Annotated in this window: 48 protein-coding genes, 1 riboswitch and 1 other annotated feature (1 of these 50 cut by a window edge); of the genes, 33 read left to right on the top strand and 15 right to left on the bottom strand. The window is 37.8% G+C overall.

What is annotated here, in order from left to right; translation table 11 throughout:
- Nucleotides 1-884: the 5' portion of a glycerate kinase family protein gene (locus RK02_RS07600; protein ID WP_016183673.1), read on the bottom strand. Its footprint begins 268 nt before the window's first position; the window shows 884 of its 1,152 coding nt (coding positions 1-884); its start codon is at nt 882-884; its stop codon lies off the left edge, out of view.
- A 151-nt stretch (nt 885-1,035) separates the two neighbouring features.
- Nucleotides 1,036-1,118: riboswitch (SMK box riboswitch) on the top strand.
- Between RK02_RS07600 and metK the strand changes: the two genes are divergently transcribed.
- Nucleotides 1,116-2,306, top strand: a complete 1,191-nt coding sequence (metK, locus tag RK02_RS07595) for a methionine adenosyltransferase (RefSeq protein ID WP_016183672.1) — start codon at nt 1,116-1,118, stop codon at nt 2,304-2,306. Its footprint overlaps the riboswitch before it by 3 nt.
- A gap of 41 nt (nt 2,307-2,347) precedes the next feature.
- Here the strand turns inward: metK and RK02_RS07590 are convergent, their stop codons facing one another.
- Genes RK02_RS07590 through RK02_RS07580 form a run of 3 tightly spaced genes read right to left on the bottom strand, consistent with a single transcriptional unit; the run spans nt 2,348 to nt 5,016 of the window.
- Entirely contained in the window at nt 2,348-3,208 is an 861-nt protein-coding gene (locus RK02_RS07590) for a helix-turn-helix transcriptional regulator (RefSeq protein ID WP_016183671.1), read from the bottom strand.
- On the bottom strand, nt 3,205-4,119 hold the full coding sequence (locus RK02_RS07585; protein ID WP_016183670.1) for an ROK family protein: 915 nt from the start codon (nt 4,117-4,119) through the stop codon (nt 3,205-3,207). Before RK02_RS07585 ends, RK02_RS07590 begins: the two co-directional genes overlap by 4 nt.
- Before the next feature lie 9 nt (nt 4,120-4,128).
- Nucleotides 4,129-5,016 carry an alpha/beta hydrolase gene (locus tag RK02_RS07580; RefSeq protein ID WP_016183669.1) on the bottom strand — a complete coding sequence of 296 codons (888 nt, stop codon included), beginning with the start codon at nt 5,014-5,016 and terminating at the stop codon, nt 4,129-4,131.
- 232 nt (nt 5,017-5,248) lie between these two features.
- Here RK02_RS07580 and RK02_RS07575 point away from each other — a divergent pair, with 232 nt between their 5' ends.
- From RK02_RS07575 to RK02_RS07535, 9 genes are all read left to right on the top strand, one after another.
- Nucleotides 5,249-6,445: an MFS transporter gene (locus tag RK02_RS07575; protein WP_016183668.1), complete on the top strand. Its 1,197-nt coding sequence runs from the start codon at nt 5,249-5,251 to the stop codon at nt 6,443-6,445.
- A 238-nt stretch (nt 6,446-6,683) separates the two neighbouring features.
- Complete coding sequence (locus RK02_RS07570) at nt 6,684-7,058, top strand: hypothetical protein (protein WP_016183667.1); 375 nt, start codon at nt 6,684-6,686, stop codon at nt 7,056-7,058.
- Nucleotides 7,059-7,124: 66 nt separating this feature from the next.
- Nucleotides 7,125-7,871 (top strand): DeoR/GlpR family DNA-binding transcription regulator, encoded by a 747-nt coding sequence (locus RK02_RS07565; protein ID WP_016183666.1) that lies wholly within the window; start codon nt 7,125-7,127, stop codon nt 7,869-7,871.
- Between the two features lie 12 nt (nt 7,872-7,883).
- The gene (locus RK02_RS07560; protein WP_016183665.1) at nt 7,884-8,699 is read left to right on the top strand and encodes a Cof-type HAD-IIB family hydrolase; all 816 of its coding nucleotides are present in this window, start codon (nt 7,884-7,886) and stop codon (nt 8,697-8,699) included.
- On the top strand, nt 8,699-11,479 hold the full coding sequence (locus RK02_RS07555) for a sigma-54-dependent transcriptional regulator (RefSeq protein ID WP_016183664.1): 2,781 nt from the start codon (nt 8,699-8,701) through the stop codon (nt 11,477-11,479). Before RK02_RS07560 ends, RK02_RS07555 begins: the two co-directional genes overlap by 1 nt.
- Before the next feature lie 184 nt (nt 11,480-11,663).
- Nucleotides 11,664-12,101, top strand: a complete 438-nt coding sequence (locus RK02_RS07550) for a mannose/fructose/sorbose PTS transporter subunit IIA (protein WP_016183663.1) — start codon at nt 11,664-11,666, stop codon at nt 12,099-12,101.
- The gene (locus RK02_RS07545; RefSeq protein ID WP_016183662.1) at nt 12,098-12,586 is read left to right on the top strand and encodes a PTS sugar transporter subunit IIB; all 489 of its coding nucleotides are present in this window, start codon (nt 12,098-12,100) and stop codon (nt 12,584-12,586) included. The genes RK02_RS07550 and RK02_RS07545 overlap by 4 nt, the downstream gene beginning before the upstream one ends.
- A gap of 15 nt (nt 12,587-12,601) precedes the next feature.
- The gene (locus RK02_RS07540; protein WP_016183661.1) at nt 12,602-13,417 is read left to right on the top strand and encodes a PTS mannose/fructose/sorbose transporter subunit IIC; all 816 of its coding nucleotides are present in this window, start codon (nt 12,602-12,604) and stop codon (nt 13,415-13,417) included.
- 12 nt (nt 13,418-13,429) lie between these two features.
- Nucleotides 13,430-14,251, top strand: coding sequence for a mannose/fructose/sorbose PTS transporter subunit IID (locus RK02_RS07535; protein ID WP_016183660.1), 822 nt, complete (start codon nt 13,430-13,432; stop codon nt 14,249-14,251).
- Nucleotides 14,252-14,403: 152 nt separating this feature from the next.
- Here RK02_RS07535 and RK02_RS07530 read toward each other — a convergent pair whose 3' ends face one another.
- From RK02_RS07530 to RK02_RS07520, 3 genes are read right to left on the bottom strand one after another with little or no spacing between them, the layout of a single operon-like run.
- On the bottom strand, nt 14,404-14,814 hold the full coding sequence (locus RK02_RS07530) for an arsenate reductase ArsC (protein WP_016183659.1): 411 nt from the start codon (nt 14,812-14,814) through the stop codon (nt 14,404-14,406).
- A gap of 52 nt (nt 14,815-14,866) precedes the next feature.
- Nucleotides 14,867-15,526, bottom strand: a complete 660-nt coding sequence (locus tag RK02_RS07525; protein WP_016183658.1) for a P-II family nitrogen regulator — start codon at nt 15,524-15,526, stop codon at nt 14,867-14,869.
- Nucleotides 15,526-17,007: a DUF1538 domain-containing protein gene (locus tag RK02_RS07520; RefSeq protein ID WP_016183657.1), complete on the bottom strand. Its 1,482-nt coding sequence runs from the start codon at nt 17,005-17,007 to the stop codon at nt 15,526-15,528. Before RK02_RS07520 ends, RK02_RS07525 begins: the two co-directional genes overlap by 1 nt.
- 181 nt (nt 17,008-17,188) lie before the next feature.
- Between RK02_RS07520 and RK02_RS07515 the strand changes: the two genes are divergently transcribed.
- A complete protein-coding gene (locus RK02_RS07515) occupies nt 17,189-17,989 on the top strand; it encodes an alpha/beta hydrolase (protein ID WP_016183656.1) in 801 nt (266 codons plus the stop codon).
- A gap of 156 nt (nt 17,990-18,145) precedes the next feature.
- Here RK02_RS07515 and mnmM read toward each other — a convergent pair whose 3' ends face one another.
- Genes mnmM through RK02_RS07500 form a run of 3 tightly spaced genes read right to left on the bottom strand, consistent with a single transcriptional unit; the run spans nt 18,146 to nt 20,339 of the window.
- A complete protein-coding gene (gene mnmM / locus RK02_RS07510) occupies nt 18,146-18,709 on the bottom strand; it encodes a tRNA 5-(aminomethyl)-2-thiouridylate-methyltransferase MnmM (protein WP_016183655.1) in 564 nt (187 codons plus the stop codon).
- Complete coding sequence (gene mnmL / locus RK02_RS07505; protein ID WP_016183654.1) at nt 18,703-19,665, bottom strand: tRNA modification radical SAM protein MnmL/YtqA; 963 nt, start codon at nt 19,663-19,665, stop codon at nt 18,703-18,705. Before mnmL ends, mnmM begins: the two co-directional genes overlap by 7 nt.
- A 23-nt stretch (nt 19,666-19,688) precedes the next feature.
- Nucleotides 19,689-20,339: a phosphatase PAP2 family protein gene (locus RK02_RS07500; protein WP_016183653.1), complete on the bottom strand. Its 651-nt coding sequence runs from the start codon at nt 20,337-20,339 to the stop codon at nt 19,689-19,691.
- Nucleotides 20,340-20,770: 431 nt separating this feature from the next.
- Here RK02_RS07500 and RK02_RS07495 point away from each other — a divergent pair, with 431 nt between their 5' ends.
- The 5 genes from RK02_RS07495 (at nt 20,771) to gshAB (ending at nt 31,520) form a co-directional block, all read left to right on the top strand.
- The gene (locus tag RK02_RS07495) at nt 20,771-22,561 is read left to right on the top strand and encodes a LysM peptidoglycan-binding domain-containing protein (RefSeq protein ID WP_016183652.1); all 1,791 of its coding nucleotides are present in this window, start codon (nt 20,771-20,773) and stop codon (nt 22,559-22,561) included.
- A gap of 108 nt (nt 22,562-22,669) precedes the next feature.
- Nucleotides 22,670-22,895 (top strand) — a binding site (T-box leader).
- A 553-nt stretch (nt 22,896-23,448) separates the two neighbouring features.
- Complete coding sequence (gene leuS / locus RK02_RS07485) at nt 23,449-25,863, top strand: leucine--tRNA ligase (RefSeq protein ID WP_016183651.1); 2,415 nt, start codon at nt 23,449-23,451, stop codon at nt 25,861-25,863.
- Between the two features lie 255 nt (nt 25,864-26,118).
- The gene (locus RK02_RS07480) at nt 26,119-27,342 is read left to right on the top strand and encodes a quaternary amine ABC transporter ATP-binding protein (RefSeq protein WP_016183650.1); all 1,224 of its coding nucleotides are present in this window, start codon (nt 26,119-26,121) and stop codon (nt 27,340-27,342) included.
- The gene (locus tag RK02_RS07475) at nt 27,335-29,056 is read left to right on the top strand and encodes an ABC transporter permease/substrate binding protein (RefSeq protein ID WP_016183649.1); all 1,722 of its coding nucleotides are present in this window, start codon (nt 27,335-27,337) and stop codon (nt 29,054-29,056) included. Before RK02_RS07480 ends, RK02_RS07475 begins: the two co-directional genes overlap by 8 nt.
- Before the next feature lie 211 nt (nt 29,057-29,267).
- A complete protein-coding gene (gene gshAB, locus RK02_RS07470; RefSeq protein WP_016183648.1) occupies nt 29,268-31,520 on the top strand; it encodes a bifunctional glutamate--cysteine ligase GshA/glutathione synthetase GshB in 2,253 nt (750 codons plus the stop codon).
- 258 nt (nt 31,521-31,778) lie between these two features.
- Here the strand turns inward: gshAB and RK02_RS07465 are convergent, their stop codons facing one another.
- Nucleotides 31,779-32,225 (bottom strand): YueI family protein, encoded by a 447-nt coding sequence (locus RK02_RS07465; RefSeq protein ID WP_016183647.1) that lies wholly within the window; start codon nt 32,223-32,225, stop codon nt 31,779-31,781.
- Between the two features lie 153 nt (nt 32,226-32,378).
- On the opposite strand from RK02_RS07465, the gene RK02_RS07460 reads away from it, so the two are divergent.
- Nucleotides 32,379-32,783 carry an iron-sulfur cluster biosynthesis family protein gene (locus RK02_RS07460; RefSeq protein ID WP_016183646.1) on the top strand — a complete coding sequence of 135 codons (405 nt, stop codon included), beginning with the start codon at nt 32,379-32,381 and terminating at the stop codon, nt 32,781-32,783.
- Between the two features lie 76 nt (nt 32,784-32,859).
- Here the strand turns inward: RK02_RS07460 and RK02_RS07455 are convergent, their stop codons facing one another.
- On the bottom strand, nt 32,860-33,411 hold the full coding sequence (locus tag RK02_RS07455) for a biotin transporter BioY (RefSeq protein WP_016183645.1): 552 nt from the start codon (nt 33,409-33,411) through the stop codon (nt 32,860-32,862).
- 259 nt (nt 33,412-33,670) lie between these two features.
- Between RK02_RS07455 and RK02_RS07450 the strand changes: the two genes are divergently transcribed.
- The 6 genes from RK02_RS07450 to RK02_RS07430 all read left to right on the top strand — a co-directional run bounded on the left by RK02_RS07450 (nt 33,671) and on the right by RK02_RS07430 (nt 39,044).
- Nucleotides 33,671-34,450, top strand: a complete 780-nt coding sequence (locus tag RK02_RS07450; protein WP_016183644.1) for a DUF6994 family protein — start codon at nt 33,671-33,673, stop codon at nt 34,448-34,450.
- A gap of 291 nt (nt 34,451-34,741) precedes the next feature.
- Complete coding sequence (locus RK02_RS07445) at nt 34,742-35,785, top strand: hypothetical protein (protein WP_016183643.1); 1,044 nt, start codon at nt 34,742-34,744, stop codon at nt 35,783-35,785.
- A complete protein-coding gene (locus tag RK02_RS12495) occupies nt 35,775-35,903 on the top strand; it encodes a hypothetical protein (protein WP_018451662.1) in 129 nt (42 codons plus the stop codon). Before RK02_RS07445 ends, RK02_RS12495 begins: the two co-directional genes overlap by 11 nt.
- Before the next feature lie 98 nt (nt 35,904-36,001).
- Complete coding sequence (locus tag RK02_RS07440) at nt 36,002-37,129, top strand: hypothetical protein (protein WP_016183642.1); 1,128 nt, start codon at nt 36,002-36,004, stop codon at nt 37,127-37,129.
- Nucleotides 37,130-37,281: 152 nt separating this feature from the next.
- Complete coding sequence (locus tag RK02_RS07435) at nt 37,282-37,848, top strand: hypothetical protein (RefSeq protein WP_016183641.1); 567 nt, start codon at nt 37,282-37,284, stop codon at nt 37,846-37,848.
- Nucleotides 37,849-38,231: 383 nt separating this feature from the next.
- Entirely contained in the window at nt 38,232-39,044 is an 813-nt protein-coding gene (locus RK02_RS07430; protein WP_016183640.1) for a metallophosphoesterase, read from the top strand.
- A gap of 79 nt (nt 39,045-39,123) precedes the next feature.
- Here the strand turns inward: RK02_RS07430 and icd are convergent, their stop codons facing one another.
- On the bottom strand, nt 39,124-40,386 hold the full coding sequence (icd, locus tag RK02_RS07425; RefSeq protein ID WP_016183639.1) for an NADP-dependent isocitrate dehydrogenase: 1,263 nt from the start codon (nt 40,384-40,386) through the stop codon (nt 39,124-39,126).
- Entirely contained in the window at nt 40,383-43,082 is a 2,700-nt protein-coding gene (gene acnA / locus RK02_RS07420) for an aconitate hydratase AcnA (RefSeq protein WP_016183638.1), read from the bottom strand. The genes icd and acnA overlap by 4 nt, the downstream gene beginning before the upstream one ends.
- A gap of 169 nt (nt 43,083-43,251) precedes the next feature.
- Here acnA and RK02_RS07415 point away from each other — a divergent pair, with 169 nt between their 5' ends.
- The 3 genes from RK02_RS07415 (at nt 43,252) to RK02_RS07405 (ending at nt 46,969) form a co-directional block, all read left to right on the top strand.
- A complete protein-coding gene (locus tag RK02_RS07415; RefSeq protein ID WP_016183637.1) occupies nt 43,252-44,619 on the top strand; it encodes a citrate/2-methylcitrate synthase in 1,368 nt (455 codons plus the stop codon).
- A gap of 273 nt (nt 44,620-44,892) precedes the next feature.
- Nucleotides 44,893-46,293 (top strand): hypothetical protein, encoded by a 1,401-nt coding sequence (locus RK02_RS07410; RefSeq protein WP_016183636.1) that lies wholly within the window; start codon nt 44,893-44,895, stop codon nt 46,291-46,293.
- A complete protein-coding gene (locus RK02_RS07405; protein ID WP_016183635.1) occupies nt 46,274-46,969 on the top strand; it encodes an ABC transporter ATP-binding protein in 696 nt (231 codons plus the stop codon). The genes RK02_RS07410 and RK02_RS07405 overlap by 20 nt, the downstream gene beginning before the upstream one ends.
- 148 nt (nt 46,970-47,117) lie before the next feature.
- Here RK02_RS07405 and rpsD read toward each other — a convergent pair whose 3' ends face one another.
- Complete coding sequence (gene rpsD, locus RK02_RS07400; protein ID WP_016183634.1) at nt 47,118-47,729, bottom strand: 30S ribosomal protein S4; 612 nt, start codon at nt 47,727-47,729, stop codon at nt 47,118-47,120.
- Between the two features lie 460 nt (nt 47,730-48,189).
- Between rpsD and RK02_RS07395 the strand changes: the two genes are divergently transcribed.
- The 7 genes from RK02_RS07395 to RK02_RS07365 all read left to right on the top strand — a co-directional run bounded on the left by RK02_RS07395 (nt 48,190) and on the right by RK02_RS07365 (nt 56,994).
- Nucleotides 48,190-48,987: a formate/nitrite transporter family protein gene (locus RK02_RS07395; RefSeq protein WP_016183633.1), complete on the top strand. Its 798-nt coding sequence runs from the start codon at nt 48,190-48,192 to the stop codon at nt 48,985-48,987.
- 461 nt (nt 48,988-49,448) lie between these two features.
- Entirely contained in the window at nt 49,449-50,228 is a 780-nt protein-coding gene (locus RK02_RS07390; RefSeq protein WP_016183632.1) for an HAD family hydrolase, read from the top strand.
- Nucleotides 50,229-50,312: 84 nt separating this feature from the next.
- A complete protein-coding gene (locus RK02_RS07385) occupies nt 50,313-51,113 on the top strand; it encodes a TIGR00282 family metallophosphoesterase (protein ID WP_016183631.1) in 801 nt (266 codons plus the stop codon).
- Nucleotides 51,114-51,131: 18 nt separating this feature from the next.
- On the top strand, nt 51,132-51,521 hold the full coding sequence (locus tag RK02_RS07380) for a YlbF family regulator (RefSeq protein ID WP_016183630.1): 390 nt from the start codon (nt 51,132-51,134) through the stop codon (nt 51,519-51,521).
- Nucleotides 51,505-54,231 (top strand): DNA mismatch repair protein MutS, encoded by a 2,727-nt coding sequence (mutS, locus tag RK02_RS07375; protein ID WP_016183629.1) that lies wholly within the window; start codon nt 51,505-51,507, stop codon nt 54,229-54,231. The genes RK02_RS07380 and mutS overlap by 17 nt, the downstream gene beginning before the upstream one ends.
- A gap of 3 nt (nt 54,232-54,234) precedes the next feature.
- Complete coding sequence (gene mutL, locus RK02_RS07370) at nt 54,235-56,406, top strand: DNA mismatch repair endonuclease MutL (protein ID WP_016183628.1); 2,172 nt, start codon at nt 54,235-54,237, stop codon at nt 56,404-56,406.
- 27 nt (nt 56,407-56,433) lie between these two features.
- Nucleotides 56,434-56,994, top strand: coding sequence for a Maf family protein (locus RK02_RS07365; RefSeq protein WP_016183627.1), 561 nt, complete (start codon nt 56,434-56,436; stop codon nt 56,992-56,994).
- The last annotated feature ends 677 nt before the right edge of the window (nt 56,995-57,671 follow it).

Here is a 57,671-nt window from a genome sequence, read left to right as displayed (position 1 = left end):
CTTTGCGCATCTAAAGAGCCTTCACCAGTTAAAACCAAATCAGCTTGCTGGATTTTTGCTTCTAGCTGAATCAACTGGCTAATGGTTTGCAATCCGTTTTGTAGCGTGCCACCTAATAAAACACAAGCGCCACCTAAGCCACCTGCTGCCCCAGTCCCAGCTAGCTCATTTAAATCCAGACCAAGCTCTTGGGTTGCGAGGTGATGAAAGCTAGCTGCTTGTAAGGACATCTGCTGAATTGTGGATGGATTAGCACCTTTTTGCGCGGCAAAGACAGGGGCAAAGCCATCTTCACCACTATAAGGATTCGTCACATCAGTTAAGCCAATTAATTGTATTTGATTGAGTGGGTGCCTTTTTAGTTTTGACCAAGCTAGTTTGCTTAAATCCGTCAATAGAGGGTTAGTCTTTTTTGTAAATGCTGGAATGAAGTCCGGTAACAAGCTAGCCAAAAGACCTAATCCACCATCAGAGGTGCCAGTTCCCCCTAAAGTAAGATAAATCGTTTCGACTTGCTGTGCCATTGCCGCTTTGATTGCTAAACCAAGCCCATAGCTACTGCTTTGTTGAATATGGGTGTCATCAATAATGCTTTGCGTAAGCCCAACAAAATCAGCCGACACAATAAAGGCGGTCTTTTTTTGCTGTATGGTGGTGATTAAAATGGGGGCTTCGATTGCTCGATATAATGGATCGACTGCTTTAACGGTTACTTTCTGCCCACCTAGCGCCTGTTGGATTGCCTCTAAAGCGCCTTCACCACCATCACTAATCGGTACATTGATTTTTTCCCAAGCTGCTGAAAAGCCCGCTAATGCTGCTTGATTGAGTTCAAATGATGAAGCACAACCTTTAAATGAATCAATTGCTGCTAATACACGCATACTGCCACCTTCTTTAGTGTAATTGCTGTGTTTAGTATAGCATACTGCAAGTTTATTTGTTTGCTAAAATGAGTGATTCAAAGCATCTATCACGAAATGGTTAATTTATGATTAAAAATACTATGTTTTTTGGCTAAATCTGCTATAATCAAACTGTTGCAAGTTCCCGAAAGGATTCGCCTTTTGCGAAGATGCCTTGTAACCGAATATTTTTTAGGGGGAATAAAAACCATGGTAGAAAGACATTTATTTACTTCAGAATCAGTATCTGAAGGACATCCAGATAAGGTTGCTGACCAAATTAGCGATGCGATCTTAGATGCAATTTTAGAAAAGGATCCAATGGCACGTGTAGCCTGCGAAACCTCAGTAACGACTGGGTTAGTATTGGTATTTGGTGAGATTTCAACTAATGCTTATGTTGACATTCAAAAAGTCGTACGTAAGACCATCAATGAAATTGGCTATACGCGTGCGAAGTTCGGCTTTGATGGGGATACTGTTGCCGTATTAGTTGCAATTGATGAACAATCACCTGATATTGCACAAGGCGTAAATACCGCTTTAGAAGCGCGTGAAACGAAAAAAGATGACAAGGATGAAACCGGTGCAGGGGACCAAGGGTTAATGTTTGGTTTTGCCGTAGACGAAACACCGGAATTAATGCCATTACCAATTGCACTAAGTCACCGTTTAGTTCGTCGTCTAGCTGAGTTACGTAAGTCTGGTGAATTAGAATATTTACGTCCAGATGCTAAATCGCAAGTGACGGTTGAATACGATGAAAATGAACAACCGTTACGTGTGGATACAGTGGTGATTAGTACCCAACACGATGAAGCAGTCGATAATACAACCATTCATCAGGATGTCATTGAAAAAGTGATTAAAGAAGTGATTCCAGCTGAATTACTTGATGAGCAAACCAAATATTATATCAATCCGACTGGTCGTTTTGTTATCGGTGGTCCTCAAGGGGATGCTGGTTTAACAGGTCGTAAAATTATTGTAGATACTTATGGTGGTTATGCTCGCCATGGTGGAGGAGCTTTCTCTGGTAAGGATGCAACAAAAGTAGACCGTTCAGCAAGCTATGCAGCACGTTATATCGCTAAAAATATTGTTGCTGCTAAATTAGCGAAAAAAGCTGAAGTTCAATTGGCTTATGCAATTGGGGTCGCCCAACCAGTTTCTATCTCTATCAATACATTTGGTACAGGTGTGGTTTCAAATGAAAAATTAATTGCTGCAGTTCGCGAAAACTTCGATTTACGCCCGGCAGGAATTATCGAAATGCTAGATTTACGTCGCCCAATTTATCGTCAAACAGCGGCTTACGGTCATTTTGGTCGTACCGATGTTGATTTACCTTGGGAACGTACAGATAAGGTTGAAGCTTTGTTAGCTAGTGTAGGTAAATAAATTTTTATGTTTCATATAAAAAATCTCTAGGCAAGTTTTTCTTACCTAGAGATTTTTTTTCTAATTTGTGTAGCATTGGCGAAATAGCTATTTTCCAATGCTCGATTCATTGAGCGTAAACCACTAAATCCACTCATTAAGGCGATGTTTGTTAGTGTTTCTGAGCTGTGGATGATTTCGTTATAAGCCGCTTGCGCACGGATATTTCGTAAATAGTCACCAATAGTCATCTGCATATGCTGTCTGAAAAAACGTGAGAGATATTCCTTTGATAGATGCATATGATTAGCTAAGTCATCTAATGAGAAGGATTCACGAAAATGCGCTTCTAAATAATCCGTTATTTGTTGTAATCTAGCAGTAATCAAGACCGATTTGGGTGAAGCGTGCTGTTTGACAACACGAAAATTCTTTACTAGCTGCTTTAAGATTTTTAAGAATAGGATAGATAAATCAAAATGATAGTAATTGGCTTTTTCGTAAGCGATATTGTAAAACTCTCGGCAATCATTTTGTATTTTTCGATAACTTATCTGTTGCTCTGGAGTAAAGCAATTAGGATCGTTTAATTCAAAATTAAAGCCGTCAATTTCTGGAAAAAAACTTTTCACATAACTATAAGGAAAAATAATAGAAAGAGCAGAACCATTAGTGGTTGTTTTGATACTGTGAATTTCGCAGGAGTTAATCAACAGTAGCCTTTCTGCTTGTGTATGAAAAATTTGTTTGTTAATGACAAATTCATCGATTTTTCCTGAATAGGTATAGCTTAGCTCGATACCGCGATGCCAATGTGGCAGGATGATACTAGGGGTAGCATTTGTCTTATTTTCATTAAATAAAGCATACCATATGGGTAAAGAATCAATTGGCTGGACAATTTCGTGATTATAATTCGTCATTTATTTTTCCTCTTAATGAATGGATAGACTGCACCATATAAATTGGCCTGATTGCCAAGCTTGGCTTTTAAAATAGTTGGTCGGTGCAAGGTGTCTTTAACAATCTTATGTCCATTATATTGGATTTTATCCAACAATGCATCGTATTGACGATTGATTTCTTCAATCAAAATAGTTTGAGTGCTAATCCCTCCACCAATCGCATAATGAGTCAAATCTAAAACGGCTTGAATGCTGAGGATGAGCTGAGCAATTTGGCGACAATAATTTTTAAAAATTTTCGTAGCGATAGGATTTTTTTGCGTAATTGCATGAAATACAGCTTGTCCATCGTTTGGATTTTTTAGGTTTAAGCTAGTGCCGATTAGCTGAATCATTTGGACTGCCGAGCCTAGCGAACCATAAACTTTAATTTCGTTATTGCTTTCCAAACCATAAATGGAGCTTAACTCACCTGCTAAAAAATGACTACCACGATAGATTTCACCATTTAAGATTAATCCACCCCCAACACCTGTTCCTAATGTGATTACCGCACTGTTAGTGGTGTTTTGTAAATTACCATAACCCAATTCACCTAGAGCGGCTGCTTTTCCATCATTTTCGGCTAACACCTCTAAATGCGGAAATGCTTGCTTAATTAATGTTCGTAGAGATAATTGATGTAAAAAGGCTAAAGCACCTCCATGATAAATGGTACATGTATGAATATCGACCTTACCTGGTACACTAAAAGCAACACCAGCAATACTACCTGCCATAGGAGAGACCAATGACAAAATTTGTTTTTGAAAGGCCTCTAAGCTTTGGGCAGTGGGTAGACGTTTATTATCTGAGATATGCGCGTTTTCATCAATCAGGGCGCTTTTGATATAAGTTCCGCCAATATCTATAGCTAAAAATGTTTTCATAGCTTTCACCTATTGCGCTAAATGTTTTCTAAAAAAGGCCAATTCATCCATATTACATTGTCTAGCAATTTCATCTTTGATATTACAATGAAATACATGCTGGCGAGGCTGTTCCGGCGTACCATAGATGTGTAATTCATGAGGGATTTTTTTGGCTAATAGATAGCCATCTAAGCGAAGTGCTTGCGCATATAAAAAATCCTGATTGGCGCTCATAATATATAAAGGAGGTAGATTAGGGGTTAAATAGTCTTCAACCGCTAATAAATCTTGATATTTTTGTATGGCTTGATCGGTAAAATAGCCCTTGACTGCCCCATTAATGATTCCAGGTAAATGGATAAAGTAAGCTCCACAATTTAAGGCAGCTGCTCGAATGGTTAGCTTAGGTAATTGATAGCCAAATGCTTGACGATATGCTTCGTTAGTTAAGATAGCTAGGTATTGTTCCGCCATTTGTCCTCCAGCACTATCGCCAGCTAAAAAGACATTATCCAAATCTAGTTGATAGTCTTCACCATGCTGAGCTACCCAATGCATGAGCAAATCTACATCGTCTAAAATACCCGGAAATTGGACATCTGGACCTAAGTGATAATTAAAATTAACAAAAGCAAAGCCTTCTTTGGCTAATGACAGACCATAAAATTGATAAGTTTCTTTAGTACCGTAGATCCATCCCCCACCGTGAATATGGATAATCGTTGGAATTTTTCCCGTACAATTTTTTGGCAAATACAAATCGAGTAGATGCCATTTTTCATCTGGACCATAAGCTAAATCGTTAATCCGAGTGACTTCAGGGATTTCTGAGGGTAAGCCCACATCCCTTAAATCATCATTTTGTTTACATTCAGCTCGCATAATTTCAATTTCTTTTAAGACATTTATTGACATTGTAATTCCTCCTCACAAAAAAGAAAACGTTTTACATTTGCGATTATAGCCAATATTTCACGAGATAGCTAGTCGTTCGTTGATAAGAAAAAGGCGGTAATTGACATTCGGTACATTCTTTAAAATTTAAAAAATGTCAATCAACGCCAGAAAATGGATAATCAAAAACGTTGTATCCGTTTTCTTTGATATCTATACTGTAACCATCAAAGAAAATGGAGGGTTTAGAATTATGAAACCAATAGAAAATCGCCTTATTTTTAAAATTTCGCTTTTATCAATTTCTCTTTTTTTAATGATGGCTCCACAAATATCTTCTGCTTTACCATTGATGTATCAGGCTTTTCCTGGAGTGAATCAGTCAAGTGTGGAAATGTTATCTACTATCCCTAATTTTGGAATTATTGCTGGATTAGTAATCAGTCCTATATTGATTCGTCTAATAAAACAAAAGCATACGGTATTGGTAGGGTTAATGGTTACTTTGCTAGCCGGAACTGCGCCTCTTTATCTGACGAGTTATCTCCCTATCTTATTTTCTCGTTTTTTATTAGGCGTAGGTATTGGCTTATTTAATTCTTTGGCAGTAAGCTTGCTTCCAAAATTTTATAAAGACAGTGAAGAACAATTGGCAACAATGTTAGGCTTTCAAAATGTGATGGGGGCAATTGGGGCAGCGATTTCCTCTTTTCTTGTTGGCTACCTAGTAACAATCAGTTGGCATGCTGCGTTTGCTATTTACCTATTAGTCATTCCTGCTTTTATCTTATTTTATGTATTTATACCTAATGATTCTGCAACACAGATTAAGCATTCGATCAGCAAGGGGCATGCTAGTGCTACGAGGCTTAATGCGAAGGTTATTTTGATTGCGGCCTTGATGTTTATTATTTTTACCTTTTACATGCCAATGGCTTATAAATTACCCGTCTTAATCACCCAAGAAGGATTGGGGACCTTGCCACAAGCGGCATTTTTAGCAGGTATTTCTTCACTCTTAGGCATTCCTTTAGGCGCTAGCTTTGGTTATTTCTTTAAAAAGCTACATGACAAAATTTTTCCAATCGGCTTTGGTTTAGTAGCAATTGGCTTTTTCGTTCTATTTAGTGCCGTACATCTAGTGATGGTTTTTATAGCAATGGTGATTATTGGTTTTGGTTTTGGCTTAGGAGTGCCTTATATGTATAATTGGTTAGCTTGGGCCGCACCAGAGAAAGCGATGAATTTAGCTACAACTCTTGTTTTAGTGATGGTGAATATTGGATGTTTTATCTCACCGTATCTACTTAATTGGTTAACAGCAATTTTTGGTCAAAATACGCCACGTATGACTATGTTAGTATCGACGGTCGCTTTTGGTGTGATTAGTATCTATGCTTTGTTTCATTATATTAACGTTCACCGTCTAGCTGGTGTACGTAAATCATAGCTTTTAGTTAGATTAGTTGATTTTTAACGATTACTCTATAGTTATATTTTTAAATAAAAAGTCGAAGAAATTTATTTAAATTTTTTCGACTTTTGTTGTATAAAAATGATTTTTTTATTAAGTAGGATTGAATAGCTATGTTTTTTGAATCAAGTTCACCTATTCTTTTACATTTGCTCTTTCAACTTTTGAGAATGAGTGGTATGATAATAAAAACGGATTCAAGGAGGTTTTTATAATGTTCGTTAATGAAAACGCTTTTTGTGAATATCTATCACAGCAAAAAATAGATTATACATTTACGGAAGGAAACACACTAATATCTGTAAATATGGTTCGATTAAAGCCAACGATGAGTTGTATTTATCTAGATGATCAGTACTTTGCAGCAGCAAAATATCACCAACAATTAGGCTTTTTTTCTGACGCTTTGATTATTCCAAGAACTTCAATTCAGTCCATCTCTTATCAATCTAAAGGCTTAAATTATCAAATTAAAGCTATAATTAAAGAAAAAAATCAACAAATTCCTCTAAATTTTCAAGTATCTAAAATGTCTCCAGTCAGCTGGCATCGTAAAAATCTAAATAAATTACTTGAGCAAATAGCTTAATTTTTTTTAGGGTAAAGTGCTTATAAATGCTTAATTGTAAATTATAAGTGCTTAAAAGGAGAAACTATGTATCAAGAAGAACGCATTCAAAAAATTTATCATTTGTTGGGCCAAAAGCAAACCTTATCTAAACAAGAAATTATGGAGACGTTTAATATTTCGCAAGATACAGCTAGAAGAGATATATTAGCAGTTTTAAAATTTCCCGGTGTTGTACGGACGCATGGGGGCATTATGCTGACTAACGAGACCAGTCAGGTTCTAAGTTATTTTAGCCGTAGTCAATTGTTAACTAAAGAGAAAGAACAAATGGCTAGAAGAATTAACACCCTAATTCCTGAGCAGGCTACATGTTATTTCGATGTCTCGACAACGATTTGTTTGGCTTGTAAGTCTTTGGATAAAACATGCAGCATCTATACTCATTCTTTAGATAATGCTTTTGTTTTAGCACAAAATCCCAAAATTTCACTGCATATGCTAGGGGGCAGCTTTGATTTTGAAAATAGGTATTTTTATTCCGAAGCACAGCTAAACCAGCTAGCTACTCTACACTTTGATTATGCCTTTATTGGCACAGCTAGTCTAGATGCATTAGGTGCATTGAATAAGGAAGAGAATAATGCACGTTTAAAAAGACAAATTGTTACGCAAGCACGCAAGGTGATATTGGTGGCTGAAAACCAAAAATTTAAAAAGCAATCTACTCATTTAGGCGTTAGCTATGATCAGATAGATATCTTTTTAACGGATTGTCAGCCGACTAAAGAGCAAAGGAAATTATTTAATCCGAAGACGGAAATTTTGATTTAGGAAGTGAAAAGCATGAAATTTTTAGTGTTTTCTGATGTAGATGGTACGCTTTTGAATGAACAGCATGCATTGGATGATTCGACCATTCAAGTGGTTAATGATTTATCGCAACAAGATATCGGTGTGATTTTAGCCTCTGCTCGACCTGTACAGGCTATGCAAGGAATTTATCAGCAATTAGCCTTAAATACGCCACTTGTCGCTTATAACGGGGCATTAATTATTCAAGATGGGCACATTTTATTTTCTAAAAATATTTTAACGAACCTAGGTATAGAGCTAATCGAGTTAGTGAGAGCACGTTTTCCAAAAATTAGTGTGAATATTTATAGCTATCAAGATTGGTTTGTATTTGAAAAAGATACTTGGGTGCAACAAGAAGAAGCAATTACGGCTACTAAGTCTCAATTATTAGACTATCATCAACTCCATGCGGAAAACTTTATCATTCATAAATTATTGTTTATGGGGGAAGAAGAGGAAATTCAAGCTTTAGAAGTATTTTGTAATCAAGAATTTGCTGGGGCCATGGATTTTACTCGTTCAAAGGCTACTTATTTAGAATGTGTCGACAATCAGGTTTCTAAATTAGCTGCTTTAAAATTTTTAGCCAATTATTTAGCTATCCCTCAACAGCGCTGTTTAGCGATTGGTGATAATTACAATGATTTGGAAATGATTTGCTATGCAGGAATTGGCGTTGCTATGAAAAATAGTCCACTAGCCGTTCAGCAAAAAGCTGATTGGGTAACCGAATCAAATCGTAACGCTGGTTTTGCGTTAGCTATGAGAAAGCTTTTAGCTAAGATGGGAACTGAGGAAAGTTAATGAAAAGAATGGAAAGAATTTATCAATGGTTAATTGACTATTGGAATGTAAGGAATAAAGAAGAAATATTTAGCCTACAAGGTTCTTCAGCTAAAGAGATTGCCGATGATTTAGGTCTTAGCCGAGCCAATGTGAGTGCTGATTTAAATGAGTTAGTTAGAAATCGTGAGTTATTAAAAATTAAAAGCTATCCTGTGAAATATCTTCCTATAGCTAGTTTAGAAAAAAATTTAGGAAGGAAACTGTTGTTAGAAGCGTATACGGTCAATCAGCTTTCAGAAATAGCCAATGAGCTATCTGGAAAAGCGACGAATCAATCAAGGAATCCTTTTGAGAATATTATTGGCGCTAATGAAAGCTTGAAAAAAGCGATTACGCAAGCCAAAGCGGCTATATACTATCCGCCAAATGGGTTACACATGCTCTTATTGGGTCCAACTGGTTCAGGGAAAACCTTTTTTGCTAATAAAATCTATCAGTATGCGATTTATGAAGAATTATTAGCTGAGGATGCTCCCTTTAAAAGCTTCAATTGTGCGGATTATTATCACAATCCGCAACTACTTTTATCTCAATTGTTTGGCTATAAAAAAGGCGCTTTTACCGGTGCGGATGAGGACTATCCAGGCTTAGTTGAACAAGCCAATGGCGGGATTCTCTTGCTGGATGAAATTCATCGATTAACGCCAGAAGGTCAAGAAATGCTGTTTTATTTAATTGATCATGGTAAGTTTAATCGCTTGGGAGAAAATGGTTTTGCTCGGCAAGCGAAGGTGTTAATCATTTGTGCGACGACTGAGGATCCCAATTCCTCATTATTAGATACCTTTTTAAGACGTATTCCTATGACTATCGAGATTCCTGCCTTGCAACAGCGCTCTTTAAAGGAACGAGTAGAATTAACAAAATTTTTATTTCATATAGAGGCCAAAAGAATTCAACGTAAATTTTCTATAGATATGGATGTCATTCAAGCTTTAGTTCAGACTGTATCTTATGGAAATGTTGGTCAATTAAAAACCCAAGTACAACTAATTTGTGCGCAAGCATTTTTAAATTACTTACATCAAGAGTCTGAAATGAAAATAACGATGAAGGAATTACCAGAAGAAATTCGTACCCAGTGGTTGGCAATGCGAAGAACGCAAAAAACACCACAAGAATTACTTAATTATTTAGAAGTGACTACCGTGATTTCGCCCGAATATGAAAGTCCTCAGCCGGAAGTAAGTGAAACTCGAGATTTTAATATTTATGAATTGATTGAGGATAAAGTTGAGATTTTGGAAAAAGAAGGGATTTCTGAAGAGGAAATCTATCAATATATTCTTACAGACTTACATCTACATATTCGTAGTGTCGTCAATCAACAGACGATTAATTATCAGCTATTAAAATTTATCGATCCGAAAATCTCGCAGCTTACCCTTGATTTAAAAAATCTAGTTGAGAAGTCCTTAAATTATTCATTTGATCGGCGTTTTGTATATTATGTGGGGATGCATTTGGATTCGTTTGTAAAGCGTGGAAAAAAGGTGAGGGAGATTTTAGATGTCGATATTCATCAAATGAAAAATGAGCACCATGCAGAATATCAAGCAGCCTTAGAATGTCGTCGGTATATTGAAGACTATTTGCAAATTCATTTTCCAGAAATGGAAGTCATTTATTTGACAATGTTATTAGTCTCTTTAGAAACGTTAAATCAAAAGGATAAGGTAGGAATTTTAGTTGTTGCACATGGCAATCAAACAGCGACTTCAATGGTTCAAGTTGGGGTTGAACTATTGGGATCTGCTCCTATTTTAGCTTTGGATATGCCTTTAACGGTTTCGCCAGAGGAAATGTTTGAAAAAATGGTTCATCATATCAAAGAGCTAGATTTTGGTAAAGGCGTTTTACTGCTTGTTGATATGGGGTCATTAGCATTAATGGAACAAAGATTATCAGAGGCAAGTAATGTTAAAATTCGGACGATTTCTAATGTAACGACCAGCATGGTACTAGATGTCATTAGGAAAGTAAATTATATGGACTTAGATTTATCGGCTATTTATCATTCAGTAAAAAAGGATTTTATTGATTCCTTACGCTTACAAAATACCTACGCATCAGGCACTAAGCCAAAAGCAATTTTGGTTATTTGTACTACCGGTAAGGGAACGGCTATTAAGTTAGAGCGTATGCTACTTGATTTGGTCCAACAATTAACAGAAGAAACCATCGAGATTATTCCTGTATCTGCGTTAAAAATAGCACAGGAAGTGGAAAAATTAAAAACCAGCTATCAGATTATCGCTAGTGTTGGAACGAAAAATCCACAGATTAATGCACCATTTATTGAATTAACTAGTCTAGTTGATGGTAAAGGAGAAAATGTGATTCGACAAATTTTGGGTGGGAAAAAGAAAGCAACACTAAAAAATTCCACTCCGATGGTGGTTAAAGATTTATGTAAAGATACCTTTTCCATGTATTTAGTCTATTTAAATCCCGTTCACATTACAGATTTGCTTTTGGAATGGACGAAAGATTTACAGTTGCAAATGAATCAACGTTTTTCCAATACACGTTTAATTAGAATTATTATTCATACGGGTTTTGCTTTTGAACGAGTAATCAAAAAAAATCCGTTAACCTATGATGACGTAGCAGATACTGAAACAACCAAAGTGATGACGGTGGTTAAGCAGACCATTCAAAAAATTGAAGCAAAATTAGATTTATTTTTGTCCGAAGATGAAAAACTGTATATCGCTGAGGCGATTATACAAGAGTAACTGTTTTGATTGTTTTACTAAAGTGTTTTAATTTAGTTGCTTTTCATAGAAAGTGTTTCGTTTGGTTGACGAAATGCTTTCTTTTTTTACTTTAAGTATTGCTATTTTAGGAAAAACAAATTTTGGCATGCTTTTTGCTTATAAAAGAGTGTAAAAACAAACTAATTGAAAAGGAGTGTACTAGATGGTTTCTATTATCATTAGTGGACATGGACAATTTTCATTGGGCTTGTTAGATGCCTTCGAAATGATTTTTGGCAAAGATGCTGATGTACGAGCAATTCCATTTTTTAAAGGTGAAGGATTACCTCAAATGCAGGAAAAATTCCAACAAACCATTGAGCAAATTGAACCAACTAAGGAAGTGTTAATTTTAGTTGATGTATTTGCAGGAACGCCTTATAATGCCGCTTCGCAAATAGCTTATCAGAATGAACGAGTGGATATATTGACCGGCGTAAATTTACCAATTTTACTTGAAGCTGCTGCAGCAAAGGAACAGCTCAATTTAATTCAGCTTATTGAAAAGTTAAAACAAGTTGCAGTAGATAGTCACAAGAATTTTCGTTCAGTATTAGCCAAAAGTGCTAAAACAGATGATGAGGAGGAAGATTTATTATGAAAATTGAATTAGCTAGAATTGATGATCGTTTTATTCATGGACAAGTATTAACAAAGTGGGTGAAATTAAAACCAATCAATCGAATTATTGTTGTTTCCGATGCAGTGGCTAATGATGAAATGCGTAAAACATTGATATTATCGGTAGCACCTGCAAATGTAAAGGCAAGTGCAGTAGGTGTAGACAAAATGGTTCGGGCTTTTCATTCGCCACGATATACTGATGAAACGGCGATGTTATTATTTGAAAGACCAGAAGACATCTTAGAATTAGTCCAAAAGGGGGTGCCATTGACTGAGGTAAATGTAGGAGGCATGCGTTTTGAAAAGGATCGTACACAAATTACCAAAGCGGTAAGTGTATCAGAAAGTCATATTGAAGCCTTTAAACAATTACACGATCTAGGAGTAAAATTAGAACTTCGACAATTACCAGGAGATACAAGTGTAGACTTTTATAAAGAATTGCAAAATCATTTAGGATAAAAGGAGCGGATTAATGTGAGTGTAATTCAAATTATTTTGTTACTAGTGGTTGCCGGAATTACCGGGATGGGAAGTGTTTTGGATGAAGCGCAGACGCAGCGTCCATTGGTTGCATGTACACTAGTAGGGCTTGTTTTGGGAAATCTAACGACCGGAGTGATTTTGGGTGGAACATTAGAAATGATGGCTTTAGGCTGGATGAATGTAGGGCTTGCGATGGCGCCTGATACCGCGATTGCTTCCGTTATTTCTACGATTTTAGTAACAACCGCGCACCAAAGTATCGGTAAAGGAATTGCCATTGCTATTCCCCTTGCCGCAGCAGGTCAAGCCTTAACGATTTTTGTGCGAACAATCACCGTATTTTTCATTCATCGTGCAGATAATTACGCAGCTAAAGGTAATTTTAGAGGAATTGAAATTATGCATTTAACGGCGCTATCATTGCAAGCGTTACGAGTTATGATTCCAACATTTATTATTTCAATGATTAGTGCAGAAGCTGTAAGTAAGTTCTTAAATGGTATTCCAGAAGTGATTACCGGTGGTTTGCAGATTGGTGGAGGGATTATCGTTGTTGTCGGTTACGCGATGGTTATTAATATGATGGATGTGCCATATTTAAAACCATTCTTCTATATGGGATTCTTGTTCGCAGCCTTTACAAACTTCAATTTAGTTGGTTTCGGTGGCTTAGGCTTATGTCTAGCATTATTATATGTTCAATTGAAATATAATGTTCTAGAAAAGCTTACACCGGTTTCGGCAGCTGTTAGTGCGAATAGTGCAACCCCGGTTGATGATGATTTAGATGATGATCTAGATGCGTAAGGAGGACTTGAAATGGAGAAAAAATTAACCAAAAAAGATATTCACAGTATGTTTTTACGTTCAAATTTACTATTAGGCTCATTTAACTTTGAACGTGTACAAAGTATGGGATTTTGCTTTGTTATGATTCCAGCTTTAAAACGTCTATATGCGCCAGGCAAAGAACGTAATGAGGCTTTACAACGACATCTAGAATGGTTCAATACGCATCCATGGTTGACAGCACCTATTTTTGGGGTTGTTGGTGCGATGGAAGAAAAACGCGTCAATGAAGGGGATATGCCGGGAACTTCTATTTCTGCCATGAAAATCGGTTTAATGGGTCCATTAGCTGGGGTAGGGGATCCGATCTTTTGGGGAACAGTTCGCCCAGTATTAGCTGCGCTAGGGGCATCCTTAGCGATAAATGGTAATGTTGGTGGACCATTGCTATTCTTTATTTCAATTAATATTATTCGCTTATTAACCAAATACTTTGGACTAACATTAGGTTACGAAAAAGGAAATGAAATCATCAAGGAAATGGCTGGTAATCGAGTGAAAAAACTTACAGAAGGTGCATCTGTGGTTGGATTATTCGTTATGGGTGCCTTGGTGAATAAGTGGACAACGATTAATATTCCAATTGTTGCTACCCGCATAAAAAATGCTGATGGTAAAGTAGTCACACAAACCGTTCAAAATGTTTTAGATAGTATCATGCCTGGAATGTTAGCGTTGATTTTGACCTTGTTTGTCGCTTGGCTATTGAAGAAAAATGTGAATCCATTATTGATTATCCTATTTATTTTTATCCTAGGTATTGCAGGGAAGGCGTTTGGTTTCTTGGGATAATGAATAAATATGGTAGATAGATTGATTGAAGAGGATTCAGTAATTATCATAATATAGTAAAAAACGAATGCTTGTCGTGTAGTTGTTTTAAAGCAACTTTGGTATTTCACAGGCATTCGTTTTTTTATGGTTTATGATTTATCTGATAGTGATCAATACAATTTTCCACTAATTATGCGTTCTTTTAGATTTAAGACTTTGGTTTCGATGTCTTTCATGACCTGTAAAAATATTTCATCACTGTGATTGCTAGGATCCATTAGTCCCCAATCTTCACGATATTTACAAGGCAGATAAGGACAATCTACATTGCAACCCATGGTGATTACGATATCTACTTCAGGAATTTCAGCAAGTAGTTTGGAGTATTGTTGTTTTTCCATATCGATTTGGTAGTGTTGTTGCATCAATCTAACGGCATCGGGATTAATTTGTGGTTTAATCTGCGTACCAGCCGAATAACTATCGAAAGCATCACTAGCTAGTTTTTTGGCTAACGCTTCAGCAATCTGTGAACGACAGGAATTATGGACACAGATAAAAGCAACTTTAGGTTTGGTCATCATTTCACTCCTTAAAAATCAGCATTTTTAATGGCTACTTGTCCGATTTGATTTATTCATATATTCCATAGGTTTGAGCGACATCTTGAACCAAGATGATACCATTACCTGGTTGATCGATGGCTAAATCTTCACGAATGGCTTCAATAATAACGGAGGCTTGGTCTTTTTTTGCTAGGATTAAGACGACTTCTTTTTCTGGTTCGATATCCATAGCAAATAATTTAGAGGTTTCGTGTATGCCGGCCCCTCTTGCGTGGATAATTGTTCCTCCTTTAGCGCCAGCTTTATTGGCAGCTTCAATCACATCTTCGGCATTTCCACGATTGACAATGGTCAAGATTGATTGATACATCGCATTCAGCTCACTTTCTTCTTGAATTGATTGATTGTTATAACAACTCACACCAACGATTTTACAAACAGGTAAGGAAAAAGCAATCCCATGGTTAGGTTTATCAAAGTGAAAGGTTTGATTTAAAACAGCTAGGGTGTGTTCACAGATGCTTTGCTCACCGGTCATCATCACAATTTCTTTACGTTGATCATTTAAGGCCAATAGATTGAATAAGGGGTGGTCAATTGTTCCGTGGGCTAAAAAAATCGTCCCACCACGCATTCCACAAGCTTTTGCTTTTTTTAAGACTTTACTACCATAGCCTTTGCTTATAATTACATAGATTTGCTGTAAATTTAAAAGATTGCTTGGCATCAAGGACGCTCCTTTCGCTGGGCTTTAATTTTAAATAAGACACCCAATAACTCTAACATAATAATTGGCATCAATGCAACCAGTGCAATCATACCAAACCCATCAATAATCACGTTGGCTGTTTCAATTTGATCAGCCGCTCCTTGAATAAAGGCGAGAATAAAGGTAGCCGTCATTGGACCAGTTGCTACGCCACCAGCATCAAAAGCAATACCAATAAATAATTTTGGCGTGACAAACATCAATCCTAAGGCAATCAGATAGCCAGGCAATAAATAGTGCCAGAGCTGAATTGGCTGAATCAATACACGCAAAACAGAAAGGGCAACGGCAATGCCTACACCGATAGCTAGTGAAAATAAGACCGCTTTTCTTTGAATATAGCCACTGGTAACCTCTTCAATTTGATCAGTTAAAACATAAACAGCCGGCTCTGATAGAATAGTCACTACGCCTAAAATAAACCCAATCATCAAGATCATGTTTGGATTAGGTAGTTTCGCCAGACTGCGCCCAATCACTCCACCAATTTCCATTAGACCTCCGTTGACTCCTAATAAGAAAATAGAAAGCCCGATGAAAACATAGATAAAGCCGATTAACAGCCTTCTAAATTCACGTTTTTTCAAATGAAAAGCAACTGCTTGTAATACAATTAAAATTACAAATAAAGGTAAAACAGAGATAAAACCATCTGTAACACTATGCTTAATTAAATGGATAAAGGGTAAGAAAAGGGCCGATTGACTATGACTAGCTTCACTAACAGGAGCCTGGATTTCATTGATAGGAGTGAGTATATTCAATAGCATGACTGCCATGATTGCCCCAGAAGAAGCAATGGCTACTAAACCAAAACTATCTTTTTCAGAGGCTTTACTATCCTTTTTTAATTTAGAAATCCCCACAGATAAAGCTAAGATAAAGGGAACAGCGAGTACACCAGTTGTCGAACCGGATGCATCAAAAGAAATTGCTAGAAAGGCTGGATTGGTAAATAAACTGCCAATAAAAATGAAACCATAGATGACTAATAATAACTTAAATAAGGGAAAATTGTAAAAAATACGTAAAAAACCAACTGCTAACATGATAGCTAGCCCCAAAGAAACGCTCATCAATAGGGAGAAGCTTTTTAAGGCTTGCTGAGTGACTTGTTCAATCTGATTGGCTAAAACAATCAAATCAGGCTCAGCCGCACAAATGAAAAAGCCAACAATTACGCCTCCTAACAAGACCAACCAGAGCTTATTGGTTTTGGCTAAAAAGCTCCCTGTTAAATCACCCAGTGGCGTAATTGCTAAATCCACGCCGATTAAGAAAATGGTCAGTCCAACGATGACTAATAGCTCACCGATTATGAAGCGGCCTAGCATATTACTAGGTACAGGTGATAAGGTAAAATGCAAAAGTAGAACTAATAAGGTAACAGGAAGTACCGAAAAGAAAACTTCTTTTGCTTTGTCTTTAATAACTGGCAAATAGGTTCCTCCTTTTTGTTTAGTTATATTAAGCATATCATGTGAGCGAAATGACTGCAAAGATAACGCTCTAACTTTATTTTACTTCGTTATGTAAAAAGAGATTGTATAAATCTTAGGTATTTTACTTAAAATCTGTTAGAATAAAAACATAAAAACTATTGATGAAAGGGTGAAACACTTGGCGTTATTACAAGCAAATATTTATTCCAACGTATTAGAAACTGAAGTGATGGTAGATGTTATCTTACCACAACAAACTGATAAAAAAATGGGAACCAATAGTGTCAGTCAGCTGCAGGATATTCCAGTGCTTTATTTATTGCATGGAATGGGTGGCAATCATAGCGTTTGGCAACGTCGGACTTCAATTGAACGATATGTACAAGCAAGAGGTTGGGCCGTAATTATGCCTTCGACTGATTTAGCTTGGTATACGGATACCCAATATGATATGAACTATTGGACGTTTATCTCTGAGGAGTTACCACAAATCTGTCATGAGTTATTCCCACAATTAACGACTAAAAGAGAAAAGACCTTTGCAGCCGGCCTTTCGATGGGAGGCTATGGCGCAGTGAAGCTAGGCTTATTGCATCCAGAAAAATTTGCAGGGATTGCCAGCCTTTCTGGTATGCTGACCTTAGTAGAAGCGAACGAACAATTATTTACTATGCGCACCAAGCAGTATTGGGAAGGTGTATTTGGACCAATGGATAGTTGGTATGGTTCAATCAATGATTTAACCTATCAAATGACTCATTACCAAAAGCCAGTAAAAAGTCAGTTCTTTATTTGCTGTGGTACGGAAGATCAAATTTTGCTTTCTAGTCAGCTGGCTGCTGATATTTTACAAAAAAATGCGTTTCAAGTGACCTTCCAAACTGGTAAAGGAGCGCATGAATGGCAATTTTGGGATACTTGGATTCAAAAGGCGCTGGCTTGGTTTGATGAGCTTTTGCTACAAGCAGATAGCAAGTAGCGTCAATTATCTAATAATATAGGAGCATACTAAAAAAGAAAACGAATATTCACAGCAGGATAGAGACGCTATTTAGCTCTAAGTCTTGCTTGAATATTCGTTTTTGTTAATCAACGCTACCTGCAACTATGTTTTAACATAAAGTAATTGTTGGGCCTATTTTTTTTCGATACAAAAGAGAATAGGGGGTTGATTTTTTTGATTAATAAATTGGTATTTCAATACGTTATAGCTCTCTTGAGGCAGAGACTGACAATAGGTATCCACAGCTTGCAATTCCTCTTTACCCCCAACATGTCCGTAATAGCTCACGACGATAATTCGCCCTTTAGCAGATAGCTGAGTCAAGAGACTATCTAAAGCCTGCTTAGTTGTTGCTGGCAGTGTGATACAGTTTTTATCGCTATTGGGCAAATAGCCTAGATTAAAAATAGCTGCTTGAATCCTTTCATCTGGTTGGAGATAGTCTAAGACATACTCATGACCAGTAAGATGGAGGCTGACCCGATCGAGTAGCTTGGCCTCAGTTAATCGTTGACGAGTGGCATTGAAGGCTTGTTCTTGAATGTCAAAGGCATGCACTTTGCCACTAGCGCCGACTAATTCAGCTAAAAATAGTGTGTCATGTCCATTTCCCATGGTGGCATCGACAACGGTATCGCCATTTTTCACACATTCTTTTAAGAGCTGATGGCTAAAATGTAGGGCTGTTTTTAACATATTTTCACCTGCTTGCGAATATCAAATTTTCCTTGATAAGAATTGCGACGTAACATTTCTTGATCAATCGCATTAAGGACTTCCCATTTTTTTAGACTCCACATCGGACCGACAATAGAATCAAAAGGTGCATCGCCCGTTAAGCGATGAATAATGATTTCTTGAGGAATGAGCTCTAATTGGTCACAGATAATCTTGACGTATTCGTCAAAGCCTAATAGACGTAAGCGACCTTCATGATAATCACGTAACATACGCGTATTGCGCATCAAATGTAATAAATGCAGCTTTATCCCTTGAATATCAGAATCTAAGATGGTTCGCTTGACATTTTCCATCATCATTTCATAGGTTTCACCAGGTAAACCATTGATTAAGTGAGTGCAAACACGAATATGATGCTTGCGTAATTTGGCCACTCCCTCTAGATAGGTTTGATAGCTATGCGCACGATTGATTAAGTCACTCGTTTGTTCATAGGTGGTCTGTAAGCCTAACTCTACCCATAAATATAAACGTTCATTTAATTCAGCTAAGTACTCAACGACCTCATCTGGTAAGCAATCTGGACGTGTACCGATAGATAGGCCAACTACTCCTGGTAAATTGACGACCTGCTCAAAGCGCTCTTTAATGACAGCAAGCGGGGCATGTGTATTGGTAAAATTTTGAAAATAGACGATATATTGATCGACAGTCGGCCATTTTTGATGCATCATGTCGATTTCTTTTTTAAATTGAATAGGTAGTGGATCTTCAGGGGCGACAATCATATCACCAGAGCCAGAGACACTACAAAAGGTACAACCTCCATGGGCTACGGTACCGTCACGATTAGGGCAATCAAAGCCACCATCGATGGGGACTTTAAAAATTTTCTCGCCAAATTGTTGTCTTAAGGCATAATTCCATGAATGATAACGTTTATTTTTCGCTTCAGCATATTTAAATTGCATTTCATTACCTGCTTTCCACATTTTTAGAGTTGTTTTTTTGTAAAGCGCCAAACAAAGCGTTTTTCTAAATAGATTGGATAAGTAAAGCATAACCAGCTTAGGCCAAGACAAAAGCCAGCGATGACATCACTTGGATAATGGACACCTAGATAAATGCGACTTACCCCAATCAAGAAAATAAATAGGGCTAACAGCACCTGACCGATTTTTTGATAGGTTTTATTTTGAATAAAAATCGGCAGTAAGAATAACAAAGTCCCATATAAAATCATACTACCAGTAGCATGTCCGCTTGGAAAACTCATGCCAGGTGCATAGACTAGATGCTCGCCACTAGGACGTGGACGATGAAAGAAGATTTTGGCTAAATTGGTCACTGCAAGTGCGATGCCAATTAAACCACCAGCCAGCCAAATAGCCTCAATATAGCGCTTGCCGTAGATAAAGAGCACTAAAAAGGTCACGGCTAGAATAACTACCGTACTAACATTGCCAAATTTGGTTAGCCAGCTAAAAAGCAGGGTTGCTTGTGGGCGTAGTTGCTGGATTGTCTGACTGATCGTTATATCAAAACCTTGGAGCCAATTAGGGTAAAATTTAACGACATAGCCTAAAAAGACAAAAACTAGCAAAAAGCAGCTGCCAGCAAATTGATAGTAAAGTTTGTGTTTCATCTAATGCTTCCTTTCATTGCATTTGCCAATAATCTTAGCAAAGCTTCTACAAAAATATCGATTAAAAAAGGCTGAAAATAGCCGATAATCACTATTAAAAAGTTGACCGTTTTATTATAGCATGAACTTCCTTTCTTTCCTAATGATGACAAATACTAAACAGACTCTACTGAATAATGCAAAGTTTGCCTAAGATTTTGGTAGACTGGGCGAAATAAAGTGATAAATAAAATAAGTAATTGCGCTAAATTTAGGAAAAATTTTAGAAATATTGATGGACTTCGTGTATAATGAACTGTGAATAAGTTGGCTAATCATTAATGAATGTGCTAGCTTTAGGTGATTGATAATTTGAGATATTTTAATATGGATATGCAGGGAATAAATTTGGATAGTTAGATGAAGAAGTGTAAAAATATCGGAGGATGAAGATGAGTAAGCATTATAATCGAAAAATTAATAGACAAGCGCAAATAAAAACCAATCGCTATCGTAAATTAAGTAAAACAGCGGCTGTGATGGGGACAACAGTAACAGCTGTTTCTGTGGCAGCCCCAATGATTCCTACTACTCAAGTGCAGGCTGATAATATTGCGCAATATAGTAGCACAAGTTCACAGCAGCAATTTATTAATCAAATTGCCCCTTATGCACAATCTGTTGCTTCGGCTAATGATTTGTATGCTTCTGTTATGATGGCACAAGCGATTTTGGAAAGTGCATGGGGTCAAAGTGCCTTAGCGCAAGCGCCAAATTATAATTTATTCGGGATCAAAGGTAGCTATAATGGTCAAACAGTGTATATGAATACCTTGGAATTTTTAAATGGCCAATGGGTAACAAAGAATGAACCTTTTAGACGTTATCCTTCATATGGAGAGTCATTTGCCGATAACGCCCGTACCTTAAAAACGGTTTCTTTCCAGTCAGGAGTTTATTATTATGCGGGTGCATGGAAGAGCAATACAACTTCTTATCGCGATGCTACAGCTTGGCTAACTGGACGCTATGCGACTGATCCGAATTATGCTTCTTCGCTAAATCGCATTATTGAAACCTATGGACTTACCCAATATGATACACCTGCTTCTGGAAATGCAACCATTACACCTGGTAGTGCTACAACTGGTGGAAGTGGCTCAGTGGCGTCTTATTCAACTTATACAGTTGTGTCAGGAGATACCTTATGGGTAATTGCTAATCGCTTTGGGGTGTCTATTGCGCAATTAAAGAGCTGGAATGGTTTGGCTGGAGATACAATCTATGTGGGCCAAAAATTAACAATCCAAACAGGAACCGGTAATACAGCGGTTAGTGTACCGACTACACCAACGCCTGCGCCAAGTATTACCACTCCAAGTAGCACCTCGGGGCAAACTTATACAGTTGTTGCTGGGGATTCAGTTTGGAAAATTGCTAACCAATTTGGTATTTCTATGGATAATTTGCGTAGCTGGAATAATATTCAAAACAATCTTATTTATCCAGGACAGGTGTTAAAGGTTAGTCAATCAACCACTACTACACCGAGTGTGTCTACACCATCGACAACACCAACTAAACCTGCACCAAGCCAAGTAGCTACATCACCAAGTACCTCGACAGCAAGCTACACGGTAAAGGCAGGCGATAGCTTGTGGGCGATAGCGACCAAACATGGCTTATCAGTTGCGCAATTAAAGAGTATGAATAGTTTAAGTAGCGATGTAATTTATCCTGGTCAACAGCTAAAGGTGAGTGCAACGTCTAATGCAACGACTACTACACCAAGCCAAGGGACTAACACGCCAACGACATCAGCGTCAAGTCAGACAGCAAGTACGCCAAGTAGCACCTCTACGACCAGCTACACGGTAAAAGCAGGCGATAGCTTGTGGGCGATAGCGACCAAACATGGCCTATCAGTTGCGCAATTAAAGAGCATGAATGGTTTAAGTAGTGATGTGATTTATCCTGGTCAACAGCTAAAGGTTAGCAAAACGGCTAGTACAACGGCAGCTACACCAACGCCGGTGACAAACAAAGCTACTACGACAGCATCAGCGCCAAGTCAGACAGCAAGTACGCCAAGCAGTGCCTCTACAGCAAGTTACACGGTAAAAGCAGGTGATAGCTTGTGGGCAATAGCGACCAAACATGGCCTATCAGTTGCCCAATTAAAAGCATTAAATCATTTAAGTTCTGATTTGATTTTTGTTAACCAAACCTTAAAATTGAAATAAATCGATTGATGAGTAAATCGCTTGAAAGAAATGGCGGATTTACTCATCAATTGTTTTTAAAATCTTGAATTTTAAAGGGAATTTTGATAGGATAAGAATAACTTAAGATTTTACACAATGAGAAGGAATAGTAAAAAGTGAGGTAGTTTAGAGAGTACATGGCTGGTGAAAATGTATCTACTAATCTTTTGAAGCTCGCCTTTTAGTGTTAAGCGCCTGAAAGTATAGTAGGGGCTTACGGTGACGACCGTTAATCCGTCAGAGGTTAGTATAATTAGTTTATTTGATTTTACTAATGAATTTAGGTGGTACCACGTCAATTTACGTCCTATAAAGAGTCACTCTTTATAGGACTTTTTTAATAAGGTTGTGAAACGACTTGATCAGCTACGAGAAAATTTGAGTGTTACTCGCCGTATGAAAAATAGTTGGTTTAAAATTTTTTCAAACGACGAGGCAAATTTTCCGAGTAGCTAGTCGTTAAACACCGTCAATAAGGTTGTGAAGCAAGTTGGTTAACTCCGAGCAAATAAGCTCGCATCTGGTAGGAAAATCCACGAATTTAAAGATTTTTCTAACCAGATGGGCTTATTTGACGAAGGAGTTACTTGCTGAACACCGTCAACAAAAGGTTGTGAAGCAGCTTGCTCAGACACGAGCGGATAAGTTTTCCAGCATGGCAGGAAAGTCATAAGGGGTAAAAAACTTTCCCAGCCAAGCTGGCTTATACGCCGAGTGTCTAGCTGCAAAACACCGTCAACAAAAGGTTGTGAAACGACTTGATCAGCTACGAGAAAATTTGAATGGTACCAATCATAAAGCATTTGTCAGAACCCTTTAGTTTGCTTAAGGTTCAAGATATACAATTATTTTAGGAGGAAATGAACGTGAATTACAATCACAAAACAATTGAGAAAAAATGGCAAAAGTATTGGGCTGCTCATAATACATTCAATACTACAACCGATCCTAATAAGCCAAAATTTTATGCATTAGATATGTTTCCATATCCATCAGGACAAGGCTTACACGTTGGGCATCCAGAAGGGTATACGGCTACAGATATTTTATCTCGTTTTAAACGCGCACAAGGCTATAATGTATTACATCCAATGGGATGGGATGCGTTTGGTCTACCTGCTGAACAATACGCTTTAGATACTGGGAATGATCCAGCTGAATTTACTAAGAAAAATATTGAAAATTTCCGTCGTCAAATTAACTCATTAGGTTTTAGTTATGATTGGAATCGCGAAGTGAATACGACTGATCCTGAGTATTATAAATGGACTCAGTGGATCTTCACTAAACTATATGAAAAAGGCTTAGCTTATGAAGCCGAAGTAGCGGTAAACTGGGTACCTGAATTAGGAACAGTTATTGCCAATGAAGAAGTGATTGATGGAAAGAGTGAGCGTGGTGGTTATGATGTCATCCGTAAACCAATGCGTCAATGGATGTTGAAGATTACTGCCTATGCGGATCGTTTATTAGATGATTTAGAGGAATTAGATTGGCCAGAAAGTATCAAAGAAATGCAAAGAAACTGGATTGGTCGTTCAGTTGGGGCAAATGTTACTTTTAAAATAGCGGGCACAGATAAAGAATTTACGGTCTTTACCACTCGTCCGGATACTTTATTTGGGGCAACTTATGCAGTAATGGCACCAGAATTAGATCTAGTAAAAGCAATCACAACTCCTGAACAAAAGGCAGCTGTTGAAAACTATATTGAACAAGCAGCGAAAAAATCAGACTTAAACCGTACAGATTTAGCAAAAGAAAAAACAGGTGTCTTTACGGGTGCTTATGCGATTAATCCAGTGAATGGCAAACAAATCCCAATTTGGATCGCTGATTATGTTTTAGCTTCATATGGAACAGGAGCAATCATGGCGGTTCCTGCGCATGACGAACGTGACTATGAGTTTGCCAAAGCTTTTGACCTTGAAATCATTCCTGTATTAGCAGGTGGCGATGTAACGAAGGCAGCTTTCACTGAAGATGGTGAACATATTAATTCTGAATTTTTAAATGGTCTAAATAAACAAGAAGCAATCGATAAAATGGTTGCTTGGTTAGAAGAAAATGGTGTAGGTAAAAAAGAAGTAAGTTATCGCCTACGTGACTGGTTATTCTCTCGTCAACGCTATTGGGGTGAACCAATTCCAATCATTCATTGGGAAGATGGAACTACAACTGCTTTAAGTGAAGACGAATTACCTTTACGTTTACCTAAAACAGATAATATTAAACCAAGTGGTACTGGAGAATCTCCATTAGCTAACATCACTGATTGGGTCAATGTAGTAGATCCAAAAACTGGCTTAAAAGGCCGCCGTGAAACCAATACCATGCCACAATGGGCAGGTAGCTCATGGTACTTCTTACGTTATGTGGATCCACATAATAAACAAGCACTCGCTGATTATGAAAAACTAAAACAATGGTTGCCAGTTGATATTTATATCGGTGGGGCGGAGCATGCGGTGCTTCACCTATTATATGCACGTTTCTGGCATAAATTCCTATACGATTTAGGCGTTGTGCCAACGAAGGAACCATTCCAAAAACTATTCAATCAAGGGATGATTTTGGGTGAAAACAACGAAAAAATGTCTAAATCACGCGGAAATGTTGTGAATCCAGATGATGTGGTGAAACAATATGGTGCAGATACCCTGCGTTTATATGAAATGTTTATGGGACCATTAGATGCCTCAATTGCTTGGAGCGAAAATGGTCTTGAAGGTAGTCGTAAATTCTTAGATCGAGTATGGCGCTTAATTGTTGATGAAAATGGTAAATTAAGAGATCGCATTACTACCTTCAATGATGGCAAGTTAGATAAAGTCTACAACCAAACCGTGAAGAAGGTAACTGAAGATTTCGAGAGCCTACACTTTAATACAGCAATCTCACAAATGATGGTCTTTGTGAATGAAGCGTATAAAGCAGATGCCTTACCTTATGCCTATATTGAAGGCTTTGTTCAATTATTGGCGCCAATTGCTCCACATATTGCCGAAGAATTATGGGAAATCTTGGGCAATGAAGGAGGTATTTCTTATGTACCATGGCCAACTTATGATGAATCAGCCTTGGTTGAATCAGAAGTTGAAATTGTATGCCAAATCAATGGTAAAGTTCGTGCCAAATTAATGGTACCAGTTGATAGCAGCAAAGAAGCTTTAGAAGAACTAGCTTTAGCTAATGAACAAGTCCAAGAACAAATTGCAGGAAAAACAATCCGTAAAGTGATTGCTGTACCAAACAAATTGGTGAATATTGTTGCTAATTAATATTCAATTATTTTATTAATAGACAACTATCAAAAGAGTCATTTGTAAGTGACAAGTGGTCTCTTTTGGTGGCTGTCTCTTTTTATTTTTATGATATAAATTTTGTAATACAATAAAACGTTGATTTTAAAGGGATTTAAAAGATGTTTTTCAACTTTTTTTCAGAAACTCTAAGCAAGCTTTTTGACAAAGTGACCATATAATGATAATCTTATGTAGTCACTTAAAGTTTTAAAGTTAGAGAGGATGAAAAATTTGAATAAAGTAGAAATCAAACATTTAACCAAAATATTTGGTCGCAAGGTTAATCAAGCCTTGAAAATGATTGAGAACCAACAAAGTAAAAAAGAGATTTTAGCAAAAACGGGTGCGACAGTTGGGGTATATGATGCCAGCTTTGAAGTAAAAGAAGGCGAAATCTTTGTCATCATGGGATTATCAGGGAGTGGGAAGTCCACTTTAATTCGCTTATTAAATCGCCTAATTGAACCAACGAAAGGTCAGATTTATATCGATGGCCAAGATATTGCTAAGCTAGACCATGAAGGCTTAAGAGAGGTTCGTCGTCATAAAATAAACATGGTCTTCCAAAATTTTGGCTTATTTCCACATCGAACTATTTTAGAAAATGTTGAATATGGGTTAGAGATTAAAGGAGTCGATAAGGCTACTCGTGTGCAAAAAGCCGAGCAAGCTTTAGATAATGCTGGCTTACTGGACTTTAAAAATCAATTACCTAATCAACTATCTGGTGGGATGCAGCAACGAGTAGGTTTGGCTCGTGCATTAGCCAACGATCCAGAAATTCTATTAATGGATGAGGCATTTTCAGCGTTGGACCCATTAATTCGTCGCGAAATGCAGGATGAATTGCTTGATTTGCAGGCAAAAGTGAAAAAAACCATCATCTTTATCACTCACGATTTGAATGAAGCCCTAAGAATTGGTGATCGTATCGCCTTGATGAAGGACGGTCAAATCATGCAGATTGGTACAGGGGAAGAAATTTTAACGAACCCAGCCAATGAATTTGTTCGTGAATTCGTGGAAGATGTGGACCGTAGTAAGGTATTAACTGCGCAAAATATTATGGTGCCAGCTATTACCACCAATATCGAGCTAGATGGTCCGAATGTGGCATTAACTAGAATGCGTAGAGAAGAAATTAGTATGTTATTAGCAGTTGATCGCAATCGTAATCTCAAAGGAATTATTACTGCCGATCTAGCGCTAAAAGCCCGTAAAGAAAATTTACCGTTATCAGCGGTGGTTGAAACAGAAGTACCAACAATTAATAAGGATATGTTGGTTACAGATATCTTTAATATCATTTATGATGCGAAAACACCATTAGTCGTAACCGAAAACAATCGTGTATTAGGTGTAGTTATTCGCGGAAGTGTCATCGAGGCGTTAGCAGAAACCAATGAAGGACAAGAAACGCCAGTAACAGAAAGTGAGGAAGTTGTTCATGGATAATTTATTACAAGCATGGCCAGTGGCTAAGGCAGTGGAGGCTATTACCGAGTGGCTGACGGTTCATTTGGGTCCATTTTTCCAATTGATCCAAAAAATTGGTCAGTCAGTGATGGATTTTATCAGTCAGGCGTTGTTAATCGTGCCAATTCCTGTCTGGATTATTCTATTAACCGGTATTGCTTGGTGGATTACTAATCGTAAATACGGCTTAGCGAGCTTTACTTTGCTTGGCTTAGTCTTTATCTGGAATCAAGGCTTGTGGGAAGCTTTGGTTCAAACAACGACTTTAGTTTTAGTTGCTAGTGTGCTATCGATTCTCATTGGGGTACCACTAGGCATTTGTATGGCCAAAAGTAGTAAACTGCAAAAAATCTTATTACCAATTCTTGACTTTATGCAAACCATGCCGGGATTTGTTTACTTAATTCCAGCGGTTGCCTTCTTTGGTATCGGTATGGTTCCAGGGGTGTTTGCCTCAATTATCTTTGCCTTACCACCAACCGTTCGTTTTACGCATTTAGGGATTAAACAGATTCCAACCGAGCTAGTCGAAGCATCAGATTCATTTGGGGGAACGCCTTGGCAAAAATTATTTAAATTAGAGTTGCCTTTAGCGAAAAAGACTATCTTAGCCGGTGTGAACCAAACAACCATGTTGGCCTTATCAATGGTCGTTACAGCTTCAATGATCGGTGCACCTGGTCTTGGTCGTGGGGTCTTAGCAGCCTTACAAAAAGCCGATATTGGTAGTGGGTTTGTCAATGGACTATCACTAGTTATCTTAGCGATTATTATTGATCGTTTCATTCAATATACCAACCAAGAAAAACAAGTAGTTACCGATAAAGCTGCTCGTCGTAAAAAAATGGCCGCCATTATCACTGCAGTCGTGCTATTATTAGGCATCGGTGTAGGAGTGAAACAAGCGATTCAGCCAGAGAAAAATAAAGGAACGGTGCGTTTAGCTTATGTACAGTGGGATACCGAAATTGCTTCAACCAATGTCGTAGCTGAGGTCTTAAAGCAACAAGGCTATAAGGTTGAAATCACACCGCTGGATAATGCGGTGATGTGGGAAGCGGTAGCCAATAATCGTGCAGATGCGATGGTGGCAGCTTGGTTGCCAAATACGCATGCCAGCCAATACAAAAAATACAAAAATCAATTGGTCGATTTAGGCGCCAACCTAAAAGGGGCTAAAGTCGGTTTAGTGGTCCCAAGCTATATGGATGTGGATAGTATTGCCGACTTAACTGATCAAGCTGACCAAAAGATTACCGGAATTGAACCAGGTGCCGGTGTCGTTGCTGGAGCACAAAAAACCGTCAAGGCTTATCCTAACTTGCAAAATTGGCAGGTTGAAACTTCATCCTCTGGTGCGATGGTCGTTGCCTTAGACAAAGCTATTAAAAATAAACAACCAATCGTGATTACCGGTTGGTCTCCACATTGGATGTTTGCAAAATATGACTTGAAGTATCTAGCTGATCCAAAGAAAACGATGGGTAGTGAAGAAGCCATTCACACCATGACTAGAAAAGATTTAGCTAAGGATATGCCAGAAGTAAACCGTATTTTAGATCAGTTTAACTGGAGTACCAAAGATATGGAAAGTGTCATGTTAGCCATTCAAAAAGGCAAATCACCAGAACAAGCAGCGAAAGATTGGATCAAAGCCAACCAAAAACAAGTAGCTAATTGGGTGAAAAAATAAGCCAACCAAAAAGTAATAGGAAAAAAACAGGAAGCTTGCAGCGCAGGCTTCCTGTTTTGCTTTAGTCGCTTTGTAAATGGATAGAGCTTGAATAAACCATTTCAGTCTAGAAAAAAATCTACTGGATATAGTCTTTTTAAGGCAGTATTTTGTCTAATTTTTTCAGACTTTGTTATAATAGCTGTAGTAAACAATGAGTGAGGATAAATAAATGGACTTTAATCAATTATTTCATCAACCAAGTGTGCGTCCTTATTTAATGAGTGCACGCTTTGGCTTAGAAAAGGAAAGTCAACGAGTAGATTTAAAAGGTAATTTAGCCAAGACAAATCATCCAGCTACATTAGGCAGTCGTGACTTCCATCCTAATATTCAAACCGATTTTGCTGAAACGCAGGTCGAATTAATTACGCCGGTGCGCGCAAGTATTCCTGAGGTGTTGCGCCAGTTAGCCATGCTACATGACGTCATCTATCGCTCGATGCCTAAAGAAGAGATGCTTTGGCCGTTAAGTATGCCCCCAGCTTTGCCAGAATCGGAAGACGAGATTATTATCGCTAAGTTAACTGACCAAGAGGTTGCTTATCGTGAATATTTAGCTAAAGTATATGGTAAACGCAAACAGATGGTTAGTGGCATTCATGTCAATTTTGAATTTGCCGAGGAGTTGTTCCGAGCGCTTTTTGCTGAACAAGATGAATGGACGGATTTTGAGGAGTTTAAAACAGCAACCTATCTACATGTCGCCCAACAATACTTACATTATCGTTATATCTATACATATTTTTATGGTGCTGCTCCTTATGCTTTAGATAATTACTTTACCGAAGATGCACCGACGCAACCTGTACGAAGCTTGCGTAATTCAAATTATGGTTACAAGAATAAAGAGGAATTAAAGGTTTCTTATCGTAGCTTTGCTTGCTATCGTCAAAGCTTGGCTGATCTAGTAGCACAAGGAAAATTGATTGCGGAAAAAGAATTTTATTCTGCCGTCCGCCTACGCCACAATCGCCAAGTGCCTGATTCAGCAAGCATTCAATATATTGAGTTAAGAAATGTGGATTTAAATCCTTTTGAAGAAAATGGCATCAACGCTGAACAGTTAACTTTCTTGCAGGCTTTCTTATTATTTTTATGCACGAAAGAAAAAGTTGAAGCAGTAGAAGACTATATTCGCATGGGAGAAATAACTAATCATACGGTAGCAATAGAGCATCCTTTTGCTGTATCTAGCTTGCAAAACGAGCTACAAAGCTTTATGACTGCATTTAAGGCCTTTATTTCTGATTATCAGTTACCAATTGATCCAGAATATGTAGCCAATTGGGAAAGCATGGTTGCCCATCCTGAGCTAACCTTAGCGGGCCGTTTACTCACTGCCTTAAATGGTCGCAATCAAGCAGATTGGGCGGTGGAAGCAGGCTTAGCTTATCACAAAAAAGCTTGGGCGCATCCCTATCAGCTAGCGGGCTATCGTGGCATGGAGTTATCGACACAAATTTTGATGTTTGATGCGATTCAAAAAGGTGTGCAAGTTGAGGTCTTAGATGAACAGGATCAGTTTATTCAACTAACCTATCAAGGTAAGACCGAATATGTCAAAAAAGCGAACATGACTAGTAAAGATTGCTATGTCGTTCCTTTGATGATGGAAAACAAGGTGGTAACTAAAAAAATTCTAGCTAAGGCTGGCTTTAACGTGCCAAGCGGAGCCGAATACCATGATTTCGACCTAGCCTTAGCCGATTATGAAAAATATCGCCAACAAGCAATCGTGGTTAAACCAAAGAGTACCAATTACGGTTTAGGAATTACTATTTTCAAAGAAGCTTTTAGTCAAGATGATTATAAAGAGGCGTTACTTTTTGCATTTAAAGAAGATCAAGATGTATTGGTAGAACGTTTTATTGAGGGAACGGAATATCGCTTTTTTGTCATTAATCAAGAAGTTCAAGGAATTATGTTACGCGTGCCGGCTAATGTCATAGGTGATGGCATTCATACCATTCGTGAACTAGTTGAACAAAAAAATACTGATCCATTACGCGGACGCCATCATCGCTATCCATTGGAAAAAATTCGCTTAGGTGAAATCGAAGCCTTGAATCTAAAAGAACAAGGTTATCAATTTGATGATATCTTAGCGAAAGGGCAAAAGGTTTACTTGCGCGAAAATTCCAATATTAGTACCGGTGGCGATTCCATCGATATGACCGATGCAATTGGTGAAGACTATAAAACAATCGCCGTCCAAGCAGCTAAAGCGCTGGGAGCAGAAATCTGTGGGATGGATTTAATCATTCCAGATTATCAGCAAGCTGCGAGCTCACCAGATGCGTATGCGATTATCGAAGCGAATTTTAACCCAGCGATGCACATGCATGCCTATCCTTATCAAGGTAAAGGGCGCCGCTTGACCTTATCTGTTTTACAGTTATTATTTCCAGACTTAACAGTTTAATAATAGAGCCAAAAATCCCCTTAACACTCAGCGAAACAACTAAGTGCTAAGGGGATTAAAGATGTGAAGCAAGTTGGTTAACTAAGAGAAAATAAGTACTAGCGTGGTGGAATATCAATTATGTTTAAAGATATTCTACACCACGCTAGCTTATTTTCCGAGTAGTTACTTGCTGAACACAGATTATGATAAGGATGTTTTGTAAGTCGTTCAGCTACGAGCGGATAAGTTTTCCCGGCTAGCAGAAAAGAGAGTGGGTTACAGATGAAACCATTTTTGTAAGAATGAAGGCTTTGGTGGTTGCTCTTGTGTACTAGAATTCTTTTCAGACCATTTTCGAGCAATATCAATAATTGGTTCATCGACCGCTTGCGTGCTAACCAGTAACAAACCGATTGTTTCTAAAGTTGGGGCTTCGTTGGTTTGAATGATTGTAAATTTACGCTGCGCTTGTGCGCATATATGCAGATAGGTTGCTTGCAGACTTTCCGGTAGGTTCCCATTAATTCTGATTTCAGCCTCAGGATAGTCTGGTAAATGCTTGGCAAATTGCGCTTGCCAAGTGCTATCTTGCATCTGTTGCATCGTCATACTCAGATAGCAACGCTCACGAAAGGTGCCTAAATAGCGATGCTGTTCCTCTGGTTTAATTTGTGGGGTACCATAACGACTATTGTCTAGATGTTTTTGCAATTCATCAGCCATAAATATCCTCCAGTTTTTCTTTCATTGTAGCATAATTTTGTCCACCACCAAAATGCTAACCCAAAGTAATCCCTGTAAATCTTCTACTCTGCAAAAAAAGTGTACCTTTGCTATACTAGACTTAGCAAAGGTTAGATGAAAGGATGATTGTGTATGCATTTAAGTATTTCGAAAGAAGCACAAGAAAAAATTCAAGAGAAAATGCAGCCTGGCGACTATCTGATTTTAGATTATGAAGATGCGACAGGGCCTTTTGTAGATAGTCAAGCTTCTTGTCAGCTATATCCTAGTTTTCGTATCTTATTGGTACCAGCTAGCTTTCCGGAGGCACAATTAGCTGTTTATGATCATCAGCACGACACTGAGCTGGGGATTGTCTATATGAAATCACGCTCAGAAATGCTTTTAGATCAAGAAGTTCGTTTAATTGTCGAGCCTGTTTATCACAGCTTACAATTGAAGGCGGATAGTGGGATTTTAGCGAATAATTTGGAATTAAAACGAATTAATCCAAAAGATTATGAAAACCAAGCGCCTAGTTCAACGATTGGTTGCTAAAAAATGTCGCCCTTTTCTTCTTTAGCGTAAGAAGGAAAGGACGACGTTTTTGTTTTGCATAAAATGGCTCATCCGTTTAGTTTTGCACAAGTTGCAGGAATTTTTTTGGTAAACGTTGACTAATAATCACGCCTAAAATACCAGCGCAAGTTGCTTTAATCAGATCAGGTAGAAGAAAATTAACGCCACCGACCATCAAAGCTTGACTAATTGGCATACCAGTAGCGAATTTTAACCAAATGCTACCAATGATTAAAGTTAAGACAAAGCCTAGCATATTTGCTAAAATGGCCCAAGGCAGATGGTTGGGTTTGAGCTGGATTAGGCTGCCAATGGTTAATCCGCAAACAATAAAGCCCCATAAATAGCCCCCAGTTGGTCCAAATAAAGCGCCTATTCCAGCAGAACCTCCAGCATAAACGGGTAAACCAATGGCTCCTAAAACTAAATAAATGACAATCGCCCAAGTACCAACCTTCCGACCTAAAATTGTAGCAGTCAAGCCTACAATAAAGGTTTGTAAGGTTAAGGGGACAATCGGTAGTGGAATAGTAATTTGTGCCACTACGGCAATGATAGCTGCAAAAATCGCAGCGATTAATTGTTGTTGTAATTGAAATGATTTCATCAATAAAAGCTCCTTTTGTTAACCTGTATTATTTTTCGTTAACTTGATGTAAGTATATAATTACGTTAACCAAAAATCAATACCTAGTTAACGAAAAAACAATAGAAAAACTTACTCGCTTAAATTTTCAATCAATATATTTAGCAATTGTCATCAAGAAATGAATGGTTAATACTTAAGTGAAGGCAGAAGTAGGTGAGGGTTACTTGTTGTCAAGATATTCAAACGTGTTTATTGAAATGATAGAGAGGGGATAGTTATGATCGATTTAGCTGAGTTGCAGCAAACGGAATTTTTTAAAAAGTATCAAGGGAGCTATGTTGGCGATAAAATTTTAAGAGATTACTATAAAATACCGTTAGCAAAGCAGGCTACTAGTACTCATTTTAGTTCGTATGAAGAAGTGTATACATGGAATCTACAAATATTTCAGGATATTTTGGCTTTAATAGGGTTACCTAAAGCAACCGATGAAATGCTGTGGAAGCTAGCGTATGTTATCTATATAGATCCAGATGGTTATGCGACAAGAAAGCGTGCGAATGTGATTTGTACAGCTGATGCTTTATTATCGTTTAAAAGAATCTATACCCAATATGGTTTTAATGAACAAATGATTAAAGTCTATGCCAGCTATCGCAAACAACCATTGATTTATTTTCCCAGAGAAAAAAATGGCATTAACATGTCTAGAGCTTTTGTATTTGGTGATCGGATTGATTCGACTTTATTAGATTTGAAAGTTTATTATGAAAATGGAAAAAATCCTGCTAACTGCAGGTTGAACAAGGCATTTCAATTAGCAAAAACAGCTGCATTTTTACAATCTTTTACTAATTTTGCAGAGTTGGTGGATTGGCTAGGGATTAGAGGGAGTTTTGTCGATGAGCGAAATGAAGTATTTGATTTGGAAAAAGGTCATGAGGCTATTTTAACCGATTATCATATCGAAACAAGCTGGGAATGGTCAGCTAATTATTATGAACATGTAAAATTAGCGATAGAAAAATATATAAATTTGAAAGTGAATAAAAGATAAGTGATGTGAAAATTAAAAGGGCTCTTCTGTCTATAGGGATAAGCCAATTAATGAGTTTTTGATACGACTTATAATTCTGGCTTGATTTATGTCATTAATTGTAGTATTAATAAGAAGAATAATCGATAAGTTTGTTGTTTTTCGTTTTTAAAATAACTAATATTTATCTATTATATCCAAAAATATATTGATTTGGTGAGAAAATGTTGCTTTTAGAATATGTTTATTAATAAAAGTGTATTTTTTCACCATCTTTATTGTTATCAATTTTGTTGAGGAGAGGAGTCGTATTTGGTTCAAAACAGCCAAATACAAATACAAAAAATGGATAAGAAAGTGAAATTAACGCTAGTTGCTGTAGGGGTAGTAGGTTTATTAGGTGTAGGTGGTTATGCTTATAACCAAAAAATTGAACATGATCGCTATGAAGCCAATGTCAACGCTGCAATTGAAAAAATTGACCATGAAGTTAAGCAGGCAGCTGTTATCAAGGTGGCAGCTAATCAAAATGCCGATAATGAGGCGAGCATAGTTAACCAAGCCAAACTAAACGAGTTGAAAAAGTTACAAAAGGATTTAAAAGCTTATAAAAATGGCAAAGAAGCCTACAAACCAGTAATTAACAAATACAAAGAAGAAATCAAAGCTTTACAGAAATATTTCAAAGATATTAATCAAGTTGCAGTGGATAAATTGACAACGACTAAAGAATCTTTGGATAAAAATAATGATAAAGCTAAATTACAAGATAGTTCTAAACAACTAGATACTATCAACAATACAGTTAAATCTGAAATTAATGTAGTTTATAGCACGAAAGAAGCTAAGACTATTCAAGATAAAATTGCAACGATGCAAAAATTATACCAAGATCGCATTAAAGCTATTGAAGCAAAAGAGAAGGCCGATGCAGAAGCAAAAGCTAAGGCTGAAGCAGCAGCTAAAGCAAAAGCTGAAACAGGAAATGATGCAGCTGTTGGCTATAATGCTCAAGGACAAGCTGTAGATGCAGGTGGTAATGTAGTACAAAATTACAACCAAAGCGGAAGTGGTTCAAACAACAGTGGATCAAGTTCGGCTGGCTATGCTGGTGGTAGCTATAGTGGTGGATCAAGTTCAGGCAACTACAGTGGCGGCACAAGTGGTGGAACAAGTAGTTCAGGAAGTACTACAAACAGCGAAGTGCACCCACCAGAAGGTTGGACAGTCCATCGGGTTCAAAATGAAAACCCAGACGCTGCTCATGCTAGCTATACAACTGAAGATGAAAATGGTTTACATGCTTGGGATGGTTATGGAAATGATTTAGGAGGAGGAATTTCATTTGGAAATTAAGAAAGAATTGAAAATATTTTTAATTTTCCCTTTATTATTTACTACCTTTCTTTTTTTTAGAGAAAAACAAAGTAGTTCCGATAGGTGTTTAGCAGGAATTTTAGCAGAAATTTATTAATAATGACAACATATTAAAACAAAGAATAAAAGCAAGAGGCGATGAATGTAATCTTGCTTTTATCTTATTTTTAATGGAAAGATAGGTTAGTAATCAAGATGAAAAAGCAATATATTATGGGAATTATTTTAGTAGTCCTTGTGCTAGGTGGAATTGGCGCGTATCAATACTATCAACATAGTCAATATGAAAAAGCAATAAGCAAACAAGTAACTACCATTCAAAATAAGTACAAACAAGCTAGCGCCGAAAAAGCTAGCGCAAAGAAATTAGCAGATTTAAAGCAGCTACAAAAAGACCTTGTAAACTATACAATGAAGAAAGAAAAAGATAAGCGTGTCATAAAAGCTTACAAACAAGCGATTGCTCAGTTGGTGAGCGATTTTAAAGCAAAAAATGATCAAGTTTTAAAAGATAATACCTCTGATATAAGTAAAGAAGTCAATCAAGAGGTTTTAAAGACGAAAATAAATCACCTGAATCAATTGTTAACAACAGTAAAAGCGCAAAAAGACGTCGTGTATCAGACAACATCAGCAAAGCAACCAGTTAAAAATACGGAAAACCAAAAGCAAAAATCCACAGCAAATCATCCAAAGAGTGAGTATACGCAATATGTTGAAGAGATTCAAAATACTATTCACCTTTATAATAAAAAAATAGCAGAGATACAGGCTGCAGAACAGCAAAAGGCAGAACTAGCCAAGAGAAAAGCCGAAGAAGAACGTAAAAATCAAGAACGTCAACGTATCGAAGCACAAAAAGCACAAGCTGCTAAAATGAATTTTGAAGAAATAAAGAATTGTAATTTTCAAAGTATTCAAGGTAAATGGCAAGCAATTGTAGCCGCAATAAATTATCATAATGGTCAAGGCTACGTATGGCAAGTAATTGATACACCGAATTATTTAGATATTAGTCAAACGCAAATCTCTGGCAAATTCGATACGATGTTTGGGGAATTCGCACTAAATTCTAACGGCCTTACTACTAGCCAAAGTACTAATTTGCCGACTACTTTTTCTGTGCGCGAAGGAGTTTTAGTAATCGATAGTACAGATGGTGGAACTGCTTGGAGCCTATCATTTCATCCTAAAGAAGTGGAAATTGAAAAAAATAGACCAGATGAGCCGTTACCGGAGTCTATTCACTCAAATACTGAGCATATTGCTGTGCGCGCTTCGGGAATGGGAGGTCCAAGTGTGGTTTATGAGCGTATTTCATAAGCATTAGGCAATATAACCATTAACTGCTTTTATTAGCATAGAAAGAGACTCAGACCATTCCGCTTGATGCAGGAATGGTCAAAATCTTTGTATTGATAGATAATAGCTTATGTAAGAGATTAAAAATATCATACGGAGAGGTGGAGGTATTTATGAATCAATTGTCGGCACGAATGACCATCCAAAAGTATTTACAAGAACGACAAATAGTGTTTTTTGATTATCTCAATCATGAGAATAGATGTTTGGTTGTAAATTTACAAGGGTTTGAGAATTGTCCGGCCAATCGACTAGAGGCTAGTTTTTGTTTTTATTCAAAGTGTGTTGAAGTACGCGTCTATTATACTCAATTCGCGAGTAATTGGTTAAAAAATAAAAAGGACGATTTATCACGTATCTACCGTTTATTGAATTATTTAAATGCAACGATATGGCTACCTATCAATGATGGTAGACAGGAATCGATTTATCCAAAAAGTTATTTTTATACTCCGCGCTTTATCCTTACAGAAGATGAAACTTATGATTTATGCTGTGAGGCCTTAATTGATTATGATGTTTTTGAAATGGCTCCACTTGCGACTTTAGATTATTTTACTGCAGTTATTCCAGAGTATTTAAATGAAGTCTCTATTCCGATTTTCTTTACTCTACTAGATAAAATTACGGTAGATGAAGCAATTCAAATGATTGAACAGAAAAAATCTAGCCTTTTTTAAGTGATAAAATGCGATAATCTGAAGCCGCAGCTAATAAAAAAGTTGAGAAATTGCTAACAGGTATAGTTTAGCTGAAAAAAGAAGTCGTGTATCATAGATAAAAAGGTGCTGATCCAAAAGTCGTCAAATAGAAAATTTAAAAATTATTTCTTGATAATTTTAAATTTTCATAAAAGATGAAAATCCGAATGTTCAACTTATTTTTTATAAAATTATTGTTGAACATTCGGATGAGTTTATTATTTAGTTTTTATATTGGACTTTTGGGTCAGCCCCTTTTTGTTGCTCTACCTTTCTTTTTCTATTCATCCTTATCATGCAATATGAGAATCCTTCAGAAATCGCTTAAATAACGTGATATAATGGTAGTTGAGGTGAATAAAATGGCGAAAATTTATGCGTTAAGCGATATTCATGGGTGTTTAGCTCCACTAAAAGAAGCTTTATCACAGATTCGATTGCAGGCAGAGGATCAAGTGCTGTTTTTGGGTGATTATGTCGATCGTGGGCAGCACTCGTATCAAGTTTTACAAACAATTATGGATTTTGAGACACGCTATCCTGGGCAAGTGACGGTGCTTTTAGGCAATCATGATGAGTGGTTGTGTGAGTGGCTATTTTATTCGACAAAGAAGTTTGTGGGGTATGGGCTAAATATGGGGTTAGTGACGATTGAGAGCTTCTTTGATGAAAGCAAATTGCAAGCAATCCTTAATAGTCAAACCGATGCACCAACTATCCATGCACGTTTAGCCGCAGTAGAAGAAGCCTTGCGAGCAGCGATTCTAGTAGAACCTCGTCATCAAGCGCTATTAGCTTGGCTGAAGCGTAAGTACCAATTGCCACGCTATGTGGAAACGAACACGCAAATTTTTGTTCATGCGGGTGTGGATGAAGAAACAGGAGAACATTGGCGGCTTTTTACGCCAGATGAAATCTATACTTGTAAATATCCATTTACGACTGGTGAATTTTATAAAACCATTATTTGTGGGCATTTTCATTCTTCGCTAGTTGCCGATGATGAGGAGTATCTTGGTCGAGTCTATTATGATCAAGCGAGTCATTATTTTATTGATGGTTATGTGAATAAAAGTGGGACCATTCCGATTTTAGTCTATGATACGCAAACGCAACGCTATACTGCTTTGGAAAAAATAGCGGATCGCTGGCAAGAGGTTGTGTTGGATAAATGATAGAGATATAGGTGTGTACTAAGAAAGTGATGAATAATAAAAAAGCTGGTAGTCAAAATTGCTACCAGCTTTTTTATTTTTATGCAATAATTTCTACCAATAATTCGCCAAATTCTTGAGTAGAGAGTAAAGTTGCTTCTGTCATCGCTTGTGCAAAATCAGCCGTCACCTGTTTAGTTGCGATGGCTTTTTCGATGGCTTGCATGATAAGTTGGCTCGCTTCTTGCCAACCAAGATAATCCAGTAACATCGCTGCTGATAATAATAACGAGCATGGATTGGCTTTGCCTTGTCCAGCAATATCAGGAGCTGTGCCGTGAGTAGCTTCAAAAATGGCATAACCAGTATGATAGTTAATATTTGCTCCGGGTGCAATGCCGATACCACCGACTTGAGCAGCTAAAGCATCTGAGATATAATCGCCATTTAAATTACAAGTGGCAATCACATCGTATTTTTCTGGATAAAGCAAGATTTGTTGTAAGAAGTTATCGGCAATGACATCTTTGATAATGAGCTTGCCGGCTTTTTGGGCTTGCTCTAGGGCAGCTTGGGCTTGTGCTTTGCCTTGTTCTTTAGCAATTTTTTCAAAGGTTTGCATAGTAAAGCAAACATCGGCATACTGTGTTTCGGCTAATTCATAGCCCCATTTTTTAAAATGTCCCTCGGTAAACTTCATAATGTTGCCTTTGTGTACTAGGGTGACTGATTGACGCTGATTCGCTAGTGCGTAATCAATCGCGGATCCAATTAAGCGTTGGCTCCCTTCTTTAGAAACTGGCTTAATTCCAATAGAAGAGGTTTGCGGAAAGCGAATTTTTTGCACTTGAAATTGTTCCTTTAAGATAGCGATTAAGTCTTGGGTTTGCTTTTCGCCAGCTAAAAATTCAATCCCCGCATAAACATCCTCGGTATTTTCACGAAAGATGACCATATCTGTTTTTTCAGGGTGCTTTAATGGGCTAGGTACCCCAGTAAAATAGCGAACGGGTCGTACACAAGCAAATAAATCTAGTGTTTGGCGCAAGGTAACGTTTAAAGAACGGAACCCTTCACCAATCGGAGTGGTTAAAGGTCCTTTTAAGGCGACTTTCGCTTGCTTGATAGCTGTTAAAGTGGCTTCTGGTAGATAAGTTCCAGTTTGTTTAAAGGCTTCTTCACCAGCTAAGATTTTTTGCCAGAGAATTTGCCGTTTATTTTGATAGGCTTTGGCTACGGCCGCATCAATCACAGCTTGGGAAGCTTGCCAGATTTCGCGACCAACGCCGTCTCCTGGGATGACTGGAATGGTCACTTGATCAGGAACGTTTAGCCCTTGATTTTCTACAGTTAGATAACTCATGCCTTTGCCGCCTTTCTTTGGGTAATTTTTTTACGAATCATCATCGGTAAGATTCCATCATGTTGCCAGTAACGAATATCAGCTGGTGAGTCAAAGCGTAATTTGGCTTGGAATTGAATCGGCGCTTGATTTTCCTTTTGGGCAGTGACGGTTAATAATTGATTGATTTGTGGATTTTCAGGGAAATCAATCGTAAAGCTTTCTTCACCAGTTAGCCCTAGTGAGGTGGCGGTTTGATTGTCCACATATTCTAATGGAATCACGCCCATCATGACCAAATTACTGCGATGGATTCGCTCAAAGCTTTCGGCTAAAACAACTTTTACCCCTAATAATTGGGTCCCTTTAGCTGCCCAGTCACGTGAAGAGCCCATCCCGTAATCTTTACCAGCTAACACGATACAATTTTGACCAGCTTGCTGATATTTCATCGCTGCTTCATAAATTGTCATGACCTCTTGGGTTGGTTGGTATTTAGTATAGCCGCCATTGATTTCAGGAACGAGTTGGTTTTGTAAGCGAATATTGCCAAAGGTTCCGCGCATCATCACTTCATGGTGACCACGTCTAGCACCAAATGAGTTAAAGTCACGATAAGCTACATTTCGACTCGCTAAATACTTGCCAGCTGCTGAATCTAAGCCGATGCTACCAGCTGGTGAGATATGGTCAGTTGTAACAGAATCAGCTAATTTGGCTAATACCTTTAAATCTTTGAGCTGACCATGTGTTGGTAAGCTTTCTTGTAAGGTTTCAAAATAAGGCGGATTAGCAATATAAGTAGAGCTTTCATCCCACTCATAACAATCACTACTAGTTGTTTCAATCGCATTCCAACGTTCATTGGCATCAAATAAATGACGATAGGCTTCCTGAAAGGCTTGTCTTGAAACGTAAGTCTGAACGTATTCGCTGACCTCTTCATTGCTTGGCCAAATATCTTTTAAATAGACTGCGTGACCGTTATTATCTACACCTAAGGCTTCCTTGGTTAAGTCTTTGCGGACACTACCGGCTAAGGCATAAGCAATCACTAATGGAGGTGAAGCAAGATAGTTTGCTTTAATTAATGGATGAATTCGGCCTTCAAAGTTACGATTCCCTGAAAGAACCGAAGCAGCTAATAATTGACTATCTTGTACGGCTTTAGTCACATCAGGATCAAGTGGACCAGAATTACCGATACAAGTGGTACAACCATAGCCCACTAGATAAAAGCCTAACTGTTCTAAATAAGTTAATAAGCCGCTTGATTGTAAATAAGAGGTAACGACCTTAGAGCCTGGTGCTAGTGAAGTTTTGACATAATCAGGCACCTTCAAGCCTTTTTCTACCGCTTTTTTAGCCAATAGTCCAGCTGTCATCAAAACAAATGGATTGCTAGTATTGGTACAGCTAGTAATGGCAGCTAATAATAAATCGCCTGTTTGAATGGTGGTCTGCTTGCCACTTTGCCAATGAATGGTGGCTGTTTTGTTTAGCTCATCGGCAGGTAACCCAAAGCCTTTTGGTCCGACAGGTGCACTGATAGATTGCTCAAAGTCTTGGGCTACTTGGGATAGTGCAATACGATCTTGTGGACGTTTGGGTCCAGCTAAGGATGGTTCGATTTGGCTTAAATCAAGTAAAATTTCTTTGGTATAGTTGATGGTTTCTTGATCGTTATAAAATAAATGATTGGCTTTGGCATAAGCAGCCACCCGATCAATCACTTCTTGGCTGCGGCCAGTCGTTTCTAGGTATTTAAGGGTTTCTTCATCAATCGGACAATAGCCACAGGTTGCGCCGTATTCCGGTGCCATATTTGCTAAAGTGGCGCGATCGGCCAGGCTTAATTGATGGTAGCTTGGACCGAAGAATTCGACAAATTTACCAACGACTTTTTCCTTGCGAAGTAGTTCAGTCACTGCTAAAGCAAGGTCAGTAGCGGTGGTGCCGGCTGGTAATTGGCCCACAAATTTTACCCCAATCACTTCAGGTGTAGGGAAATAAGAAGCTTCTCCTAAAATAGCGGCTTCGGCTTCGATACCACCCACGCCCCAACCAAGTACACCTAGCCCGTTTATCATGGTTGTATGTGAATCGGTTCCTTGAACGGTATCAGGGAATAGATAGGTTTTCTCAGCGATTGTTTTTTCTAAGATGACAGGTGAAAGGGATTCGATATTTACCTGATGGATAATCCCAGTTTCAGGAGGAACCACATCGAAATTATCAAAGGATTGTTGCGCCCATTTTAAAAACTGATAACGCTCGGCATTGCGCTCAAATTCACGTTCGGTATTAAACTGCATGGCAGTGGGATTACCAAAAGCATCGACTTGAACAGAATGATCGACCACTAGTGTTACCGGAATTTCAGGGTTAATATCTGTTGCTTGCCCCCCTAATTTAACCACAGCATCACGCATCGCGGCTAAATCAACCACTGCAGGTACACCGGTAAAGTCTTGTAAAATGACACGTTCGGTTTTAAAAGGCACTACCCCCTGAGGATTGGCTGCTTGCCATAAAATAAGTGGTTTGACATTTTCTAAAGTAATCTCTTCATCCTGATGACGAACAACACTTTCTAATAAAATCCGAATAGAATAAGGTAATTGACTAATGGATGTTTGATAATGATCAGCGACTGCTTGTAGATCAGTAAAAAAGTAGGTTTTATCATGTAATGATAGTTGGTTTTCCCACTTCATTTGGACACCTCCTAGAGAAATAAGTAGTGAATACTTAAGAATAATTATACGGTCTTGTAAAAAGATTGTAAACTTATTTATTAAAAATATTTAATTTTTGTTTTAACGTGTTATAATTATAATCACATGATGATTTATTGATATATTTAGAAAAAGGAGGAGTTATTGGATGGTTAACGCAAAAGATTCGGCAGATTATGTGAAGAATCTCGCATCGTTATGTCAGGAAAATGATAAAATAGAAATGCAACTTTATTCAAAATATTCGGTGAAAAGAGGCTTGAGAGACGAAAATGGGAAAGGCGTTTTAGCTGGCTTAACGACCATTTCAACAATCTATCCAGAAAAGATAGTCGATGGAAAAGTGATTCCAGGCGGTGGGGAATTGCGCTATCGCGGAATAGATATTAATGAATTAGTTAAGGGCTTTGTTTCGCAAAATCGGTATGGTTTTGAAGAAATTGCATATTTATTACTTTTTGGTAACCTACCAAACGAACAGGAGTTAGCGAGATTCACACATGAGTTGACTCAGCGCAGAACGTTACCGACAAACTTTGTTAGAGACGTTATTATGAAAGCTCCTTCTGCCAATATTATGAATTCGATTGCGCGGAGTATTCTAACACTGGCAAGTTATGATGAAAAAGCCGATGACATTTCCTTAGCGAATGTGTTAGATCAATCGTTGATGTTAATTAGCGTGTTTCCGATGATTGCGATTTATGCTTATCATGCCTACAATCACTATGATCAAGGTGGCAGCATGTATATTCATAATCCTCAAGGGAACTTAAGTACAGCTGAAGTCATTCTAACCATGCTGCGTCCAGATCAGCAATATACCAAACAAGAGGCCCAAACGTTAGATATGGCCTTGGTGCTACACATGGAGCATGGGGGTGGGAATAATTCAACCTTTACCACACGAGTAGTGACTTCTAGCGGTACCGATACTTACTCTACGATTGCAGCGGCTCTTGGTTCGTTAAAAGGGCCAAAGCATGGTGGGGCCAATATTAAAGTGACACAAATGATGGAAGATTTAAAGGCGCACTTGCCAAGTGAATACACTGAAGATGATGTGAGAAAATATTTGACGGCCGTTTTAGATAAGCAAGCATTTGATCATAAAGGCTTAATTTATGGAATGGGACATGCGATTTATTCCGATAATGATCCTAGAGCGGCTATCTTTAAACGTTATGTATCTAAGCTGGCACAGGAAAAAGGAGAACAAGCCGCCAAAGAGTTTGAATTGTATGCTTTAGTTGAAAAAATTGCGCCTGAAATTATTGCGAGTAAACGCAAAATGTATAAAGGAGTCAGTGCGAATATCGATTTCTTTAGTGGCTTTGTTTATGAAATGCTCGGCTTACCAAAGGAATTATATACCCCAATTTTTGCAATTGCTCGGATTGTTGGTTGGTCAGCGCATCGCATGGAAGAGCTGGTGAATGCGCAAAAAATCATTCGCCCTGCCTACATGGAAGTAACGGAAGATATCGCCTATCAAGATTTGCAAGATCGTATTTAAAACAAGGGTTCTCTGCAAGTAAGGTTTTTCAATAAAAGGCTGAACAAGATTATACGAATATTCAAGACTAGGGGAAAAGGTACTCTCTAGCTTGGATATTCGTTTTCTATTTTAAAAGGCTGATTGCGTGTAAATAGGATTTCTTATTTTGGGATTATCAGTAACATACTAAAAAATATTGAATTTATTTTTTTATTTTTGTAAAATCTAGATAGAAATAGACTGTTAGTTAAAAGAAAGGTGTTTTTTAGCGAAGAATAGGTGGTCTAACCAATGCGAAAAATAACTTATTACCGTTTTTTGAAAGCCTTTTATCTAAATAATTGGCGTATGCAAAATCGTTTGGAAAATATTTTGCAGCTATTTAATCAATTAAGCGAAATTGTTATCATGCCAACTATTCTTTTAACGTTAGTAGCTAGTGCTCAATTTGGCTCTCTGCTAGTATATGTTCATCTCATTTTATTTCCGATTTATTTTTATTTTGGTGGGCAATATACTGCTAAGAAAAATTTAGTCCGTCTGCCTATTTGTCGAACCCTATATTTGCTGGGCTTTAATCACGTGCAGGTGTTCAAACTGGTTGATTTGGCAACGAATTTGGTGTTTTATTTTTCAAGAGCAGTAATTTTGTTAGTGCTATGTGGTTATGCAATCACGACTTTAAAGCTATCTATTGTTTTTCCTATCTGCATTTTGTTAGGCTGTGGATTAGGGATATTTTTGAGAAGATATGAAGCAAGGATCTCGACTGTATTTTTGTTGGTAGGCAATACGGTTTTTGATTATCAGACAGTAACCATTGCTTTATATTTGTTTCAATTTTTAGACTATCAAAAAGGAAGTCTGTTTATTAGCTTTGTACTGTTGCTTTGCTTGGTGTTTTATCTAGCGTTTAAAGGACTACAGCTTTCTCGTCAAGGTAGACAATTGATTCGTGAGCTTAAGATTGCCCTTAACGAAGGGGGAGCCCCTTTGTCTAGCTTTTTATTCATTCATGCGTTATTTCCAGGTGGGAGTTTAGTCTTTTTATATATTATTGCCTCTAATCCGCATTTGGCTGTTTATTCAGCTATACGGTTATTCCCCATAAAAGCACTGTTAGTTTTTCTCGGAGTTAGTTCCACATATGCTATTTATCTCTATGCTTTTGACTTGGAAAAAATGCGCATGTCTCAACTAAGGAATATGGGGAACTTTATTCGTTATAAAATAAAATATAAGTTACTACTAGCTTATGGATTTCATACGTTGATTTATTTTACCTATGCATTGGTATACTTGCTATTGATTCCGGACCGCTTGGTAGACAAATTATTTATCTTATTGCTCGTTTTTGTGCCAGCTTGTTTGTTGCTACCACTTGTGTACTTCGTGTTAACAATGCTGTTTCCTATTTTAAAACGCCCCTATATTATCGGCTATAATCAACCCTCTCGTTTCGTACTAATCATTAGCTATATCATTAATACTTTATGCTGGTTTTTAGTTATCGTGTGGGGAATTTGTCTGGCTCGTCAGATACAGGTGTTTTTTATTAGTTTTTTAGTTATTGGCATTTTTGCTAGTTTATTTGGGGTTTTTGTACTGATTTTAATTAAAATTTTTCAGCAATATGATTCATTCATTGATAAGGGAAAGGAACAAATTGAAGATGACCACTCCTATATTTGAAGTGCAAGGATTAAATCAAAGTTATGCCAACAGTCGCTTTGGGTTGAAGGATATTTCACTAAAAATTGATTCAGGGGAAATTGTAGGTTTAATTGGTAAAAATGGTGCGGGCAAGACTACCTTGTTAGAGACCTTAGCGAATTTGGAAAAGAAGGCTTCAGGCGCTTGCTATTATAAAGGGCGCTTGGTTAACCGTTCCTTTTATCAAAACAGCTTAGGATATTTACCTACTGAGTTAAACTTGTATGAGTATCTAACTTTAAAGGAGAATCTATCCTTTATTTTTGATGTTCGCGGTCAAAGCTATAATGAAAACTGGGTGAATGAGATGCTGGCTGCTTTTGAACTAGATGCATCATTAGAGGTGCCTTTAGTTGAATTGTCAAAGGGAATGCGATTGAAGTTTAATTTGATTGTAACTTTAATTCATCAGCCAGATATTTTACTATTAGATGAGCCATTTGAAGGGATTGATCCCGCACAAGCAATTGTATTGAAGCAAATATTAAAAAATCAGGCACAGCTTGGTAAAGGAATCTTACTTTCTTCGCATATTTTATCGTACATAGTAGATATTTGTGATCGGATTTACTTTATTAAAGAAGGGGAGCTTTTAACGGAATTGACCGCACCTTCGACAATGACTATCACAGATATCGAAAAATTATTTTATTAATGTTGACAGATCGTTTCAAAAGAGCGTTTCTTACTAGCTTTGGCAATCATGCGTATAGCCGATTTCATTTTAAAAGCATAAATAGTATTAACAAAAAAGCCATCCAGCAATTTGCTGAATGGCTTTTTGAATGATTGATAGAAAAATCTTAAAGTTTTTTGTTGTAGAATTCGACAACTAGTGCTTCGTCGATTTCTGGGTGTAATTCATCACGTTCTGGTAAACGAGTTAATGAACCAGCTAATTTTTCTTCATCAAAGCTTACGAATGCAGGACGACCAACAGTTGCTTCAACAGCATCTTTAATCACTGCAACGTTTTGAGATTTTTCACGAACGCTGATCACTTGACCAACTTCTACGTGGTATGAAGGGATGTCAACACGTTTGCCATCTACTAAGATGTGGCCATGGTTAACTAATTGACGTGCTTGACGACGAGTAGTTGCAAGACCTAAACGGTAAACAACGTTATCTAAGCGTTGTTCTAGTAAGATCATGAAGTTAACCCCGTGTTTACCTTCTTTAATTTTGCTTGCTTTTACGAATAAGTTACGGAATTGACGTTCATTCATTCCATACATATGACGTAATTTTTGTTTTTCAGCCATTTGTTGACCGTATTCAGAACGAGCGCCACGGCTTGAAGGTCCATGTTGACCTGGTGCGTAAGGGCGACGTGCTAATTCTTTACCAGTTCCTGATAATGAGATACCTAAACGGCGTGAAATTTTCCATGATGGTCCAGTATAACGAGACATTGATAAATTCCTCCAATTAAAAAATAGATAGTTGGAGTAAAATAATCCGTTTGAAAAATTCATATGCGTATAGTTTATTCTTCAATCTTCACCTTTGCAGCCGCGGTTACTCAATTGAACTTAATACTAAGCGATAAACTAGGGACGTGATACTATTTTTCTGCTGCATTATTTTACACAAAGTTCATTATAATATGTAAACACCTAGTCTGTCAAACACTTCTTTTGAGACTAGGTGGTTTTTCTTCTTTTAGCTAGAAATGAGATTTTCAAATCTTTTTTTCTATTTTATAGAGTAAATGCTACCTGTTGTTTGATAAAATACAAAAGAAAGACGATGATTTTCAGAAAAAACGTGAACTTTTTCATTAAATCATCTTTACAAATCTAGTTCACATTATTAGAATGAATATGATGTTTTGATAGAAGGCGTCAAACTGAAAAATTAAGGAGAAGAAATATGAATCCAGTATCCCCATTATTTGAGAAGATTGATTCATCAATTGAAAAGAAACTAAATCTCATTGAAAGTAGCTATATTCGTTACGCGGTTCGTGCGATGTTGGCTTGTCTGTTTTTAACGCTTGGAACAGCCATTGCCTTTGCAGTAGCCATGAAAGGTGACGAAATGGTTCATGGTCTAGGTAAGTTCTTATTCGCTTTTATGTTTAGTTGGTCATTGGTTATGATTCTTTATATGAATGCTGAGTTAGGTACATCTAATATGCTTTATGCAACAGTCGGTGTTTATCGTAAGCGCATGAGTGTGGCTAAAGCTTTAAAATTATTATTTACTTGTGTCTTTTTTAACTTAATCGGTGGAATTATTTTTGCGTTTTTTGTATCACTAACTGGCCCATTCCAAAATCTACCTGCTGATAACTATATGTATGTAGGGATTGCAGCAAAATTAGCTAAACCAACCATTCAAATTTTAGCTGAAGCGATGTTTGCCAATATTGTAGTAAATACTTCAGTGTTAGTCAGCCTACGTATGAAAGATGATGCCGGTAAAGTACCAGCGATTATCTTTATCATCTTCATCTTTGCTTTCTTAGGCTATGAACACGTGATTGCTAACTTCCCAGCTTTCTCATTAGCGTTCTTTGCTTCACATGGACATATCCCAGGTATGGATGTGGCACATGTTGTTCACAACTTAGTATTTGCATTTATCGGTAACTATATCGGTGGTGGCTTAGTCATTGGTTTAGTTTACGCGTGGTTAAATGGATCAAAATCAAAATATGTCGATTAATCTTTACTCCCGTTACTTTGATTAGTAACGGGATTTTTTTAATAAAGGATGTGAAGTAGCTTGCCCAGACATGAGAAAATTCGGGCATTACTCTCCATTGAGAAAATCAGAAAGAGGGAAATTTTTTCTCAATGGAGAGGCGAATTTTTGGCATGTCTAGCTACTGAACACAGATTGCATAAAGGATGTTTTGTAAGTCGCAAGCTACGAGCAAATAAGTTCCGTTCTGGCAGAAAAATCCATTACTTTAAAGATTTTATTAGTTAGACTATCTTATTTGGCAAAGAAGATGCCGGTTTTTCCTCGCAATTATTTACTTAAAATGGAGCAATTTGGTTAGAGGATAAGCGCTGTCTGAAGGTTTTATTTGAAACATAATGTGTTTTCGTACAAAAAATTTGCTTGTTGCTGTAAACTTTAGTAAAGTAAAGGACAGAAAAGTTTGGGAGGAACTCGAGTAGATGGATAAGAAGTTATTTGCGTTTGATATTGATGGGACTTTGTTAAACAGTCAATTGAAACCGCTTGAAAGCACACGCCTAGCGATTGAAAAATTGAGAGAACAAGGGCATTATGTGACGATTGCGACAGGTCGTTCGCGTGTGTTAGCTAAACCAATTATCGAAAATTTAGGCTTTGAAAATTATATTTTATGCAATGGTGCGGCAGCTTTTAAAGCGCACCAGCAAATCTATAAGCAATTATTGCCAATGGATGCCTTGCATCAATTAAAAACGGAAGCAATAGACATGGGAATTGATGTTGCTTTGGTTGGTTTAGATGAAACGAAACGCGTTTCTTCATTAGATTTACCGAAAATGGCTGATGCGATGGAATCATTTGGGTCTAAGTTGCCTGAATTAGATTTGAATTTTGCTAAGCAAGAGATTTATTCGGCCTTGGCTTATTATAATCATCAGCATGAAGGGCAATTTGATGAAAAATACCCTGAGCTGCGATTTGTGCGTTGGCATCCGAATTGTGTCGATGTTTTAACTCAAGGTAGCTCTAAGGCGGCAACTATTTTAGAAGTAGCGAAGCAATTAGATATTGATCGTGAAAATATTATTTGCTTTGGCGATGGAATGAATGATAGAGAGATGCTTTCGATGGCCGGTGTTGGAGTGGCGATGGGCAATGCGAATGCTGAAGTGAAAAAACATGCTGATCTAATCACCGATGATAATAATTCAGATGGGATTATGAAAGCATTGCAAAAACTAGGTTTAATTGCTAGTTAAATGGTGGCGGCTAGTCCGCTACTTTTTTTTTCGCTTAAAAATCGCTATAATAAAACTAATATGAATTAGAGAAGAGGAAATTAGTTGAAGCTATTATTTATCGGTGATGTAGTCGGCTCGCTTGGTCGTCAAGCAGTTTGCGAATATTTGCCAAAATTAAAGAAAAAATATCGTCCGCAGGTAACAATTATTAACGGCGAAAATGCGGCTAGTGGGCGAGGAATTACCGAAAAAATCTATAAAAAATTCTTACAAGATGGGGCAGATGTCGTCACTTTAGGAAACCATGCTTGGGATAATCGGGATATTTTTCAATTTATTGATGAGGCGAAGCGTTTAGTTCGTCCGGCTAATTTCCCAGATGGTGTACCAGGGGAGGGCATGGTCTTTGTGAAGGTGAATCAATTAGAATTGGCGGTCATTAATTTGCAGGCGCGTTCTTTTATGGTTGATTTAGACGACCCATTTAAAAAGGTTGACCAATTAATTGCCCAAGCGAAAAAACGAACGCCGTTAATTTTTATCGATTTTCATGGAGAGACTACTAGTGAGAAACAAGCGATGGGCTGGTATGTGGATGGTAGAGTCTCAGCTGTAGTTGGTACGCATACGCATGTGCAGACCAATGATGCTAGAATTCTGCCAAAAGGAACGGCTTATTTGACCGATGTAGGTATGACTGGCCCTTATGACGGTATTTTAGGGATGAAAAAAGAAGCGATTATTGAGAAGTTTTTAACTAGCTTACCGCAACGTTTTGAAGTCGTAGAAAAAGGTCGTCAGCTACTTTCGGCGTGTGTAATTGATATTGATGATAAAACTGGGCTAGCTACTAGCATTCAACCTATTCAAATTAGCGAAGATAGACCCTTTAATGCAGATTAAGTTAGATAGGATGATGAAATGACATATTTGGAAAAAGAAGCACAAATACAAGAGCAATTTGCCAAGCTAAATCAGCTACTCCAAGAAAATGAAGTGATTATTGCTTATAAAAAGATTGCTGAGAAGGTTTTTGCTCATGAAGGCTTACAAGCTTTAGAAGAACAAATCAAAACTTGTCAAAAACAATTAGTACAGTATGAGCATTATGGCAAATATCAGGCGAAGGAACAACTGCTTGTTGAAATTGCCCAATTACAAGAGCAATATGATCATCATCCTTTGGTTACAGCTTATCGTGAGAAATTGATTGAAGCCAATGACCTCTTACAATATGTAACCAATCGGATTCAACGAGAAGTAAATGAACAAATTGAACAGGAAGGAAAAAAAGATGCCGCAAAAGACTAAAAATACACCGATGATGGAGCAATATCTGCAAATAAAGGCGCAATATCCGGATGCTTTTTTGTTTTATCGTTTAGGTGATTTTTATGAAATGTTTTATGAAGATGCAACGAAAGCTGCGCAAATTTTAGAATTGACCTTAACTAGTCGAAATAAAAATGCTACAGATCCTATTCCAATGTGTGGCGTGCCGTTTCATTCAGCAAGTGGCTATATTGATCGGTTAGTCGAGCAAGGCTATAAAGTAGCGATTTGTGAGCAGGTGGAAGATCCTAAACTGACTAAAGGGATGGTTAAGCGTGAGGTCGTACAATTAGTCACACCAGGGACCGTTATGGAAGGGAAAGGCTTGCAGGCCAAGGAAAACAACTTTTTGACGGCTTTAGCCTTTGATAATCAGCGCTATGGTTTTGCTTATGTGGATTTATCAACTGGTGAGTTAAAAGCCACGGTTCTAAATGATGAGGAAGCCGTGTTAAATGAAGCGTCGATTTTACAAACGAAGGAAATCGTCTATGCCACTGAAATTCCAGAAAAGCTAACCCAGCATTTAAAACAGCGCCTAGCCTTGGTGATTTCTGAGCAGCTATCGACAGAGGAAAACGCTGAATTGAGCTATTTGAGCAATCAATTACCTGATGCGTTGGCTAAAAAGGCTACGCTACATTTGCTGGCTTATTTATCCTTGACCCAAAAACGTAGCCTCGATCATATTCAGCAAGCGCAAAGTTATGAAGTCGACCACTATCTAAAGCTAGACTATTTTTCTAAATATAATTTAGAATTGCAACAATCTATTCGGACAGGGAAAAAGCAAGGAACGCTGTTGTGGTTGTTGGATGAAACGAAAACAGCGATGGGTGGCCGTTTGTTAAAACAATGGTTGGACCGACCGTTAATTCAAGAATCAGCTATTTTGAGTCGCCAAGCGATGGTTGCCTCTTTGTTACAATCGTTTTTTGAACGTGCAGACATCCAAGCTGGCTTAGCTAAGGTTTATGATTTAGAACGTTTAGCCGGTAAGGTCTCTTTTGGCAATGTCAATGCTAGGGATTTATTGCAATTAAAGCAATCACTAGAGCAAATTCCTTATTTACATCATGTGTTGACGGGGCTAGATGAAGGGCAATGGCAAGGTTTGCTGGCTGATTTGCATCCTTTAGATAACTTAGTTACGCTAATTGATCAGGCAATTAACGAAGAGGCTCCTTTACAGATAACAGAGGGCAATATCATCAAAACTGGCTATAATGAGCAGCTAGATCAATACCGTTTGGCGATGAAAAATGGGAAACAATGGTTAGCCGAATTAGAAGCCAAAGAGCGTGAACAAACCGGAGTCAAAACCTTAAAGGTCGGCTATAACCGTGTTTTTGGCTACTACATTGAAATTACCAAGGCCAACCTAGTGAATCTAGATACTTCGCGCTATGATCGCAAACAAACCTTAGCCAATGCGGAACGTTTTATCACGCCTGAATTGAAAAAATTAGAAGAATTAATTTTAGGTGCGCAAGATAAGTCCATTGATTTAGAATATCAGCTCTTCATTGAAATTAGAGAGCAAGTCAAAACCCAGATTCAAACCCTCCAAAAATTAGCTAAGGCGGTGGCGACTCTCGATGTTTTACAAGCTTTTGCGACAGTAAGTGAACGTTATCAATATGTGCAACCACAGTTTAATACAAGTGCAAAATTAAAAATTGTCGATGGTCGTCATCCAGTGGTCGAAAAAGTCTTGGGCGCGCAAACCTATATTCCTAATACGGTAGAAATGCCTGAAGAGGTTTCGATGCTATTAATTACCGGACCAAACATGTCAGGAAAGAGCACCTATATGCGCCAATTAGCGTTAACGATTATTTTGGCACAGATGGGCTGTTTTGTACCGGCAGCTTCAGCGGAATTACCGATTTTTGATCGTATTTTTACTAGAATTGGCGCGAGTGATGATTTGATTTCTGGTCAAAGTACCTTCATGGTAGAAATGATGGAGGCCAATCAAGCTTTACGTCAGGCAACTAAGCATAGCTTGATTTTATTTGATGAGTTAGGCAGAGGAACGGCGACTTTTGATGGGATGGCTTTGGCGCAAGCAATTATTGAATATGTGCAAGCGCATGTGCAAGCCAAAACGCTATTTTCAACGCACTATCATGAATTGACTGCTTTAGAAGAACAGCTTGTTGGGGTGAAAAATATCCATGTAGGTGCAACGGAGCAAGATGGCGAGGTCATCTTTTTACACAAGATGATGGATGGACCCGCCGATAAGAGTTATGGAATTCATGTTGGTAAAATTGCAGGGCTACCTGAGTCATTAATTGAACGAGCTAGCACGATTTTAGCCAAGCTAGAAGCGAGCGAACCGCAAGCCAACCTTACTTTAGCACAATCAGCTAACCAAAAAGCAGCAAGTCCACAAATGGAAGCGTCAAATGACAAAGAGATAGCTGAGGAAAGGCTAACGGTTAAAGAAGCAACCACATCGACTGTCAGCCAAACTGAGTCTAAGGCTAATCAGGATTCTAACTTAGTGCGTACTAAGGAAGCTGATGGAATGGAGCAGCTGTCTTTATTTGCCCAATATTCACCAGCCGAAGAAAAGGTCTTGCAAACGATTCGATCAATGGATTTGGCTAATTTAAAACCAATGGATGTATTTTTTACAATTAATGAACTAAAACGCCAGTTAGAAGAAACGAGGGGATAGTCAGTGGGAAAAATACAAGAACTATCTGAACAGCTAGCTAACCAAATTGCTGCCGGTGAAGTGGTTGAACGCCCTGCCTCGGTAGTAAAGGAACTATTAGAAAATGCTATAGATGCGAAAAGTACCAAAATTGAGATTTTTATTGAAGAAGCGGGGCTTAAATCAATTCAAATTATTGATAACGGTGAAGGGATTGCTGAAGAGGATGTTGAAAATGCCTTTAAACGTCACGCTACAAGTAAAATTCATCGCCGGGACGATTTATTTAGAATTCGTACACTAGGTTTTCGCGGCGAGGCATTGCCAAGTATTGCCTCAGTTTCCAAGGTTATGATTGAAACGGCAGTAGCTGGTGCCAAACAAGGCAGCGCACTGATTTTGGATGGTGGCAAGATTATTAGTCACAAGCCAGCTGCTTTAAGACAGGGCACCAAAATTACGGTTGAACAGCTTTTTTACAATACCCCTGCTCGTTTGAAATATGTAAAAACCTTGCAGACTGAATTGGCCAATATTGGCGATGTGGTCAACCGTTTAGCCTTAAGTCATCCAGAAATTGCCTTTCGTTTAGTGCATGATGGTCATGTCATGTTACAGACAACTGGCAGTGGGGATTTAAAACAAACCATTGCTGGTATTTATGGCTTGCCGATTGCCAAAAAGATGTTGCCAATTGCTGCTGAGAATCTTGATTTTAAGCTTTCAGGTTTTATTTCCTTACCTGAGTTAACGCGAGCAGGCCGGCAATATTTATCGATTATGATTAATGGCCGTTATATTAAAAATCATCAACTCAATCGAGCCATCATCAATGGCTATGGTTCAAAATTAATGGTGGGCCGTTTTCCAATTGTCGTTCTTGAAATTCAAACCGATCCATTATTAGTCGATGTCAATGTTCATCCGACCAAGCAAGAGGTTCGTTTATCTAAAGAAACGGAATTGCAACAATTAATTAGTAAGGCAATTAATGATCAATTGCGTGAACAAGTCTTGATTCCTCAAGTCGGTGACCAGCTAAGCTTTAAGAAAAAAGTAGCGCCACCAGCTGAGAAACCGGAACAGTTGAAAATGGATTTAGCGCCCAATGCTTCTGGTAAGCTTCAATTTGATAGTGTACATGAGCGCTTTTATTTAAGTCCTTTATCGAAAGAATCAGCAAATTTTCAAAATGCACAAGCTGTGGAAAAGTCTGTGGACAACCATGTGGATGAATGTGGAAAAACAACAAATCATTTTGATAACTCTGACAGAAATGTTGATATAAAAGGAAAAGAACGTCAAGAAGAAACACTTGGCGAACAAATATTCGATGACGAAAATGTGGATAACTATTTAGTAGAAAACGAAGAATTTACTGTCAATGAGCCAAGCCGGTCTTCAACAGTCAGTCAAGGGGCAGCTACTGTCTTGTTTCCTCATGCTGTATCAGCATCTGAGCAAGCCATTAGTGATGAAGGAATCAGTCAAGAGACCCAAGCACAAATACCACCGAAACATTTGACCAATCAGCATCAGGCATTATCGAACAACGAACTGATGCATTTGGCGCAGCAATTATCTAACGAAGCACCAGCTAAAAAAAGCTTTCCTTACTTGGAATACTTTGGTCAGATGCATGGAACCTATTTATTTGCGCAATCAGATGAAGGGCTATACATCATTGATCAGCATGCCGCGCAAGAGAGAATCAAGTATGAGTACTATCGTGAGAAGATTGCTGATGTTGGCGATGATCTACAGGAGCTGCTCATCCCTATCGTTTTAGACTATCCAACAAGTGATTACCTAAAACTAAAAGAAAAAATAGCTGTGCTTAGTGAAGTGGGCATTCATTTAGAAGAGTTTGGTCAGCATAGTTTTATTATACGTGCGCATCCAACTTGGTATCCACAAGGACAAGAAGAAGCAATCATTCGAGAAATGATTGATATCGTCTTATTAAAAGGCAGTGTTAGTGTGAAGGAATTTCGTTTAGCGACAGCTATTATGATGAGCTGTAAACGTTCGATCAAAGCCAATCACCGACTAGATGATCGCCAAGCGCGAGTGTTGCTTGCTGATTTAGCCCAATGTAAGAATCCTTACAATTGTCCGCATGGGCGCCCAGTCTTAATTCATTTTAGCAATACTGAAATGGAACGTTTATTTAAACGTATCCAGGATCCACATTAATATGAATCAGTTCAGCGAGGTTTAGGAATGGAAATAATTTTAGCTTCACAATCACCACGTAGACAAGCATTATTAAAGCTCGTGCTCTCATCGTTTCGGGTTGAAGTAGCGGCAATTGATGAGACGGCTTTAAAAGATGAAGCGCCACTTGCTTATGTTAAGCGCATGGCTTACGAAAAAGCAGCCAAGATTGCTCAGCTACATCCACAAGCTTTAGTCATCGGTAGCGATACTAGTGTGGTTATTGGCCAACAAATACTAGGCAAACCGGACAATCGCCAAGCAGCTAAAGCAATGTTGCAGCAACTAAGTCAAGCTAGTCACAAAGTGCATACTGCTGTTTGCCTCATCCAATCAGGTGAAGCTAAGACCTTTGTAAGTAGTGCCACCGTGACTTTTTCAAAACTAACCGATCAAGAAATTGAAGATTATCTTGATTTAAATGAGTATCAGGATAAAGCAGGAGCCTATGGTATTCAAGGGGCTGCCGCTAAGTTTATCGAAAAAATCGATGGAGATTATTATGCGATTGTTGGCTTGCCAGTCAATAAACTGTATCAAGAATTAAAGTCAATCATTCATAGTTAGACTAACAGCTGGTAGGCTTGACTTACCAGCTGTTAAACGATGTATTTCAAAGAAAATGTTTTCATAACTTTTTATATAAAAAATCCTTGACGCCAAATAAAAAGCATGATAATCTATGAAAGTCGCTGATTTGATGAACTACTTACTTCGTTGAAAAAATATTTTTTGAAAAAAGTAGTTGACAATGATTGATGGCTTTGTTATTATATAAAAGTCGCTGTGAGCGATACAAACATTGCAAACAACAACTAAAAAATATTTTTAAAAAGTTCTTGACTTTTGAAAGTTCAAGGAGTAAGATATAAGAGTTGTTGAAACAAAACAAAGTAGACCTTTGAAAACTGAACGAAAAAAGCAAACCAATATGTGTAAGGCGCTTCTATTATATAGAAGCAAAAACAACATGCAAGCAATAGCTAGCAAATCAATTTTTTGAGCTTAACAATCAAGATGATTGTATCAACTTTTTTATGAGAGTTTGATCCTGGCTCAGGACGAACGCTGGCGGCGTGCCTAATACATGCAAGTCGAACGCACTTTCTTTCACCGTAGCTTGCTACACCGAAAGAAAGTGAGTGGCGAACGGGTGAGTAACACGTGGGTAACCTGCCCATCAGCGGGGGATAACACTTGGAAACAGGTGCTAATACCGCATAATATTACTTTTCGCATGAGAA

This window comes from Enterococcus columbae DSM 7374 = ATCC 51263 (assembly GCF_000406925.1).
GTDB lineage: Bacteria > Bacillota > Bacilli > Lactobacillales > Enterococcaceae > Enterococcus_E > Enterococcus_E columbae.
This window is presented reverse-complemented; position numbering and strand designations above follow the sequence as displayed.

Coding starts and splice junctions, on each gene's coding strand:
- metK (WP_016183672.1), top strand. CDS start 1,116: ATGGTAGAAAGACATTTATTTACTTCAGAATCAGTATCTGAAGGACAT.
- RK02_RS07590 (WP_016183671.1), bottom strand. CDS start 3,208: ATGACGAATTATAATCACGAAATTGTCCAGCCAATTGATTCTTTACCC.
- RK02_RS07585 (WP_016183670.1), bottom strand. CDS start 4,119: ATGAAAACATTTTTAGCTATAGATATTGGCGGAACTTATATCAAAAGC.
- RK02_RS07580 (WP_016183669.1), bottom strand. CDS start 5,016: ATGTCAATAAATGTCTTAAAAGAAATTGAAATTATGCGAGCTGAATGT.
- RK02_RS07575 (WP_016183668.1), top strand. CDS start 5,249: ATGAAACCAATAGAAAATCGCCTTATTTTTAAAATTTCGCTTTTATCA.
- RK02_RS07570 (WP_016183667.1), top strand. CDS start 6,684: ATGTTCGTTAATGAAAACGCTTTTTGTGAATATCTATCACAGCAAAAA.
- RK02_RS07565 (WP_016183666.1), top strand. CDS start 7,125: ATGTATCAAGAAGAACGCATTCAAAAAATTTATCATTTGTTGGGCCAA.
- RK02_RS07560 (WP_016183665.1), top strand. CDS start 7,884: ATGAAATTTTTAGTGTTTTCTGATGTAGATGGTACGCTTTTGAATGAA.
- RK02_RS07555 (WP_016183664.1), top strand. CDS start 8,699: ATGAAAAGAATGGAAAGAATTTATCAATGGTTAATTGACTATTGGAAT.
- RK02_RS07550 (WP_016183663.1), top strand. CDS start 11,664: ATGGTTTCTATTATCATTAGTGGACATGGACAATTTTCATTGGGCTTG.
- RK02_RS07545 (WP_016183662.1), top strand. CDS start 12,098: ATGAAAATTGAATTAGCTAGAATTGATGATCGTTTTATTCATGGACAA.
- RK02_RS07535 (WP_016183660.1), top strand. CDS start 13,430: ATGGAGAAAAAATTAACCAAAAAAGATATTCACAGTATGTTTTTACGT.
- RK02_RS07530 (WP_016183659.1), bottom strand. CDS start 14,814: ATGACCAAACCTAAAGTTGCTTTTATCTGTGTCCATAATTCCTGTCGT.
- RK02_RS07525 (WP_016183658.1), bottom strand. CDS start 15,526: ATGCCAAGCAATCTTTTAAATTTACAGCAAATCTATGTAATTATAAGC.
- mnmM (WP_016183655.1), bottom strand. CDS start 18,709: ATGTTAAAAACAGCCCTACATTTTAGCCATCAGCTCTTAAAAGAATGT.
- mnmL (WP_016183654.1), bottom strand. CDS start 19,665: ATGCAATTTAAATATGCTGAAGCGAAAAATAAACGTTATCATTCATGG.
- RK02_RS07500 (WP_016183653.1), bottom strand. CDS start 20,339: ATGAAACACAAACTTTACTATCAATTTGCTGGCAGCTGCTTTTTGCTA.
- RK02_RS07495 (WP_016183652.1), top strand. CDS start 20,771: ATGAGTAAGCATTATAATCGAAAAATTAATAGACAAGCGCAAATAAAA.
- RK02_RS07475 (WP_016183649.1), top strand. CDS start 27,335: ATGGATAATTTATTACAAGCATGGCCAGTGGCTAAGGCAGTGGAGGCT.
- gshAB (WP_016183648.1), top strand. CDS start 29,268: ATGGACTTTAATCAATTATTTCATCAACCAAGTGTGCGTCCTTATTTA.
- RK02_RS07465 (WP_016183647.1), bottom strand. CDS start 32,225: ATGGCTGATGAATTGCAAAAACATCTAGACAATAGTCGTTATGGTACC.
- RK02_RS07460 (WP_016183646.1), top strand. CDS start 32,379: ATGCATTTAAGTATTTCGAAAGAAGCACAAGAAAAAATTCAAGAGAAA.
- RK02_RS07455 (WP_016183645.1), bottom strand. CDS start 33,411: ATGAAATCATTTCAATTACAACAACAATTAATCGCTGCGATTTTTGCA.
- RK02_RS07450 (WP_016183644.1), top strand. CDS start 33,671: ATGATCGATTTAGCTGAGTTGCAGCAAACGGAATTTTTTAAAAAGTAT.
- RK02_RS07440 (WP_016183642.1), top strand. CDS start 36,002: ATGAAAAAGCAATATATTATGGGAATTATTTTAGTAGTCCTTGTGCTA.
- RK02_RS07435 (WP_016183641.1), top strand. CDS start 37,282: ATGAATCAATTGTCGGCACGAATGACCATCCAAAAGTATTTACAAGAA.
- RK02_RS07430 (WP_016183640.1), top strand. CDS start 38,232: ATGGCGAAAATTTATGCGTTAAGCGATATTCATGGGTGTTTAGCTCCA.
- icd (WP_016183639.1), bottom strand. CDS start 40,386: ATGAGTTATCTAACTGTAGAAAATCAAGGGCTAAACGTTCCTGATCAA.
- acnA (WP_016183638.1), bottom strand. CDS start 43,082: ATGAAGTGGGAAAACCAACTATCATTACATGATAAAACCTACTTTTTT.
- RK02_RS07415 (WP_016183637.1), top strand. CDS start 43,252: ATGGTTAACGCAAAAGATTCGGCAGATTATGTGAAGAATCTCGCATCG.
- RK02_RS07410 (WP_016183636.1), top strand. CDS start 44,893: ATGCGAAAAATAACTTATTACCGTTTTTTGAAAGCCTTTTATCTAAAT.
- RK02_RS07405 (WP_016183635.1), top strand. CDS start 46,274: ATGACCACTCCTATATTTGAAGTGCAAGGATTAAATCAAAGTTATGCC.
- rpsD (WP_016183634.1), bottom strand. CDS start 47,729: ATGTCTCGTTATACTGGACCATCATGGAAAATTTCACGCCGTTTAGGT.
- RK02_RS07395 (WP_016183633.1), top strand. CDS start 48,190: ATGAATCCAGTATCCCCATTATTTGAGAAGATTGATTCATCAATTGAA.
- RK02_RS07390 (WP_016183632.1), top strand. CDS start 49,449: ATGGATAAGAAGTTATTTGCGTTTGATATTGATGGGACTTTGTTAAAC.
- RK02_RS07380 (WP_016183630.1), top strand. CDS start 51,132: ATGACATATTTGGAAAAAGAAGCACAAATACAAGAGCAATTTGCCAAG.
- mutS (WP_016183629.1), top strand. CDS start 51,505: ATGCCGCAAAAGACTAAAAATACACCGATGATGGAGCAATATCTGCAA.
- RK02_RS07365 (WP_016183627.1), top strand. CDS start 56,434: ATGGAAATAATTTTAGCTTCACAATCACCACGTAGACAAGCATTATTA.